Below are 55,699 nucleotides of genomic sequence, written 5' to 3'. Positions count from 1 at the left end.
TCCTTTTTGGGTTCGGTATTTCGCATGGCGCGTGCAATGACATCTCTAGCGCGGACTTCGGCTGCAAGCGCCGCATCCAGCGCCGAGCGGCACAGGCCGGCGTGTTGATAGTTGAGATTTTCGTACACCTCGGCGGCGGCCGGATAAGCGTCGAGCAGGCGACCCAGGTCGGCGCCCGGTTCAACGTCGCTGAATTCGTGCACCAGGTGCTCGACCACCGAGCGGTATTGTTCCGCACCGACGGGAACGGTGCTGTGCTCGAGCCGTTCCAGCAGTTGAGCCAGCACGTGGGTCACTGCCAGATCGGTCTTGGAAGACGGATTGTGGGTCGTGTTCATGGGTTCCATCTGGGGGCAGCATACGCTTTATGCAAGTGCCTCCTCCCGTGCGGGGGTTGCCTCGGAGCTTGCCTTATGCGCGGCTTGCATGCGCAGAAGCAGGCTGTGCAGCATTTCCGTCGAAAGCCCGTGAATGACCAGCCGGTGCCCCGCCCGAAGCGTCGAAAGCGGCACCAGCGGATGCTTGTTGTTCACCAGAATCAGATGCTCGGGGGCGCCCAGCACGGTGGCCGCGTAGATGCCGATGGTTTCGTCGAGCTGAAGGGAATTGGCCGCGCGCCAAAAGTCGTTATCCGTCAGCATCAACTGATAAAGCGGCGTAAAAAGCTCGATGGCACTTTGCAGGTCGAGGAAATTGAGCTTGCCGTGCGGCATATCCGAAAGCCGCAACCCCGGGTCCTTGATCATCGAAAAATCGACATTCGGCGCCTTGCCCAGCACCAGCCCCTGGTCGCGCAACGCCTGGTTCAGGCGGATCACGAAATTGAAGAGGTTCAAGTCGTGCTTCAGGAAGGTCTCGTCCTTGAGCGCATCGATGTCGGCCGGCTCCAGCGGCGAGGTACCCACCGGCGCGGGCGAGTTGCGGCCGATGAAGCTCAGCACCTGCGAGCCCAGATGGAAATGCCGCAGGATCAGCCAGTTCGCCTCCGGCGACACGAAGCGCTTCAGCCCCCAGGCCAGCAGCCGGTGCAGCAGCTTCGAATGCGACCAGTTGCGCGGCACGAACACCTTCACCACCTGAATGAGGATGATCGTCAGCCGCGCCACCGGCCGCAGGAACGGCAGCAGGTACTGGCGCGAGCCCGAGCTCGAATCGGTCAACCATGCCGCCTTCACCTCGTCGGGCAGCGGCGTGCTCTGGTCGAGATATAGCGCGAGCCAGGGGCTGGGGTCGCGCTCGTCGTGTCCCTGCGCGAGAAAATCAGGCGTTCGGCTCATGTGACATTCGCTCCGTGATGTGCTGAAACTGCATCAGGTACAGCGCGGCCGTGTGGCGCGCCGTGTCGATGATCTGTCGGGCTGCGCGGCCCTGCCCTTTGCCGCCTTGGTCGTCTTTGTCCGCTTCCACAGCCATCACCATCTCGACGGCGGCGAGCCATCGGTTCAGGTGGTTCTCGTCGTTGTGGCCGTGGTACTCGAGAAAGCGGAACGCGTCGGGCGGCAGCTTCAGGCCGGCCTTGATCAGCGGCAGCAGCGCCGGCACGATGCGCTGGCCCGTACCTTCGATGATGTAGATCGCGCCCAGCAAGCCGATGGGGTCGCGCGTGGCGGCCAGGCCGTGCAGGTAGGCGTTGAGCGCCTCCCCGCCGGGGTTGCGGCGCAGGTCGCCGATCTCCGCCACCGTGCCGCCGGCCTTTCTGTAGTCGCTGAAGAGAATGTTGAAGTCGTCTTGTTCCTCGCCCGCGTGCACGTCGATCAGCGCGGCGAGGGTCTTGTACGGCCCGGTCAGCGAAGCGGCGCCCTCGCGCATCCAGCGGCTGCCTTCACGCACCTGCGGAACCCACTGCTCCATCCAGTTCAGATAGTCGGGCAGTGCAAAGCGGCGCTCGCGGATCTGGCGGATCAGCGGCGTGCGCCAGACGTTGGAGCGGTAGTCGTGCCAGATGCCGGCCAGCTCGGTCAGCAGTGCGCCCAGGCCTTCGGGTGCGGCGGCCGGATCGTGCGGCGGCGCAATCGCGATCCCGTCATCGGGGGGCGCTGTTTCGGCGGCCACGCGAGGGCCGGACACCCCCTGGGCAGGCGCATCGGCAGCCTCGACCTCCAGCAGCATGTAGGCGGCCATGAAGCGCCCCGACTCCGGCACGTAGCAGAAGATCTGCTCACCGGGCTTCAGCGTCTTGGTGTGCAAGAACTCCGACAGCATGATCAGGATCGACGCCGCACCGGTGTTGCCGCGCCAGGCCAGGTTGCTCCACCACCGCTCGCGCGGAATCGCGAGGTCGGCCTTGGTCATCAGGTCTTCGACCACGGGAATGAATTTTTCCGACGAGTAGTGGCACAGGAAGTGGTCGACCCGCTTCGGATCGACCCATCCATCACGCACCAGCGTCGCGTATTCGTGGATGCCGATGTCGAACAGGTGCGGCAGCAGCCGAATGTCTTGCCGCAGCGACAGGGCACCGGCCGCTTCCGCCTCGGCCCACGAGCCGAAATCGAGATGGCCGCGTGCGCGGTCTTCGGTCAGGCCCAGCTGCATGCACACCGGGTAGTCGCCCGAGAACGCGCGCTGGTGCACCCATTTCAGCCGCAGGCGCAGCCCGGGGTTGCCGGCCAGCCCAGGCGTGCCGTCGGAGAGCAGCAGCGCGCCTGCGCCGTCGGAGAGCATCCAGCGCAGAAAGTGCGAATCGAAGTCGGTTTCATAGCCACGCGCCGCGAAGCGCGAGCGCTTGAAAAGCCGCGACGGCATTTCGCTGGCCACCGCAAGCGCGGTGCGGTGCGCGCCCAGCTCGATGCCTTGCGCGGCCGACTGGATGGCCGACACGCCCGCGGCGCAGATGCCGTGCACCGACAACGTTTCCATCGGCGCCGCAGCGAGCTCGCCCTGGATCATGTTGGCAAAGCCCGGCATCAGCGTATCGCCGCCCGAAGATCCGCTGGCCAGCAGCGAGACGCGCGACAGCTCGGCCCCGCCGCGCTGCAGGCAATCGCGGATCGCGCCCGCCGCCAGCTGCGCATTGGTTTCGCGCGTTACGCCCTCCTCGTCGATGGCGTAGTGGCGCGTGAGGATGCCGTTCTCGGCCAGGATGCGCCGCTTGATGCGCTCCGACATGCGATTGAGCGGCGCGATGTAGGCGTCCATGCGCTCGTTGGGAATGGGCTCGCCGGGCATGTAATAGCCGGCGCTCTCGATGTAGACGCGTTGAAATGGAACAGGCATGGTTCAGTGGGTTGAAGACTCGGGCGGCACGAAAGGCACAGATGACATCAGCGAGCGGCTGCGAAAACGCGGCCACAGCGCTCCCAGCACGAAAACGCGAACCATGTAGGGCACCAGCCCTTGCTCGTTGAGCGCGGGATCGACCTGCGCGCGGTAACGCGTGCGGTGCAATTGCGTGAGCTCGGACCAGTGGACATGCGGGTTCTCGTGATGTGCGGTGTGCAGGCCTATGTTGAACAGCAAAGGGTTCACCAGCCCTTCGAAATTGCGTGCGTAGTTCAGGCGGGTACCCGCGGTATCGCACCGCGCCTCTGCGTCCGCTCCCGCTCCCGCTTCCGCATTCGGCGCGGGCCTGCGTCCGTCGGCGTGCGCGTGCTGCAGATAGTTGGTGGCCAGCAGCCAATGCAGCCCGTGCAGTTGCGGCACGATGACGAACAGCAGCGCCTTGCGCCAGTCGAGCAGCAGCAGAGCGCTCCAGCTGCCGAGCCACAGCGCGTATTGCGCCATGCAATAACGCCAAGGCCCCGGCCGGTGCCGGCGAAGCCGCCCGAGCCAGCCGAAGAACACGGGTATCAGCACCCACACCGCCTGGAACGGATGCAGCAGGTAGCCCCGCAAATGGTTGGTGTCGCCGCCGAAGCGATAGGTGCGCGCCACGTCCCGCGGCCCATGCCGGTGGCGATGGTGATTGGCCACGTGCGCGGGCCAGAAAACGAAGGTCGGGTGTCCCTGCAGCAGCGTGATCCAGAAGTCTGTAAGCCGGTTCATGCGCCGCCCGCGCCACGTGCGCAAATGCACGTGGTTGTGGTGAATCACGCCCACGCCAAGCGTGAGGAACAGCATCGGCGCGTAGAGCAGCACGGCGAAGCCATTCACCCACTGCCATGTCGCCAGCGCCGGCAGTGCCGCCAGATACGCAAGACTCTGCCAATCGCGCCAATGGCGCAGCCGGGCCGGTCGGCGCGGCGCGTCAGGCCGGCGTGCCATGCTGCTGCTGTTGACGTTGCTGCTTCTCGCGAAAAGCCTGGAAATGCGGCTCGGCCGCGTCGGCGGCAATGCGCGTGCCGAACAACCGGTCCATGAACGTGAACTGGAAGCCGTAGTTGCCGCTGTGGCAGGCGTGGTGCAAATGGTGCCGACGGCTCGCGGCAAACCAGTGGCTGTATGAAGCCCTGGGAAAAAAGTCGTAGTTCGAGTGGCCGACGCTGTTGAAGAACAGGCTGAACAGCGGCACTGATGCAAGCGACCAGAAGCTGAAGTCGTGCAACAGCATCGGCAGCAGGATCACGTTGCCGAGCATCGCCGCCTCGATCGGATGAAAGCTGTACGTGGCCCACGGCGTGGTCACGACCGAGCGATGATGCGGCCCGTGAAAGCGCCGCAGCCACCGCGTGTGCAGCAAACGATGGTTGACCCAGAAGTGCACGTCGTTCCAGATCGCCAGCACCAGGATTTCGACCGCGATCTGCCGCCAGCTCGCATCGGCATCGAGCCGCGCCCAGCCCAGCTGAAGCAAACCCCATGGAAACACCATGCCGAGCCCGAAAACGAGCACCGAAACGCCCGATTGCGTCAGTTCGCGGCGCAGTTGCCCTGGCTGCAACGGACGCGGATCGAGCACCCGCCCGATCGCGAGCACTGGCAGCGCCCGACGGGTCAACAGCCAATTGAGCGCGCCGAACCCCAGGTAGATCGAGCCGAAAAACACCAGCCCCCAGCACATCACCTGGAGAGCGGACAAATTTGTAAAGGTTTGCGCCATCCCCCGAGGCTACAGCAGCATTTCGGGAACCAGAGGCGCAATGATCAGGTTATGGAGCCGTTGAAAGAAAGTCGACTCCGGTTCCGAGGTCAGGATGACTTCCTTTTCTCCGTCGCTCGTGAGCCACTGCAGCGTGCCGGTGTCCTTGGCAAGGCGCAGGCGGTACGAGTTCTGCAGCTTGCTGATGTTGATGACGCGCAGCATCTCGCGCGCCAACTGCGGGCTGTCGACCACCAGGCCCATCTCGGTGTTCTGGCTTGCCGAGCGCGGATCGAGGTTCATCGAGCCGATAAAAATGCGCGTCTTGTCGATGGCAGCCGTCTTGGAGTGCAGCCGCCCCAGCGATTTGCCGAACATGCCGAAGCGCTCGCCCGCGGTGGTGCGCTGCGGGCTCAGTTCGTACAGGTCTGCCCCGCCCTTGAGCAACCGCTCGCGGTAGCGGGCGTAGCCGGTGTGCACCAGCGGCTCGTCGTTGGCGGCCAGCGAATTGGTGAGCAGCGTGAGCTTGACGTTGCGCTTTGCCAGGTCTTCGAAGGCCGCCATGCCGCGCTCGCCGGGCACCAGGTACGGAGAGGTCAGGTCGACCTGGATCTTGGCGTCCATCAACAGCGTCCAGACCTGCATCGTCACGCTGGTGGCAATGGCCTCGTCTGCCGTCATGGTGGTCGGCTTGGTGGGCGGGTCGGCAATGGCCCGGGCCTCGCCCCACAAAAGCCCCATGCGGCCGCCATCGAGCTCTTCGGCAATCGGCCCGTAGCCCAGGATGTCGGAGGGCGGCAGCACGATCCTCGGCGGTGCCGCCGCCATGCCGATCCAGGCGTCGAAGTCGGCGCCGGTGGGCGTTCGGCCGCCCTCGCCCCGGACGATGTCGGCCACGGGCCAGACCTGCTTGCTGTTCCAGTAGGCATCGAAGATCGATTCGAGCTGCGGCAGCACCTTGCCCACCACCAGCGCATCCATGTCGATGAAGTTCTGCGCCTCGCTCAGCACGAAATACTCGTCGGCAATGTTGCGTCCGCCCACTACCGCCATCACCCCGTCGGCAATGAAGAGCTTGTTGTGCATGCGGTGGTTGAGCCGCCCGATTTCATGCGGCGATGCCACGAAGCGCGATAGAAATCCGTTGCGCCCGCAACAGAACGGGTTGAACAGCCGTACGTCCACGTTGGGCGTGTGCGAGAGCGCAAGCAGCAGCTGCTGGCTCCTGGCTGTGTAGAGATCGTCCACCAGCAAGCGCACCTTCACCCCGCGCGCCGCCGCTTCGCGCAGCGAGCGCATCAGCAACCGGCCGGTGGCGTCGTTCTCGAGCTGGTAATACTGGACCACCAGCGAACGCTGGGCGCGCTGCGCAAGCTGGATGCGCGCGTCCAGCGAATACACGCCAAGCGGCATCAGCCGGAAGCCCGAATGCTCCCCGGGCGGCGTCGAGGCCGCCACGATTTTTGCCAGCGTGGTGGATGGATCGGCTGCATCCGCAGTCACCGCCGCCCGCTCGCGCGCCGGCGGCAGCGAGCCGCAGGCTCCCAGCGACGCGATCATCACGCCCGCAAGGCAAATTCGAAGAAGTCGAGACCAGGCATTCATGATGATGGATCGGTTTCCCCTTTGGTTTTCTTCGATTTTCTTGGCCACTGCCATGGATACGCCGGCCGGCGCCCGCCGGTTTCATTCCGGCCCTCCTGAAATGCTCTCTCATCCTAGAATTCGTTCAACACCTGTTCGGAGTTACACCATGGCACGACCGATCCTCTCACGCATCGCACTGATGTCGGTCGCCTCCGCAATGGCGCTCCCCGCCAGCGCCGCCCTCGACATCGGCGACCCGGTACCCAAGTTCACCGCCAATGCCGCGCTCGGCGGCAAGACCTTCCGCTATTCGCTGGCCGAAGCCTTGGCCAAGGGGCCGGTGGTGTTGTACTTCTTTCCGGCGGCCGACTCCAGCGACTGTTCCATCGAAGCGCATGCGTTCGCCGAAGCTATCGACCAGTTCACTGCGCTGGGTGCCACCGTCATCGGTGTTTCGGCCGACGACATCGACACGCTCTCGAAGTTCTCGGTCAAGTCGTGCCAAAGCCGCTTTCCCGTGGCCTCGGACGAATCGAAGACGGTCATCAACGGGTTCGACGCCCTGATGCAGACGCGGCCGGACTTTGCCAACCGCCTCTCCTATGTGATTGCGCCGAATGGCACGGTGGCTTACTACTACCAGAACCTGAATCCGGACAAGCACGTGGAGCGCATGCTCAACGCGGTTCGGGCGCTACCCCGGCCGGGTTCGCCCAAGTAGCAGTGTGCGGCGGCGGGTTTGCCGCGCTTCGCGCAAAATCCCGTCCCATGCAACTCAACTTCATCGCCAACGCCGACGTCCCGTCTTCCTCCGGCCGCACCCTGCAAGTGCTCGACCCGTCCGACGGCCAGCCCTTCGACGAAATCCAGCGCAGCAACGCCGCCGACATCGACTCCGCCGTGCGCGCGGCGCGCGATTGCTTCGAGGGCGTCTGGCACAAGGTGAGCGCGGCCGACCGCGGCCGCCTGCTCTACAAGCTCTCTCAGAAGATTGCCGAGCACGTCGACGAACTCGCCCTGCTCGAGCAGCGCGACTGCGGCAAGCCCGTGAAGCAGGCGCGCGCCGACGCGGTGGCGCTGGTGCGCTATTTCGAGTTCTATGCCGGCGCCTGCGACAAGCTGCACGGCGAGACCATTCCCTACCAGGACGGCTACAGCGTGTTCACCTGGCGTGAGCCGCACGGTGTCACGGGCCACATCATTCCTTGGAACTACCCGATGCAGATCTTCGGGCGCAGCGTGGGCGGGGCCCTGGCGGCCGGCAACGTGTGCGTGGTGAAGCCGGCCGAAGACGCCTGCCTTTCCTTGATCCGCGTGGCGCAGCTCGCGGCAGAAGTCGGCTTTCCGGCCGGCGCACTCAACATCGTGACGGGCTATGGCCACGAAGTGGGCGACGCGCTCGCGCGGCATGAAGGCATCGACCACATCAGCTTTACCGGCAGCCCCAAGATCGGCACGCTGATCCAGCAGGTGGCGGCCGAGCGGCATTGCCCGGTCACGCTCGAGCTCGGCGGCAAGAGCCCGCAGATCATCTTTGCCGACGCCGACCTGGACGCGGCCATTCCGGTGATCATCAACGCCATCGTGCAGAACGCCGGCCAGACCTGCTCGGCCGGCTCGCGCGTGCTGATCCAGCGCGGCATTTACGAGCCGCTGCTCGAACGCCTCGGCCACGCCTTCGAGGCCCTGCGCGTCGGCCCCGCGGCCATGGACCTCGACGTCGGTCCACTGATCCGCCAGACGCAGCAGCAACGCGTGTGGGATTTTTTGAGCGACGCCCAGGTGGCCGGCATTCCGATGGTGGCCCACGGCGTCGTGGTCGATGAAGCGCCCGAAACCGGCTTCTACCAGGCCCCCACCCTGCTGCGCGACGTGCCGGTGACCCACCGCCTCGCGCAGGAAGAAGTGTTCGGCCCGGTGCTCGCCGCGATGCAGTTCGCCGACGAGGACGAAGCGGTGGCACTCGCCAACGCCACGCAGTTCGGCCTGGTTGCCGGCGTGTGGACAGCCGACGGCGCGCGCCAGTTCCGCATGGCCAAGCGGGTGCGCAGCGGCCAGGTGTTCATCAACAACTACGGCGCGGGCGGCGGCGTGGAGCTGCCTTTCGGCGGTGTCAAATCCTCAGGCTACGGACGCGAAAAGGGCTTTGAAGCGCTCTACGGCTTCACCACCCTCAAGACCGTCGCCATCAAGCACGGCTGAAAGCTCCGGCCACGGCTGCCAGGGGCTACCCCAGCGCCGTGTCCAGCAGCATCATCAGCACGAAGCCGAGCATCAGCCCGCTGGTCGCGAAGCTTTCGTGCCCCTTGCGGTGCGACTCCGGAATGATCTCGTGGCTGATCACGAACAGCATGGCGCCGGCCGCAAAGCCCAGCCCCCAAGGCAGCAGCAAGACCGAGTGGCCCACCACGGCAGCGCCGAGCACCGCGCCAAGGGGTTCGACCACCCCTGAAACCATTCCGATGAAGACCGCGAACCCGCGCCTGTAGCCCGCGGCCAGCAGCGCCACGGCCACCACCAGGCCTTCGGGCACATCCTGGATGGCAATGCCGGTGGCCAGCGCGTCGGCTCGCAATCCGTTGCCGGCTGCATAGCCCACGCCGATCGCCAGGCCCTCGGGCAGGTTGTGCAGCGCAATGGCAAACACGAAGAGCCAGGTACGCCGCAACCTGTGCGCGGTCTGTCCTTCGGGGCCCTTGATGAAATGCTCGTGCGGCAGCACGCGGTCCAGCAGCATCAAGGCGATGCCGCCCAGCAAAATGGCCGAGCTCATCACGCCGCCCGCGGCCCAGCTGCCGCCTCCGAACATGCCGGCCGTTCGCGCCGCGTCAAGGCCCGGAATGATCAGCGAAAAAGCACAGGCCGCCAGCATCACGCCGGCACCGAAGCCGAACAGCGTGTCCTGCAGCCGGTCAGGGAGCTTCTGCGAGAACAGCACCGGCAGCGTGCCCAGCGCGGTAGCGAGCGCGGCGACTGAACCGCCCAGCAAGGCGCTCCAGACGACCGGGTCTGTACGAACGAACTGGTAAAACCGGAAGGCCAGCGCAAGCGCACCGGCAGAGACGATCACCAGCCCGATCCATTGGCGTGCCGAAAAATCGGTGCGCTGCGTGTAAAGCACGATTTGCAAGCTCCTTGGGTTGAAAGAGCCCTTTGCGTCAATTCGAGTGCTGCGTACTCAGGCATCTGGATGATAGTAATTCTCAACAACTTCGTCCAGCCGGCGCTGGGCGAGCCGCGCAAAAGCGCCGTGCGCAGGCGCTCGGCGCCATGGCCCGATACACTGCCCCGCTGCACTTTTTGAGGAGACACAGCGTGCGCGTCAAGGACAAATCCATCATCGTGACCGGTGCCGGCGGCGGCATCGGCGAAGGCATCGCCAAGCGGCTCGCGGCCGAAGGCGCCCAAGTGCTCGTGAACGACATCAACCCGGCAGCCGGCCAGCAGGTGGTCGAAGCGATCCTGCGCGACGGTGGCAGGGCCTCGTTCTTCGCGGCAGACGTCACGCAGTCGGCCCAGGTCAAGGCCCTGGTCGAAGCCGCGGTGCAGCGCCACGGCAAGCTCGACGCCATGGTCAACAACGCCGGCTGGACGCACCGCAACCGCCCTGCCCTCGAAGTCAGTGAAGACGAGTTCGACAAGTGCTACGCCGTCAACGTGAAGAGCATCTACCTCGCCACCGTGCACGCGGTGCCGGCATTCCGAGCCAACGGCGGCGGCTCGTTCATCAGCATCGCCTCCACGGCCGGCGTGCGTCCGCGGCCGGGCCTTACTTGGTACAACGGCTCCAAGGGCGCTGTCATCACCACGAGCAAGTCGCTGGCCGCCGAGCTCGGCCCCGACAACATCCGCGTCAATTGCATCAACCCGGTGTTCAACCCCGACACCGGCCTGGCCGCCGAATTCGCAGGCGGACCGCTCACCGAAGAGCGCAAGGCCAAGTTCCGCGCCACCATTCCGCTCGGCCGCTTCTCGACCGCGCTCGACGTCGCCAACGCCGCGCTGTACCTCGCGAGCGACGAAGCCGCCTTCATCAGCGGCGTGTGCATCGAAGTGGACGGCGCGCGCTGCGTCTAGCGGCCTTTCCGAGTAGCCCTGTACGGCTCGGCCCATCCCCGATGGAGTAAATTGGCTGCTGCCCCATGAACAGCAAAAGCACAACCGTCATTCCACTCTCCGAAATCGGCCGCGCACGCCCGGCGGTTTCGGTGCCGGAGATTGCCGTGCCCGCCACGGGCCACCTGCTCGACCGCCTCGCCCGGCCGCTGACCGACCTGCGCATCAGCGTGACCGACCGCTGCAACTTCCGCTGCAGCTACTGCATGCCGAAGGACGTATTCGACAAGGACTACCAATACCTGCCGCACAGCGCGCTATTGAGCTTCGAAGAAATGACGCGGCTCGCGCGGCTTTTCGCGGCCCACGGCGTGCACAAGATCCGCCTGACCGGCGGCGAGCCGCTGCTGCGCAAGAACATCGAGGGGCTGATCGAGCAGCTTTCCGAGCTTCGCACGCCGGCCGGTGAACCGCTCGCGCTTACGCTCACCACCAACGGCTCCCTGCTCCAGCGCAAGGCGGCAGCATTGGCCGCCGCCGGCCTCCAGCGCGTGACCGTGAGCCTCGACAGCCTCGACGACGCGGTGTTCCGCCACATGAACGACGTCGACTTTCCGGTGGCCGACGTCCTGGCCGGCATCGAGGCGGCGCTGGCTGCCGGGCTCGGCCCGATCAAGGTGAACATGGTGGTCAAGCGCGGCACCAACGAGCAGGAAATCCTGCCGATGGCGCGCTACTTTCGCGACAACCACGGCGGCAAGGTGGTGCTGCGCTTCATCGAATACATGGACGTGGGCGCCACCAACGGCTGGCGCATGGACGAGGTGCTGCCTTCGGCGGAGGTCATCGCGCGCATCGGCGCCGAGTTTCCGCTCGTGCCGCTCGAGCCCAGTGCGCCCGGCGAAACCGCACAGCGCTGGGCCTATGCCGACGGCGGCGGCGAAGTCGGTGTGATCAGCAGCGTGACCCAGGCTTTCTGCCACGACTGCAGCCGCGCGCGCCTGTCTACCGAGGGCAAGCTCTATCTCTGCCTTTTCGCCAGCGCGGGCCACGACCTGCGGCCCCTGCTGCGCGGCACGGCCACGGATGAAGACATCAGCTCCGCCATCGGCCACATCTGGCAAGGCCGCGCCGACCGCTATTCCGAACTGCGCGCGCTTCGCGGCCCCGAAAGCGCCGAGCACGACACCAACGACAAGGCGCCGAGACGCGTCGAAATGAGCTATATCGGCGGATGACTCCAAGCACACAAGACCCCATTTCCCCCGGCGAGATCACCGGCCTGCTGCTGGCCGGCGGCCGCGGCTCGCGCATGGGCGGCGTCGACAAGGGCCTGCAGAACTTCAACGGCTCGCCGCTCGCAATGCATGCCGTGCTGCGCCTGGGCATGCAGGTCGGCGAGGTGATGATCAATGCCAACCGCAACCTGGCGGCCTATGAGTCGTTCGGCGTTCCGGTCTGGCCCGACAGCCTGGCCGACTACGCGGGTCCGCTCGCGGGTTTTCTGACCGGCCTCGAGCGCTGCGAAACGCCCTATCTCCTCACGGTGCCATGCGACACGCCGCTGTTTCCGCTCGATCTCGCGAGCCGGATGGCCGAAGCGCTCGTTGCCGACAACGCAGAAATCGCCATGGTCAGCGCACCCGAAACCGCCGCCGAACCCGGCTCGGCGCCGGTGCTGCGCCCGCAGCCGGTGTTTTGCCTGCTGCACACGGCACTGCTCGAAAGCCTGGTGAACTTCACCCAGTCTGGCGGCCGCAAGATCGACGCCTGGACCGCGCAGCACCGCACGGTGCTCGTGCCCTTCGACCGGCCCGGCGATGCGCCCGATGCTTTTTTCAACGCCAACACGCTGGCCGAACTGCACGCCCTAGAAAACCGATGAGCCGCATCGCCGACATTGCCGCCGCCCTTGCGGGCTATGACCCCCAGGCCCTGAGCGTCGACGGAGTCCAGGCTTTTCTGGCGCAACTCGTGGCACCCGCCGTGGTGTCGGACCGCGAAGAGGTCGGGGTGCGCGAGGCCCTCGGCCGCGTGCTGGCCGAAGACATCATCTCGCCGGTCAGCGTGCCGCCGCACGACAACTCCGCGATGGACGGCTTTGCCTTCGACGGCGCCATCCTGCGGGACGACGCGCCCACCGATGCATCCATCGAAATGCGCGTGGTCGGAACGGCACTGGCCGGCGCGGCCTGGCGCGGCGCTTTGGGTGCCGGCGATGCGGTTCGCATCATGACGGGCGCGGTCATGCCCGAGGGGCTCGACACCGTCATACCGCAGGAGTTCTGCAAGGTCGATGGCGACCGCGTGAGCTTTCCCGCCAGGGTGCTTCGCCGTGGCGACAACCGGCGCTTCGCGGGCGAAGACCTGATGCAGGGCCAGCCGGCCCTGAAACGTGGCGAGCGCCTATCGCCCGCCGCCCTTGGCATGGTCGCGAGCCTCGGCTTGCCTTCCGTCTCCGCGCTGCGGCGCCTGCGGGTGGCCTACTTTTCGACCGGCGACGAAATCCTGAGCCTCGGCGAGCCGCCGCGCGAAGGCGCCGTGTACGACAGCAACCGCTACACGGTGTTCGGCCTGCTCACGCGGCTGGGTTGCGAGGTGATCGATCTGGGCCTGGTGCGCGACGATCCGGCCACCCTCGCCGCCACGCTGCAACGCGCCGCCAGCGAGGCGGACGCCATCATCACCAGCGGCGGCGTGAGCGTGGGCGCCGCCGACCACACGCGCGCCGTGATGCAGCAGCTTGGCGACATGGCCTTCTGGCGTGTGGCCATGCGTCCGGGCCGTCCGTTGGCGGTCGGGCTTGTTCCGCGTGGCCAGGCTTCTTCATCGCAGCCGGGCTCTGCCGTGCTGTTCGGCCTGCCCGGCAATCCGGTGGCGGTGATGGTCACCTTTCTTGCGTTCGTGCGGCCCGCATTGCTGCGCATGATGGGCTGCCACGACATCGCAGCCGCACCGCCGCCATTGCTGCGTGCGCGCAGCGCGAGCGCGATCCGCAAGAAGCCCGGCCGCACGGAATACCAGCGCGGGTTCGTCAAGGCATTGACCGGCGCGCTGCCCGAGGTTCGCATCGCGGGCAACCAGGGCTCGGGCGTATTGAGTTCGATGGTCGAGGCCAACGGGCTCGTCGTGCTGCACCACGATCAAGGCAACGTGGCCGCGGGCGACGAAGTCGACGTGATGATGTTCGACGGGGTCATTTAGCTCGCCCCTGTCTTCGCTCACTTCAGGGGTTCAGATCCGGCCCAGCGCCTTGTCCACACCCTTGTTGGCGAGCATGTCGGCACGCTCGTTGCCCACGTCGCCCGAGTGGCCCTTGACCCAGCGCCATTCGATGGTGTGGCCACCCTCCGCCACCAGCTTGTCGAGTTTCTGCCAGAGCTCGACGTTCTTTACCGGCTGCTTGGTCGAAGTGCGCCAGCCCTTGGCTTTCCAGCCGCGGATCCACTCGGTGATGCCCATGCGCACGTACTGGCTGTCGAGGTAAAGAATGACTTTGCAGGGCCGCTTGAGGGCGGCAAGGCCCTCGATCACCGCGGTGAGCTCCATGCGGTTGTTGGTGGTGGCGAGTTCGCCACCGAACAGTTCCTTCTCGGTGGCGCCCGACTTGAGCCACGCACCCCAGCCGCCGGGGCCGGGATTGCCTTTGCACGCACCATCGGTGTAGATCACGACTTCGTTCAAAACTTGCTTTTCCTTCTTCTTTCAATCATTCGTTCAATCGGTGAGGTCGGCCTTGTGCACCTTGCCCGCGAGGGGTACCGGCGCGGTTGCACGCGCTGCGGCGCGGCGCCATTCGGCACCCAGAAGGCGCATGCCCCGCACCCGCTTGACCGCCACCAGGAAATACACCGCGCCGAAGATGGGCCACCAGCGCTCGCCGGCGGTGTCCATCCAGCGGCAGCGTTCGAGCCATGCCTCGCTGCGCACCGCAGGCCGGTAGACGCCAAAACGCCCCGACTCCACTTCGAAGCTCAGGAGCCGCAGCCAGTCGCGAATGCGCCAGTAACCGATGAACTCGCCGCCCTCGGGCAGAAAGAGGTCTCCGAAACCGAGCTTGCGGTACAGGTGCGCGCGGCGCTGCCGCATGCCCCAGAGGCTGGCCGGGTTGAGCCCGGAGATCACCACGCGGCCCTCGGGCACCAGCACCCGTTCCACTTCACGCAAGGTTGCGTGAGGGTCGGGGCTCAGTTCCAGCGCGTGCGGCAGCACCACCAGGTCGAGGCTGTTGGCCGCAAACGGCAGCGCCGCAAAGTCGGTGAACAGCGCGGCCCTGCCGGGCTGTTGCAGGGGGTCGCTCAGGGCCAGCCAGCGGTGCGGCATGCGGTTGGTGCGCAGCCCGTCCAGCTCGGCGGCGCCGAGCTGCAACGCGTGGTAGCCGAAGACATCCGCCACCGCCTGGTCGAACTGGGCCTGCTCCCACGCCAGAAGGTAGCGGCCGGGGGGGGTCGCGAACCAATCCTGCAAACCTATAATTTGACCGCTCATGACCCTCGTTCCGCTGCCCGCCTTCGCTGACAACTACATCTGGATGCTGCAGGACGGGTCCAACGCGATCGTGGTGGACCCGGGCGACGCTCAACCGGTATTCGACGCGTTGGCGCGCGACAAGCTGCAGCTCGCCGCGATTCTAGTCACGCACCATCATCCCGATCACACGGGCGGCGTGGCCGCGCTCCATGCCGCAACCGGGGCGCCGGTCTTCGGCCCCGCGCGCGAGCGCATTCCGGAGCCCTTCACCCCGCTGTTGCAGGGCGACAGCGCCGAGGTGCTCGGGCTGCGCTTCCAGGTCATCGACGTGCCGGGCCACACGGCCGGCCACATCGCCTACTTTCTCCCGGAAGGCCAAGGCCAGGCACCGCTGCCACCGCTGCTCTTCTGCGGCGACACGCTGTTCTCGGGCGGCTGCGGCCGCCTGTTCGAAGGCACGCCGGCGCAAATGCTGGCCTCGCTCGATGCGCTGGCGGCACTGCCCGGCGACTCCCGCGTGTGTTGTGCGCACGAATACACACTTGCTAACCTGCGTTTCGCCCAAGCGGTGGAACCGGGCAATGCCGATCTGACTCAGTACACCGCGCATTGCGAAAACCTGCGCGCGCAGGGGCAGCCCACGCTACCCTCGCAACTGGCCACAGAGCGCCGAATCAACCCCTTTCTTCGCAGCCGCGAAGCCACTGTCCTTAGAGCGGTGCGCGAGCACGCCGAGCTTTCCGCCAATGCGGCCGAAGCCGATGTGTTCGCCGCACTGCGCCAATGGAAAAACGACTTCCGATGAAATTTATCGCTGCTGCCTGCCTTGCAGGCTCACTGTTGCTCGCGGGCTGCGCGGGCACCACCAGCCCGTCTTCCTCCACGTCCCCGCAATCCACCGCCACCACTGGCGGTACCGGCGCCAAAGTGGCCGGCAGCGCGGCGCCGGTTTACCCGGGCGGCCCGCTCACCCCCATCACCAGCAGCGAAGCCCATTCGCAAAGCGTTGTCACGCTGGCGCCTCCCGCCGACATGTGGGACCGCATCCGCCGCGGCTTCAAGATGCCGAACCTCGAGAGCGATCTGGTGCGCGACCGCGAGCAGTGGTATGCCACCCGGCCCGACTACATCCAGCGCATGACCGAGCGTTCGAACAAGTACATGTTCCACATCGTCGAGGAGCTCGAGCGGCGCAACATGCCGACCGAACTCGCGCTGCTGCCGTACATCGAGAGCGCGTTCAACCCGCAGGCCATTTCCAGCGCGCGTGCCGCGGGCATGTGGCAGTTCATGCCGGCCACCGGCACCGACTTCGACCTGAAGCAGAACATCTTCCGCGACGACAGGCGCGACGTGGTGGCCTCGACCCGCGCCGCGCTGGACTACCTGCAAAAGCTCTACCGCATGTTCGGCGACTGGCAGCTTGCGCTGGCCGCGTACAACTGGGGCGAAGGCAGCGTGAGCCGCGCCATTGCCAAGAACCAGCGACTCGGCCTGCCCACCACCTACAGCGACCTCTCCATGCCGGCCGAAACGCGGCTCTATGTGCCCAAGCTGCAGGCGGTGAAGAACATCGTGGCCAATCCGCAGGCGTTCAACGCCGAACTGCCGCTGATTGCCAACCACCCGTATTTCCAGACCGTGACGCTGACGCGCGACCTCGACGTCGAACTGGCGGCCAAGCTGGCCGACGTGCGCATCGAGGACTTCCGCGCCCTCAACCCCGCCGCGCACAAGCCGGTGCTGATTGCCGCCGGCACGCAGCAGATCCTGCTGCCCTGGGACAACGCGGCCGTGTTCCAGCGCAACTTCGACGCCTACTCGCAAGGCCAGTACGCCAGCTGGACGGCATGGGTGGTTCCCAACACCATGACGGTGGGCGACGCCGCCCAACGCTCGGGCATGAGCGAGGCCGACCTGCGTGCGCTCAACAGCATTCCGCCGCGCATGCTCATCAAGGCCGGCTCCACGCTCATCGTGCCGCGCGGCGCCCGCGTCAAGGAAGACGTGACAGCACTCGTGGCCGACAGCGGACACCTGAGCTTCCAGCCCGAAATCGTCAATCGCCGCACCACCGTCAAGGCTGGGCGCAACGACAGCGTGGCCAGCATTGCGCGCCGCTACAAGCTCAAGCCCGACAGCGTGGCCGAGTGGAACGACGTCAAGCTCAACCATTCATTCAAACGCGGCTACAGCGTGGTGGTGTACCTGCCGGTCCGGGCTGCACCTCAGGCCCGTGTCGGCTCGGGCGCGGCACCGGCTCGCGGCCATGCCGTCGCAGGCACCAAGCGCGGCGGCGGCGCAGTGAAGGCAGTTGCCGCACGCGGCAGCAACGTGGTGAAGTCGCCGGCCGGCAAGCAGCAGGTCGTGCGCGAGAAGCGCGGCGGCACGCCGTCGAAGAAGAAGCGCTGAACTTGACGCGCCGGGCCGAGAGGCCGGGCGCATCGCAGCGCTAGAGCTTCTCGGTCTCCCCGCTGCGGGGCTGCCATTTCATCAGCCGCTTCTCGATCAGGCCGACAAGCCCGTCGAGCAGCAACGCAAAGGCCGTCAACACCACGATGCCGGCAAAGACGGTGTTCACGTCGAAGGTGCCCTCGGCCTGAAGTATCAGGTAGCCCACGCCGCGCGCCGAGCCCAGGTACTCCCCCACCACCGCGCCCACGAAGGCCAAGCCCACCGACGTGTGCAGGCTCGAGAACACCCAGCTGGTCGCGCTGGGCAAATACACCGTGCGCAGCAGTTGCCGCTGGTTGGCCCCCAGCATCTTCGCGTTGGCCAGCACCACCGGGCTCACCTCCCGCACGCCCTGGTAGACGTTGAAGAACACGATGAAGAACACCAGCGTGACGGCCAGCGCCACCTTGCTCCAGATGCCCAGGCCGAACCACAGCGCGAAGATCGGCGCCAGGATCACGCGCGGCATCGAGTTGGCGGCCTTGATGTAGGGGTCGAGAATCAGGCTCGCCGTTGGCGCCAGCGCCAGCCAGAGCCCGCAGGCCAAGCCCAGCACGGTGCCGATACCGAAGGCCAGCACCGTTTCGAGCAGCGTGGTGCCCAGGTGGCGATAGATGTCTGCGTTGCCCTTCAGCCCCTCGGGGAACAGCAGGTTCGGCGGCACCTCGAAAGGCAGAAACCAGCTCCAGATGCGCCCCGCCACCTGAATCGGTTCACCCAGGAAAAACGCGATCTGCTGGTTGCGCGACGCCACATGCCAGCCCACCAGAATGACCGCCAGCAGCACCAGCTGCCAGAAGCGCGCATTGCGTTCGTTGAGGCTGGGCATCATGCGGCCTTCCTCAGTTGTTGCGCGTAGCCCTTGAGCACTTCGTCGCGCAGCACCTCCCAGATCTGCGTGTGCAGTTCGACGAAACGCGGCTGCGTGCGCACCTCGGCCACGTCGCGCGGACGCGCGAGGTCGATGGCGAACTCGCCGATCGGGTGCGTGGCCGGCCCCGCCGACAGCACCACCACGCGGTCGCTCATGGCAATGGCTTCGTCGAGGTCGTGCGTGATGAAGAGCACGGCCTTTTTCTTCGCACTCCAGAGTTCGAGCACCTCGTTTTCCATCAGCTGACGCGTCTGGATGTCGAGCGCGCTGAAGGGTTCGTCCATGAGGATGATGTCGGGGTCGAGCACCAGCGTTTGCGCCAGTGCCACGCGCTTGCGCATGCCGCCCGAGAGCTGGTGCGGATAGCGGTCGCCGAAGCCGGTGAGGCCCACGCGTGAAAGCCACGCCTCGGCCTGCTCGCGTGCATCGGCGTCGGGCACGCCGCGGTACTGCAGCCCCACCATCACGTTGTCGATGGCGCTGCGCCACGGCATCAGCGCCTCGGTCTGAAACATGTAGCCTGCGCGCGCGTTCACGCCCTTGAGCGTCTGGCCGAAGACCTTGATGGCGCCCGATGACGGTTCGAGCAATCCGGCGCCCACATTCAGCAAGGTGGATTTTCCGCACCCCGTCGGTCCCACCACCGAAACGAACTCACCTGCCCGAACGCGCAGCGTGGTGTCGGCCACCGCGGTGTAGCGCTGGCCCGGGTCGTCCTTCGAGTGAAAGGTGCAGCTGATGGAAAGGAGTTCGAGTGCGTAGTCGGACATGTCTGGCAGGAAGAAAAAACCCGGCCGAAGCCGGGTCGCGGGGACGCTCGAAGGTCAGGCTTTGAACCTGTCCTTCGCGCGCCGGGCAAAATCGTTGGTGTAGGTTTTGGCGAGGTCGATCTTGTCGACCTTCACTGCCGTGTCGAAGCTCGCAATGGCCGTGAGCGCCGTCTTCGGCCCCTCGGCCGGCACGAGGCCGTCGGTGGCAATCGATTCGCGCACCTTGTCGAAAGACGCAAGGTACAGCGCGCGGTCGCCGAGCAGATAGGTCTCGGGCACCGTCTTGATGATGTCGCCCGGCCCCGCCGTCTGCAGCCATTTGAGGCCGTGCACGATGGCATTGGCCAGCGCCTGGCAGGTGTTGGGGTTCTTCTGGATGAAATCCATCGGCGCATAGAGGCAGGCCGCAGGCATCGGGCCGCCGAACACCTGCTGCGTGCCCTTGAGCGTGCGCGTGTCGCTGATGATCTTCACGTCGCCCTTCTGCTCGAGCATGGTCATGACCGGGTCGGTGTTGCTGATGGCGTCGATCTGCCCCGAGCGCAGCGCCGTGAGCGCACCGGCCGCGACACCCACGCCGATGTAGCTCACATCGCTCGCCTTCAGGCCGCCGCGGGAGAGAACCAGATTGGCCACCATGTTGGTCGACGAGCCCGGCGCGGAGACGCCGATTTTCTTGCCCTTCAGGTCGGCGATGCCGGAGTAGCCCGCCATGTTCTTGGTCGACACGCCCACCGCGATTTGCGGTGCGCGCCCCTGCAGCACGAAGGCCTGGAAGAACTGGTTCTTGGCCTGCAGGTTGATGGTGTGTTCGTAGGCGCCGGAGCACACGTCCGCCGAGCCGCCCACCACGGCCTGCAGCGCGCGAGCGCCGCCGGCAAAATCGGATATCTCCACGTCGAGGCCTTCGGCTTTGAAATAGCCGAGCTGTTCGGAGATAGTGAGAGGCAGGTAGTAGAAAGCCGCCTTGCCGCCGACTGCGATGGAAATTTTTGTTTTCTCGAGCTTGGCTTGCGCAAAGACCCGCGGCAGCGCAACTGCTGCGGCAGCGACCGCGGAGGCGGTGATGAGGGTTCTGCGATGGAGCATGGAGCGGTCCTGCGGGCTCTTTGATTCTTGTGAACGGAATCGAGCTTAGGGGTGCGCCCCTGTTACCTGCATCGGGGTCATCCCGTGCGGGTTTTCACGTAAGCATGAAGGCCTCTGTCGAACGGCCTGCCAGAGGCCTCTCGCGGGCCTATCGCGCAATGAAAAGAATCGCGATGTTGACCAGGAATCCGAGCGCCCACACCGCGCTGCGCACGCTGCCGATGCCCTTGATGTAAACCGCGATGTAGATCACGCGCAATACGACATACGCCGCCGCCAGCATGTCGAGCCTTGCCTGCGCCGCGCCGAGTTGATGCGCAATGATCACCGCCCCGATAAAGAACGGCAGCCCTTCGAAGCTGTTGGCCTGTGCGCTGTTGGCGCGTGCGCGCCAGCCGCTCTGCTTCGCGGCCCAATCGCGCGGCTGAACGTTGTCGTGCGGACCGAAGCTGCCGGCCTTGGCAAGCCATGCCGCCAGATACGGCAGTCCGCACGCGATGAACACGCACCAGTAGGCGATGGTGAGCAATGAAAAAGTCATGTCGTCGGGTTGTCCGTGGCTACCGGCGGTCCACCAATGCATGCGCGATGGTGCCGAGGTCCACATATTCGAGTTCGCTGCCCGCCGGTACGCCGCGTGCAAGCCGCGTCACGTTGAGGCCTCGCTGCTTGAGCGCTTCGCCGATCACATGCGCGGTGGCTTCGCCCTCCGCCGTGAAGTTGGTGGCCAGAATCACTTCGCTCACTGTGCCGTCGAGCGCGCGGTCGAAGAGCTTCTGCAGGCCGATGTCCTTGGGCCCGATGCCGTCGAGCGGACTGAGCTTGCCCATCAGCACGAAGTAGTAGCCGCGGAACGCACCCGTGCGCTCGAGCGCCGCCTGGTCGGCCGGCGTCTCGACCACGCAGAGCTTGCTCGCGTCGCGTCGCGTGTCGAGGCACACATGGCACACCGGCGCCTCGGTAAAGGTGTTGCAGCGCTCGCAATGCCGCACGTTGCCGGCCGCCTGCTGCAACGCGCGCGAAAGCAGCTGCGCGCCCTCGCGGTCGTGCTGCAGCAAATGAAACGCCATGCGCGAGGCCGACTTCACGCCGACGCCGGGCAGGCGGCGCAGCGCATCGACCAACGCGTCGAGCGAACTCGCGTCGGCCATCAATGGCTCAGAACGGCAGCTTCATGCCGGGCGGGAGGCCCGGCATGCCAGCCGTGAGCTTGCCCATCTTCTGCTCGCTGGTTTCCTCGGCCTTGCGCACCGCGGCGTTGAAAGCGGCAGCCACCAGGTCTTCGAGCATGTCCTTGTCGTCGGCCAGGAGGCTCGGGTCGATGGTGATGCGCTTGACGTCGTGCTTGCAGGTCATCACGACCTTGACCAGGCCGGCGCCCGATTCGCCTTCGACCTCGATGGTGGCCAGCTCTTCCTGGGCCTTCTTGAGGTTGTCCTGCATTGCCTGCGCCTGCTTCATGAGGCCGGCCAGTTGTCCTTTGTTGAACATCGTTGGTCCTGATTGGTTGGAAATGGGGGGAAGGATAAGAGAGATGGCGGTCGAACCGGAATGCCGCAAGAGCCGGCACGAGTTTTCAGTAGCGTTCTGTCAGGCCGGCTTGAGCGTTCCAGGCACGATCTTCGCATCGAAATCACGCATCAGCATCTGCACCTCGGGGTCGCTGCGAATGGCATCTTCGGCCACGCGCTGGCGTTCGTCGGCAGCCTGCTTGTTGCGCCGTGCGGGGCTGTCGACCACACCGCCGATTTCAATGGCGAGCTTCACGCCGTGGCCCAGCGCGGCCAAGGCGTCGGTGAGCTTCTCGCGGGCGGAAGGCTGGTTGAGCAGTTCCCGCTCCACGCGCAGTATCCACTGGTCGACATCGCGCGCCACCAGCTGCGACTGCAGCGCAAGCTCGCGCGCCAACGCATTGATGCTCTCGGCCGCAATCATCTGCGTGACCGTGGCGTGCCAGAAATCGCCGTCTTCGCTGGGCGGAATGGGCGGCGCAGGGGCGCGTTGCTCGTCGAAGCGCGGCACGTCCCGCTGGCCCGGCGGCGGCTGCACGCGGATTGGAACCGCGAGCACCCTGGGGCTATCGCCAGTTGGAGCCTCTGCCGAGGTAGACGGCCTCGGAGGTCCGCCCTGCCGCATCGGTTCGCTGACCACCGCAAGGCGCTGGCCCGCCGGCGCCGGATTGACCTGCGGCGGCACCGGTGCGGCGGCCGGAACTGGCGTTTCGGCAACCGGTGCAACCCGAGCCGGCGGTGTGGCCGCAGGGGCCAAAACCGCCCGCGGGGCTTCATTCAGAGTTTTTTTTTCCGTGGCGGCCGAAGAAACCGCTGAGGACGTCGTCGCGCCGGAAGGCTTGAAGGCCAGCAGCCGCAACAGCACCATCGTGAGCGCCGCGTACTCGTCGGGCGCCAGGCCCAGCTCGCCGCGCCCATGCAGGCACAGGCTGTAGAGCAATTGCGTTTCGTCGGCCGGCATCAGCGCCGCGAGGCGCGCCGTGTCGGCCGCGTCCGGGTCGGTGGCCGAATCGGCCGATTCCACGCGCGAAGGCACCGCCTGCAGCACGGCCATGGCCTGCAGCACCGCCGTCATTTCTTCCAGCGTGGAAGCGGCAGACATTCCGTCGCGGCGCAGCGCCTCGGAGGTGTCGACCACCGTCTTGCCGTCGCCCTGCGCCAGCGCTTCGACGAGCTTGAAGACATGGCCGCGGTCGACGCTGCCGAGCATCTGGCGCACGCCGGTTTCAAGCAGTTCGCCGTTGCCGAACGCAATGGCTTGGTCAGTGAGCGACAGCGCGTCGCGCATCGAGCCGCGCGCGGCGCGTGCCAAGAGCCGCAGCGCCTGCGGCTCGGCCGGCACCTGTTCGGTCTGCAGCACGCTTGTCAGATGTTCGAGCACCGTTTCGGGCGCCATCGGCCGCAGGTTGAACTGCAGGCAGCGCGACAGCACCGTGACCGGCACTTTCTGCGGATCGGTCGTCGCCAGAACGAACTTGAGGTATTCCGGCGGCTCCTCGAGCGTCTTCAGCATCGCGTTGAACGCGGTGTTGGTGAGCATGTGCACTTCGTCGATCATGAAGACCTTGAAGCGCCCCTGCACCGGCTTGTAAACCGCCTGCTCGAGCAGCGACTGCACCTCGTCCACGCCGCGGTTCGAAGCCGCGTCCAGCTCGGTGTAGTCGACGAAACGGCCCGAATCGATGTCCTTGCAGGCCTGGCACACCCCGCAAGGCGTAGCCGTGATGCCGCCCTGCCCGTCCGGGCCCTGGCAGTTGAGCGACTTGGCCAGAATGCGCGAAACCGTGGTCTTGCCCACGCCCCGCGTCCCGGTAAAAAGGTAGGCGTGATGCAGGCGCTGCGTGGTCAACGCGTTCTCGAGCGCCTGAACCACGTGCCCCTGACCGACCATCTCACCAAAGGTTTTCGGACGGAACTTGCGAGCGAGCACGAGATAAGACATTGCGGGCATTCTAAAAGGCGCCGCGCCCGTTCCCGGAGCTATCCCGGAATCAAAAAAGACCCCCTCTTTTCGTGGGACACCGAGGAACCGGCTTTGCCGGGCCTCTGGTGTCGCCCCCAGCAGGGGGGTGGGCGAAGCGACACGAAGTGCGCGCAGCCTGGGGGGTTACAATAAGTGCTGACGGGCCTCCCTGCATGGTGAAGTGGCCAACCGGGTCAGGTGGGGAACCAAGCAGCCCTAACTGCGTAGTCAGTGCCAGGGGTAAGGCTCGTCAACCTAACATCAAAAAACCGCGAGTTCTCAAGAAAAGAACTTGCGAGTCGAAAGAGGGGCTCTGAGCCCCACTCCCACCCTCACGTGCTTCCCGCGCCCACCAGCATTTCGCATGGCCCGACGAAGCCTTCGCTCCCTTCGAACTGGCGCAGCGCCTCTTCGATGGCCTCCCAGGTGCTCGCGCGCTCGGCCTCGTCGAGCCCGACCATCATCTGGTGCAGCGCTCCGAAAGACTCGCGTTCGAAGCGCACGCATTCGGCCGCACTCGCCAGCCGCACCGGCGACGGCACCTTGCGCACCTCGATGTCGCGCAAGCCGGCTTTGGCAAACGCGGCCTCGAGCGCGCCTTCGGCACCGAGCGAAAAGGGCCCGGGCTGCCCCGGCAGCGGCGCGGGAAGCCGCGCGCGTTCGCGGATGATCTTCACGGGAATCGAAAAGAACGCATTGCGCTCGGGGGTCGAGTAGACGACCGCCGACACCCGCCCGCCCGGACGCAAGGCCCGCCGCATGCCGGCGAGCGCGCGCTGCTGGTCGGGGAAGTAGATCAGGCCCACGCGGCTGATTGCCGCGTCGAAGCTGCCGGCGGGCAGCGTGTCGAGCGCCTCGCCGTCGAGTTCGAGGGTCTCGAGGTTCGACAGTCCCGCGGCCTTGGCATCCGCGGCCGCGCGCTCGAGCAAGGCCGGCGCGATGTCGGTTGCAAGCACGTGGCCGCTGGCGCCCGCGCGCCGCGCAGCACCGATCGACTGCTCTCCTGCACCAGCCGCGACGTCGAGCACCCGGCTGCCGGGCCCGATGCGGGCCAGGTCGAACATCGTTTCCGTTGCATCGCCGAGCCAGCGGCCGAGAAACGGTCCCCAGCGATGCCAGGCCTCGGCGGCAGCCTGCCACTGAGCGCGGGTGGTGGTCTTGAAGGCAGCGGCGTTGAATGCCGGTGGGGCTGTGACGGTGGTCATGATGGGTCTCCATCGAGTGAGGGAGTCTCAAGAATGGCAGCGCGGCCCGAGGTTCGCCAGTCCAGAATTTGTACTGGCCTCGGCTCGCCTCAAGGACTAAATTGGCGCCATGATCGACTACGGCCAGTTCTGTACCGTGGCGCGCGGCGCCGAGGTGCTGTGCGAGCGCTGGACGCCGCTGGTCGTGCGCGAGCTGCTGTGCGGCAGCACGCGCTTCAACGACATCCGGCGCGGCGTGCCGCGCATGTCGGGCTCGCTGCTGGCACAGCGCCTGCGCAAGCTGGAGGAAGTGGGTGTCGTCAAGCGGGTTCAGGGCGACGGCAGCACGGCCGAATATCACCTCACCGCAGCGGGCGAGGAGCTGCGCCCGATCGTGATGGCGCTGGGCCATTGGGGCGCGCGCTGGATCGGCAGCCGGCTCAAGCGCGACCAGCTGGACGCCGGCTTCCTGATGTGGGACGTCCGCCGCTTCGTGCGGATCGACGAGTGCCCGCGCGCGCGCTGCATCGTGATCCACTTCCGCTTCACCGACGCAGCCGAGGGCGAGCGGCGCTGGTGGCTGGTCGTCGACCAGGGCAGCGCCGACCTCTGCCGCGACAACCCCGGCGACGAACCGACGCTGATCGTCGAATCGACCGTGCGAACGCTGACCGAGATCTGGACCGGCGATCTCGATGCCGGGGCTGCGCTGCGCGAGCGGCGCCTGCGCGTCATTGGCACGGAATCCGATACCCGCGACCTCTGGCGCTGGCTCGGGCGCAGCGTTTTCGCCGACACCCGGACTGCAGCGCGGCTCTGAGGCCTTCTCCGCCGCGGCCGCGCGAAACCGTCAGAGGCCCAGCCGCTTGACCGCGCCACGCGCCGCGGCCGCCCCGCTGGCCATCGACGCCGTCAGCAGGTAGCCGCCGGTCGGCGCCTCCCAGTCGAGCATTTCCCCTGCAACGAACACGCCCGGCAGCGCACTCGCCATGAGCCCTTCGTCGAGCGCATCGAAGCGCACGCCGCCCGCGGTGCTGATGGCTTCATCGATAGGGCGCGCCGCAACCAGGCGCAATGGCACGGCCTTGATGGTCGCCGCCAACTGCGCAGGGTCTTGCATAGCCTCTCGGCTCAGCACTTCGTGCAGAACACCAGCCTTGATGCCTTCCAGGCCAAGCCGACTCTTGAGGTGGCTGCTGAGCGAACGGGCGCCGCGCGGATGCGTGACGGCGGCCAGCACTTGCTCGGCGCTGCGGTCGGGCAACAGATCGAGCAGCAAAGTCGCACTGCCGTGCGCGGCGATCTCGTCGCGCAGCAATGCCGAAGCCGCATAGATCAAACTGCCTTCGATGCCCTTCGCGGTCGCAACGAACTCGCCCTTGCGCGCAAAGCGGCGGCCCTGGCTGTCGGTGAACGAAACTGCGACCGACTTGAAGGGCTGGCCCTCAAAGCGGCTGGAGAAATGTTCGCTCCACCCTGCCCCATCGAAGCCGCAATTGGCGGGCAGCAGCGGCGCGACGTCGACGCCGCGCGCTTGGAGCCACGGCGCCCACGCGCCGTCGGAGCCCAGCCGCGCCCAGCTGGCACCACCGAGCGCGAGCACTACCGCATCGGCCTTCACAGTGGCTTCGCCTGTCGGGGTGGCAAACCGCAGCGAAGCCGCAGCGATCGGCACATCTCCTTCGCCAAGCCAGCGATGGCGCATATGAAACTGCACGCCCGCCGCACGCAGCCGCTGCAGCCACGCACGCAGCAGGGGCGCGGCTTTCATGTCGGTCGGAAACACGCGGCCCGATGTGCCCACGAAGGTCTCGATGCCCAGGCCTGCGGCCCATTCTCGCGCCTGCTGCGGGCCGAACTGCGTGAGCGTGGGTTCGAGCTGTGCCCGGCGGTCGCCGAACCGGGTCATGAAGATGTCGAAGGGCTCGGAGTGGGTAAGGTTCAGCCCGCCGCGGCCGGCCAGCAGGAACTTGCGGCCCACCGAGGGCATGGCGTCGTACACGTGCACTTGCACGCCGGACGACGCGCTCAAGACTTCGGCCGCCATGAGGCCGGCGGGTCCGCCGCCGATCACGGCGACGGTATGGGAAAGAGTCATTCGAGATTTACCAGTTCGCCCTGCCCGGTCAGGAACGCGACGCGCACTGAGGCACCGGGATAGGCATGTTGCACAGCCACGCGGTAGCGTTGCATCTGTGCGATGAGTGCCGCGTCGCGCTCGGGGCGCGCGGCAGATTTGTAATCGAGGATCCACCAGGCACCGGTGGCGCGCTCGCGCACCAGCCGGTCGATGCGCAGCGTTTCGCCTTCGTGCACCAAGGTGACTTCGTTGCCGTGCCAGTCGATCATGCCTTCATTCCACGCCCATGCGCCGGCGCCGCCGCGAATGCGCTCGGCGAGCACCGCGGCGCCGCGCGCCTGCTGCGCGTCGAGCATGAACTCGCGAGCAGCGGCACGCACATGCGCGGGCGGCAATGCTTCGCCCGGCACAGCCCATTCGAGCAGCCGGTGCATCGCCTGGCCGAAAGCGGCAGCGCGCGCATCGACTGTGCCCTCGGCGGCCCTCTTGACGGCCATGGTTTCCTTGGCCGCAGGCGCGAGCACAGGCATTTTCTTCATCGAGAAACTGCCGGCTCCGGATTCCACCGGCAACGCGATCAGCGGCTCGTCGGCTTCCGCAGGTTCGCACATCGATTCGAGGCGCGACCACCAGCTGCCTTCGTTGGCACGGGCCGGCTGCACGGACGACAGCACAAGCCGCTCGCGCGCTCGTGTGGTCGCGACGTAAAGGCCGTTGAGCTCTTCGCGATGGCGTGCGCGTTGCTCTTCTTCGAGCAACGTGGCCGCGCAACCCGGCGGCGTTTTCTCGCTCGCCAGGAACACGAAACGCGTGGGCGCACTGTCGCTGCCCTTCCATTCGACCAGCACGCCCATGGTCTGGGCGCGCGGTGGTGGCGCGTCGCAGTCGAGCATCAGCACGGTGTCGGCCTCGAGGCCCTTGGCGCCGTGCACGGTCAGGAGTTGCACCGCATCGGGCACGGCGACGGACGGTGCCCTGACGCCTCCGGCGCGCAATGCGCGCACCAACGCATAGGGCGTGGCATAGCGCGCGCCTTCGATGTCGAGCGATGCTGCGAGCAGCCCGCGCAGGTTGGCCAATGCGTTCTGGCGCATGGCCGAGGGCATGGCGGCGCCGAACCGGGCGAGCACATCGCCCTCGTGAAAAATGGCGTCGAGCGCATCGTGCGGCGGCAATGCAGCAAGCCAGCGCTGCCATTGCTTGAGCCTGGCGCCCGCCTCCACCAATTCCGGCGGCAGGCCTTCGCCTTTTTGAATCAATGCGAACCAGCTCGACGAAGGTTGCTCGCGCTGGCGCAGGGCCAGTTGCACCAGCGCGTCGTCGCCGATGCCGAACAGCGGCGACTTGAGCGCACGCGCCAGAGAGAGGTCGTGCGCGGGCGAGACCAGTGCATCGATCAGCGCCACCACGTCCTGCACTTCAGGCGCGTCATGCAGCTCGTTCTTTTCGGGCTGCTGCACGGGAATGTGACGCTGGCGCAGCGCGTCCTGCATGGCGGCCAGGCGGTTGCGCCGGCGCGCCAGCACCATGATCTGCCGCGGCGGCGTACCGTCGGCAATGCGCTGCGCAACCCAGCGCGCGGCCTGCTCGCATTCCTTTTGCAGCAGTTGCTCTTCGGGCAACACACGCGGGGTGACGAGGCTGTCGCGCCAATGCAGCATGCCGTCGTCGGCAGGGGCCGCCTGCGCAACCGTATCGAGGGCGTCGCGGTCGATGGGCGGCAGCCTGAGAAGTTCGCCTTCGTCGTTGCGTTCGGTGGTGTGCGCGCGGTAGCCGTCGAACTCGCCGGCGTCTTGCGCAGCCAGCATCGCCTGGTTGACGAGGCCGACCACGGCGCGCGCATTGCGGTGGGTGTGATCGCAGTTGAGCAGCTCGCCATCCAGGCCTTCGCGCACGAACTTCTTCGCGGCGATGAACACCTGCGGCTCGGCGCGGCGAAAGCGGTAGATGCTCTGCTTCGGGTCGCCCACGATGAAGACGCGCGGCGCCTTGCCGCCCGCACCGGTGTAGGCGCTGAGCCAGCCGTAGAGCGCCTGCCATTGCAACGGGTTGGTGTCCTGGAACTCGTCGATCAGCAGATGGGCAATGCGTGCATCGAGCCGCTCCTGCACCCAGCCCGACAGCGCCGACTGGCCCAGCAGCAGCTGCGCGGCCTGCTCGACGTCGTTCATGTCGACCCATCCGTGCGCGCGCTTCACTTCGGCAAAGGCGGAGATGAGGATTCGCGTGAGACGCGTCATGCGCTGCTGGTAAAGCCAGGCCGCATGCTGGGCCTGCGCGGCGCACAGGGTCTGGAGCTCGGCCTCGGCTTCTTGCGCGGCGGGGTATTTCTGCAGGTTCTTGGTGAGCCGGTCTTCGGTGGCAACGAAGAAGTTCTTGCGCAGGTGCGCCAGCGCGGCCGCGCGCGATTCCTGCGGCGGTTCGCCGGTTCCGAACATGTCGATGACCGCCTCGGCGGCCTTCTGGGGTGTCTTGTTGGCTTCGCGGCCGAGTGCGGCGGCACGGTCGAGCCAGCGACGCCTGACGAGGTCGCCACTCAAGGCGTCGGTCGGTTCGTCCAGCCCTTCGAGCGAGGGATGCATGGCGCTGAAATGCTGCACCGCAGAGGCAGGGTCCGACAGCGAGAACTCGACCCGGCGCGTGAGCGCTTCGCCCAGCGCCTTGGCGGTCTGCGAACGGCCATAGGTCGCAACGACGGCGTAGTAGTCGGCCAGCGCCTCCTTGTCGGACGTCACGGCTTCGAAGAACGGGCGCCAGGTGCGCACGCGCGCCTCGGCATCGTCTTCGAGCAATTCGTAGTTTGCGGGCAGGCCCAGTTCGCGCAATACCGCCAGCGGCGCGTTGCGCAGCAGGCCCGCAAACCAGGCGTGGAAGGTACGAAACTGCACCGGCCGGCCGCCTTCGAGCAAACGCCTGTAGAGGCCTTGCAGGCGCGGTACCGCGGCAAGCGCGGCAGCAGGCTCCACGCCGCGCATCACGAGTTCGCGCACCAGCTCTTCGGGGCTGCGCTCGGCGAACTGCTCGAGCCATTGGTCGAGCCGCTCGCGCATCTCGCCGGCGGCTTTCTTGGTGAAGGTAATGGCCAGAATCTCGTGCGGCTCGCAGGCGGATTCGCCCTCCTCGAGCAGCGCGCGCAAGATGCGCGACACCAGCATCCAGGTCTTGCCCGCACCGGCGCAGGCTTCGACGGCGACGGAGCGCCGCGGATCGCAGGCGACGGTGTAGAAGGCCTCGCGGGTGACGTGCCGGCCGTTGTGTTCGTAGGCGGCGCCGTTCATCGGGCAGGCCCTCCGGTCACAGCCTCAGCCGATGGCGAAAGTGGCGGTTGTTCGACTTCCCAGAAATCTTTTCTGCAAAGCCCACGCGCCGCGCAGTAGTCGCAAATTGCGCCCTCCCCCAACGGCGGCAGCGCCGCGCCCTGGGCGATGCGGGTGAAATCGTCGAGGATGCCCGCGACCAGCGCATCGCGCGCCTCCACCACCACCGGCTGCTCGACGGTCTGCGTGCCGGACGACTTCTCGCCGACGTTGACGTAGGCCGCGCGCAGCGTGTCGTCGGCCACCAGCGCGGCATAGAAGGCAAGCTGCGTGTCCTCGGTCGGGTCTTTCACGCGCTCCTTGGTCACTGCGGCCGACTCGGTCTTGTAGTCGATCACGAAGGCCTGGCCATCAGGCATGCGGTCGATGCGGTCCAGCCGGCCGACCAGTTGCAGGCCGCCCAGCGGTTGCTCCTTCCAGGGTTCGGATTCGACGAAGACGGCGCCGCCGGCCTCGTGCCCCGCAAGCCATTGAAGGTAGCCGTCGCGCACCGCCGGCCAGGCAGCGGCGAACGGCAGGAACTCGGCATCGGACAACCCGAACTCCCGCGTGGCGCGCTCCGCCGCCGCGGTGATGTACGCGATGCGTTCGGCCAAGTCGTTCGTGGGGGCCTCTTTCAGCGCTTCATGAAAATGGCCCAGCACGGCATGCAGCCAGTTGCCGAAGTCGCGCTTGTCGACCTCGGCATCGAGCTCGTCGGCACTGCGCAGGCCGAGTTGCCGCAGCGCGAAGAAGCGGTAGGGGCAGCGGCGCAGGTCTTCATAAACGCTGGTCGAAATGTTCCGCAGCGGCAGCAGCGCTCCGGAAGGTGTCGGATACAGGGTCGGCTGCACCGCCACCTCGCGCGGCGTGCGCGGGTCCGCCGCCATTTGCAGCGCATGGTCGAGCTGCAGCGCCTGCACCAGCGGACTCGGCCGCACCGGCTCGCCGCTCGCATCGGACTGGCGCCACAGCAATTCGCAGCAAGGGTTGCACAAGGCCGCGGCCCATGCCGAACGTTGCGCGGCCTCGAGCGTTTCGCGCGCGGGCAAGCCCAACTCGGCGCGCTGGGCGGCGCTCCAGTTGCCGGGCGGTTCGGGCGACGCGGGCAAGCGCCGGTCGTCGCAACCGGGAATGACCACGGCGCCGAACGCGCGGCCCAGCAATTGGTGCAGCGGCAGCACCACCACTTGCGGTGCGTCACTGCCCGCGGGGGGCACGAAGCTGGCGTCTTCGAGCACGTCGCGCACCCAGGCGGTGAATTCGGCCAACGTGTGGCGCCCACCGGGAAATTCGTCGTCGTCGCCGTGGGCATCGGCATCGAGCCACAGCGCGCCGATCACCTTGGCGCCGGCCATGTCGGCTGCGAGCGGGGCCCATTGCTCGCCGGCCTCCAGCAGTTCGCGCAAGGCGCGCAGCCAGTCGGCCAGGGACATGGAACGGGCCATGGCCATGCGGCGGCCTTCGATGGCCTCGGTGAACGGCAGCAGCGCGATGTCTTGCGGCTTTTCGCTGCGCGCGGCCTGCCCGCACCAGGCGGACCATTCGCGCACGCCCTCTCGCCGCAGCCGCGCCTCGAGCACCTGCACGGCAAGCGCATCGCCGTCAGCGCCGCTCTTGAGCCATTCGAGCACCTGGTCGCTGCCCGCGTCGTGGGCACAGGCACGCAAGGCGCTCATCACGGTGGCGGCGGCGCGGGTGGTGGAAAGCTTCCAGCCGGTTTCGTCGTGCGCGGTGACACCCTGCGCCTGAAGCTGAGCACCGATGCGCCGTGTGAGCGCGCGGTCGGTGGTGATCAGCGCGACCGGCGCACGGCCCTCGGCCAGGTGCCGCAGCACGCAGGCGGCCGCCAGTTCCGCCTCGTCTTCGGGGTCGGCGGCGACATGAGCGCTGGCGGCCGAGGCCGCAGGGGCCGTGGGCACCAGCGAAAGATGAATGGCGCGATCGCCCCACAGGGTGCAGAGCGTCTGCGTCAACGGATCGGTCTGGAAGCCTTCGAGCACGATGAGCGCATCGACCTGCGTGCGCACGTTCTCGCGCAGCAGCACATCGGTGGCATAGCCCGAGCTGGCGGCCCAGGCCACCGCGACGCGGATCAGCGCGCTTTCGATGCGAAACCATTCCGACTCGCTGCCCGCTTCGGCCACGTGGGCCGCGCGCTGCGCCCATTCGCCGCCGCGCTCTTCCGGCAACGCCGCGGCGGCCAGCGGGGCCAGCTGGTAGGCCAGCTCGACCACGCGCCCGGCCAGGGCAAAGCGCTCGGCGGCAAAGCCGGCCTGCGACAGCAGCGCCTGCGCCGTGACCAGGTCGCGTGCCATGTCGAATGCGATGTCGTAGCCCGTGGGCAGGAAGCCGCCCGAACTGCGTGCCCAGTTGCGCGTGGTCTCGAATCGCGGCACGAAGCCGGGGCTGCCGCAGCGCGCCCACATGCCGCGCGCCACACCCATGAGCTGCGCATACGGCACCAGCACCACGGTGCGCGCCGCATGCAGCTGGCGCTGCGCGATGGCGCCGGCGATGCGCGCAACCACGCCGTCGGCGGGGTCGCACCACAGGGCCTGGACGGGGTGGCCTTCGTTCATGTTCTATCGAGGGGTTGGAGGGCGTGGAGGCGCGACGCGCAAAGGGCTTTTGCTATCGGCGCCATAGCGTTCCCGCATGGCACCCCACCCCTTGGTTTCTGTCACAATGACCAGCACTTTAGCTGCACCGAAACTCTCCGCGCACAAGGACACATCACATGGCCAGCGACCTGATCAAACACATCTCCGATTCTTCCTTCGAAGCCGACGTGCTCAAGTCCAGCCAGCCCGTGCTGGTCGACTACTGGGCCGAATGGTGCGGCCCCTGCAAGATGATCGCACCCATCCTCGACGAAGTGTCGACCGCCTACGAAGGCAAGCTGCAGATCGCCAAGCTCAATGTCGACGAAAACCGCGACATCCCGGCCAAGTTCGGCATTCGCGGCATCCCCACGCTCATGCTGTTCAAGGACGGCCAGCTGGCCGCCACCAAGGTCGGCGCCATGAGCAAGGCGCAACTCACCGCCTTCATCGACCAGCAACTCGCCTGAGACATTTCAACCGGCCAGCGCGCAATGCGTTGGCCGGACGATTTTTCCTGTCATAATCTCCCACAGTTCACCGGCCCTTTCAGGCAACCGGTTCGAGTTCCCCGGTTAGTGCAGCAGTTCTCGCTACACATTCAACCTCCCCCCGTTTTCCGATCGATTACCCCGCGAGGGGTCATTCCATGCACTTAAACGAACTCAAGGCACTCCACGTGTCTGAAGTCCTCAAGCAGGCTGAAGCGCTTGAGATCGAAAACGTCGGCCGCATGCGCAAGCAGGAGCTGATGTTCGCGATCATCAAGAAGCGCGCCAAGGCCGGCGAGCAGGTCTTTGCCGACGGCGTGCTCGAAATCCTGCCCGACGGCTTCGGCTTTCTGCGCAGCCCCGACACCAGCTTCACGGCCAGCACGGACGACATCTACATTTCGCCGAGCCAGGTGCGCCGCTTCAACCTGCACACCGGCGACATGATCGAAGGCGAAGTGCGCACGCCCAAGGACGGCGAGCGCTACTTCGCGCTGACCAAGCTCGACAAGGTCAACGACGGTCCGCCCGAGCAGAACAAGCACAAGGTGATGTTCGAGAACCTGACTCCGCTGTTCCCCAAGGAACAGATGAAGCTGGAACGCGACGGCGTCAAGAGCGACGAGAACATCACGGGCCGCATCATCGACATCATCGCCCCCATCGGCAAAGGCCAGCGCGCCCTGCTGGTGGCGCCGCCCAAGAGCGGCAAGACGGTGATGATGCAGCACATCGCCCACGCCATCAGCGCCAACTACCCCGAAGTGCACATGATGGTGCTGCTGGTGGACGAGCGGCCTGAAGAAGTGACCGAAATGCAGCGCACCGTGAAGGGCGAGGTCATTGCCTCGACCTTCGACGAACCCGCAGCGCGCCACGTGCACGTGGCCGAAATGGTGATCGAGCGCGCCAAGCGCCTGGTCGAACTCAAGAAAGACGTGGTGATCCTGCTCGACTCGATCACCCGCCTCGCCCGCGCCTACAACAACGTCGTGCCCTCGTCGGGCAAGGTGCTGACCGGCGGTGTCGACTCCAACGCGCTGCAGCGCCCCAAGCGCTTCCTGGGCGCGGCGCGCAACGTGGAAGAAGGCGGCTCGCTGACCATCATCGGCACCGCGCTGATCGACACCGGCAGCCGCATGGACGAAGTGATCTTCGAAGAGTTCAAGGGCACCGGCAACTCCGAAATCCACCTGGACCGCCGCCTGTACGAAAAGCGCGTGTTCCCGTCGATCCAACTCAACCGCAGCGGCACCCGCCGCGAAGAGCTGCTGCTGGCTCCCGAGATCCTGCAGAAGACCCGCATCCTGCGCCAGCTCATGTACAACATGGACGAGATCGAGTCGATGGAGCTCATGCTCAAGAACATGAAGGCGACCAAGACCAATGTCGAGTTTTTCGACATGATGCGTCGCGGCGGCTGAGCACCACGCTCTGCTGCAAAAGCGCGTTGGCCCTCACGGGTCAACGCGCTTTTTTCATGGGCGCTCGATGCGAATTGCGCGACCTTCTGCGGCACTTTGGCGGCCGATGTCGAGCAGCTCCATCAGCGCGACGGCCTGCTCGGGCGGCACGGGGTTGGGGCCATTGCCCAGGATCGCGTCGCGCACCGCAGCGTAGTAGTCGACGTAGTTGCCGGCCCGCGTCGGCACGGAGTGGTATTGCGGCACGCCATTGCTGCCTTGCACCGTGAGTTCGCCGTCGAGGGGATCGGCGCCCCACCCTGCGGCCGGCGGGCGCTGACCGGCGCGCAGCGCGTCTTCCTGCGGATCGACACCGTGCTTCACGTAGCTGCCGCGTGTGCCGTGCACGATGTAGCGCGGCGCCGCATGGGCGGCGAGCGTGGTGGCGTGAAGCACCACGCGCAGCGGTGCATGCGGGCCGCTTTCGTAGCGCAGCACGGCATGGAAATAGTCTTCGACCTGCGCGCCGTCGCGCAAGGCCGCGGTGTCGAGCTGAAGCGTGTCGGGCGTGCCGAACAACTGAACCGCCTGGTCGACAAGATGTGCGCCCAAGTCGACCCACAGGCCGGCGCCGGGCACCTTCTGCTCGCGCCAGCGGTCGCGCACCTCGGGGCGAAAGCGGTCGAAATGCGATTCCAGGTACACCGGCCGGCCCAGTTCGCCGCCAGCCAGCACATCCTTGAGGGTGAGGTAATCGGCATCGAAACGCCGGTTCTGGTAAACCGCCAGCACACGATTGTTGCGATGAGCCAACAGTTCGAGCTCCCTGGCCTCGGCCACGTCGATGGTGAAAGGCTTGTCTACCACCACGTGCTTGCCGGCCTCCAGGGCGGCCTTGGCAACCGGGTGATGCAACGCGTTCGGGGTGGCAACCACCACCAGGTCGATGTCCGCGCGGTTCACCAGCGCCTCCACGTCGGGCACCACGGCCACGTTCGGCCAGTCGGCGTGGACTTTATGCGGCTGCGAGCTTGCCACGGCCGCCAATTCGAGCCCCGGAACGGCCGAAAGCACGGGCGCATGGAAAGTCTGGCCGGCAAAGCCGTAGCCGACGAGGCCGGCGCGCAGCGTTCTGGAGGTCATTCGAGGGGCCTTTCGCTCAAAACGGCCAGTATGCGATAATCGCTGGCTCCGCGAAAAGTGCGGCTGGGCGTTTTGCCTGGCGATTCCCCTCAGGAACAGCTTGCCATTGTCGGCACGCTTGTGGCTCTCGCATCGACCCCAAAGGAAAAACCATGGCAAAAGAAGGCATCCACCCGAATTACCGCGAAATTCTGTTCGTCGACATGTCGAACGGTTTCAAATTCGTGACCCGTTCGTGCGCGAACACCAAGGAAATGGGCAAGACCGACGACGGCCGCGAGCTGCCGCTGTTCAAGCTCGACACCACGAGCGAATCGCACCCGTTCTACACCGGCACGCAAAAGTCGGTCGATAACATGGGCGGCCGCGTCGAGAAGTTCCGCAACCGCTTCGGCAAGACGACCGGCGCTGCTTCCAAGTAAAGCACGCGCTTTCGCATCGAGGGCAGCCCGGTTTACCGCGCTGCCCTTTTTCTTTCCTAAACCCGCCGTTCGCTCATCTTTGTGAATCAACCCACTCCTGCGATCGTTGCCCAGAGCGCCGTGCGCCGGCTGCCGCGCATCGCACTGCTGTTGCTATGCGCTGCCTACCTTCTGCCGGGCCTCGTGGGGCGCGGCCCGTGGAAGAGCGCAGACATCACGTCGTTCGGCTACATGGCCGAGCTGGCGCGCACCACCGAAGGCATTGCGCGCTGGTTCGATCCCATGCTCCTGGGCCTGCGGCCCGAAACACCGGCGCTCATTCCGTACTGGATCGGCGCCTGGGCCATCAAGATCGCACCCTCGTGGCTGCACCCCGACCTGGCCGTGCGCGTCGTCTTTGCGCTGATGCTCTGGGGCACGTTCACCGCCACCTGGTACGCCGTTTACTACCTCGCCCGCACCTCGCGAGCCCAGCCGGTGGCCTTTGCCTTCGGCGGCGAAGCCCGGCCGACCGACTATGCCCGGGCCATTGCCGACGGCGGGCTGCTCGCGCTCATCGCCTGCCTCGGCCTGGCCCAGCTCGGCCATGAAACCACGCCTGCGCTGGCGCAGCTGTACTTCGCCTCGCATCTCTTCTACGGCGTGGCCGCGCTGCCGTACCGCCGAGTCGGCCCGGTCATCGCGCTGATCGTCGGCACCGTCGGAATGACGCTGAGCGGCGGCCCCACGGTCGGGCTGGCGCTGGCGATCGGTAGCGCGCTCTTCATGGCATACGAGCGGCGCAGCGCCCGCCTCAATACCAACGCCAGTGCCACAAGCGACGAAAGCCCTGGCTACACCCGAGGCGCGCTCGCAACGATGATTGCAGTCGCACTCGTGGCTGCGACGCTGGCCATCGGACTGGGTTTGCTCGAATGGAAAATCCAGCTGCCGGGCCGCCATCCGAGCAGCACCTCCGTGCTGGGCGATGTGCGCAGCCAGGCCAAGCTGCTGGTGTGGTTCACCTGGCCGGTGTGGCCGCTGGCCATCTGGACACTCTGGCGCTGGCGCCGACAGCTCACCGCGCGCCACGTGGCCCTGCCGTTCTGGTTTGCGCTGGTGCCGTTGGCCGCCACCTGGACAACCGACTATTCCGACCGTTCGCTGCTGCTGGCGCTGCCCGCACTCGCCACGCTGGCAGCCTTCGCGCTGCCGACCTTCCGGCGCAGCGCGGCGGCGCTGATCGACTGGTTCAACGTGCTGTTCTTCAGCGGCTTGGCCGTGCTGGGCTGGATCTACTGGATCGCCATGCAGACCGGCGTGCCGCCCAAGCCGGCGGCCAGCGTGGCGCGGCTGGTGCCCGGCTTCGTGCCCGAGTTCTCGTTCATTCCGTTCGTCCTGGCACTGGCGGCGACCATCGCCTGGTGCTGGGTGGTGCGCTGGCGCACCGGGCGCCACCGGGCCGCGCTCTGGAAAACGCTGGTGCTTCCGGCGGGCGGTACCGCGCTGTGCTGGATGCTGCTGATGACGCTCTGGCTGCCTTCCATCGACTACGCGCGCAGCTATGTTCCGCAGGTGCGCGCGGTGGCCGAACGGGTCGGGCAGCCGAGCTGCGTCGCCGAGCTGGCGCTCAGCCGCGCGCACATTGCAGCCCTGCAGCATCACGGCCGCTTCAACCTGCAGCCGCTGCTGCTCGGCACCGATTGCCCCTGGCTGCTGGTCAGCCCCGAGACGATCGAACGGCTGCACACCATCATCCCGCTGGAGCAGTGGCGCTTCAGCGGCACCCTGCGCCGGCCCAGCAGCGCGACCGACGACCTGCTGCTCTATCAAAAGATCGCACCGTAGCAAGTGATTGGCGAACGAGGTCTGATTGCGCGGCACGCCAGTACGGTGCTGGTCGGCCAACTGGCCGTGATGGCATTCGGCGTGACCGACACCATCGTGGCCGGCCGCTATGCCGAGAGCGCGCTGGCCGCGCTGTCGGTGGGCGCGGCCATCTTCATCAGCGTGTTCGTCTCGCTGATGGGCGTGCTGCAAGCACTGCTGCCGGTGTGGGCCGAACTGCACGGCGCCGACCGCAGAAGCGAAGTGGGCCGCTCGGTGCGGCAGTCGCTTTACCTGAGCGCCATCACCATTGCCATCGGCATGGTCGTGCTGCTGTTCCCCGGCGCCGCATTGCGCTGGACCCAGGTGCCTCCCGAGATGCGCGCGGGCGTGGAGGCGTACCTGGCGGTGCTCGCCTTCGCGCTCCCGCCCGCCCTGCTTTTTCGCTTGTTCAGCACGCTGAACCAGAGTCTCGGCAAACCGCAGGTCGTGACCTGGCTACAACTGGCCTCGCTGCTCGTGAAGCTGCCGTTGTCGATCTGGTTCACCTTCGGCGGCGCCGGCCTGCCGGCCATGGGCCTGGTGGGCTGCGCCTGGGCCACACTGTGCGTGAACTGGGCCATGCTGGCCTGCGCGGTGTGGCTTCTGCGCAGCAGTTCCTTCTACAAGGACTACCGGCTGTGGGAACGCATCGAAGCACCCGACTGGCGGCAGATTCGCCAGTTCGCGAGCCTGGGCATTCCCGGCGGGCTGGCGGTGCTGGTGGAGGTGACCTCGTTCACCTTGATGGCGCTGTTCATCGCGCGGCTCGGCACGGCCGCGGCGGCCGCGCACCAGATTGCCTCCAACCTGCTGGCGGTGGCCTACATGGTGCCGCTCTCGCTGTCCATTGCCACCAGCGCGCGCGTGAGCTTCTGGCTCGGCGCCGGCCATGCGGCGAGGGCCCGGCGCGCCTGCCGCATGGGCTTTGAGCTCACTGCCCTGTGCGCACTGTTCTTCGCAGGCGCCATGGTGGCGCTGCGCTTCAAGCTGGCCAGTGTGTATTCCGACAACCCGGCCGTGGTGGCGGTCGCCGCGGCGTTGTTGCTCGTGGTGGCGGTCTATCACTTTGCCGATGCCCTGCAGACGCTGTGCGTGTTCGTGCTGCGCAGCTACCGCGTCACGCTGGCACCGCTCGTCATCTATTGCACTCTGCTCTGGGGCCTTGGGCTCGGCGGAAGCTATCTGCTGGCCTATCGCGGCCTGGGACCCTGGCCTGCGATGCAATCGCCCCTGGCGTTCTGGCTCATGGGCGCGGGCGCGCTCGCGGTCACGGCCTTGCTGTTCGGCGCGTTGCTACGGTGGACGATGCAGCGTTCACTTCGCTAGCAGCCGCGCTTCGCGCACCCGGTTCGCGGGGAAAACCAGCGCGAAGCGGGAACCCTTCCCCACCGTGCTCTCGATGCGCAACTCGGCCCCGTGCCGCTGCGCGATGTGCTTCACGATCGCCAGGCCCAGCCCCGTGCCGCCGGTCTCCCGGGAGCGGCTGCGGTCGATGCGATAGAAGCGCTCGGTCAGGCGGGGAATGTGTTCGGCGGCAATGCCCGGGCCGGTGTCGCGCACCGCGTATTCACCGCGACCGTCGGGCAGCCGGCGCCAGCTCACCGCCACCTCGCCACCGCCGGGCGTGTAGCGGATGGCGTTGCTCAGCAGGTTCGACATGGCGCTTTGCAGCTCGGTCGGCGCACCCGAGATTTCGGACTCGGCCTCGATGGTGAAGGAAAGGCGATGGCCTTGCGTTACCAGCCGTCCCGACAGTCCGCGTCCCTCGTCTTCGCACTGCGCAAGCAGCGCTCGAATGCGGATCCACTGGTTGCCCGATGGCGCCGCGCTGCCTTCCAGGCGCGAGAGCGTCAGCAGGTCGTTCACCAGCGTTTCCATGCGGTGCGACTGCTGGCTCATCAGCGAGAGATACCGCGCACGTTCTTCCGCATCGAGCGGCAGGTTCTGCAGCGTTTCGACAAAGCCCGCCAGCACGGTCAGCGGCGTGCGGATTTCGTGCGACACGTTGGCCACGAAGTCGCGGCGCATGGCCTCGGCCTGCTCTACGGCGGTGATGTCGCGCGTCAGCAGCATGCGGCGATTGCCGGCATACGGGTGCACCTGCACCGAGATGCGCCTCGGATGGCTGCGCTGCTGCGCCTGGCCGGGGCCGGAGGCGTCGATGACGACGTCGCGGCTGTAGTTCCATGAAGCCAGGTAGGCGACGAAAGCCGGATCGCGCACCAGGTTCGCAAGGTGCTGCAAAAGATCGCGCTCCGTATTGATGCCGAACTGGCTGGCCGCCGTCTGGTTGCACCATTCGATGCGGCCCTGCTCGTCGAGCAGGATCACGCCATTGGGCGACGCCTGGATGGCGGCCAGAAACTCCTGAAGACGCTCTTCGGCCTGCCGGGTCTGCTGCTCGCGATCGCGCAGCAGCTTGCGAATGCGTTCCGAGAGTTCGCCCCATACGCCGGCTCCGCGTGTCGGCAGGCCCGTCGCGTTGTTGCGCAGCACCTGCAGCAGGCGCTCGGCCCGCCATGCGTCGAGCGCGAGCCAGAGCACCGCGCCCAACCAGGCGCCCAGCCATCCGAACTTCCAGCCCAAAATGACTGCAGCGCCCACTCCCACGACGAGGGACGCTATAAGAAAAGTAGCAATACGGAAAGGCATGGCGGGCGATTATCCGCGCCCGCGGCCGATGCACACGGCGCTGTTCAAACCGTGACTTGGGCGGTCAGGCGATAGCCGGCGCCACGCACCGTTTCGACCATGGGCGCCGCGGCGCCCAGCGATTCACGCAGGCGCTTGACGTGCACGTCGACCGTGCGTTCCTCGATGTAGACATGGTCGCCCCAGACCTTGTCGAGCAATTGCGCACGGCTGTGCACGCGCTCGGCGTGCTGCATCAGATAGGCCAGCAGCTTGAACTCGGTCGGTCCCACCTTGAGCGCATTGCCCTGCCAGGTCACGCGGTGCGTGGCGGTGTCGAGCGCGAGCTCGCCGATTTCCACGCGCTCGGTCACCACCTCGGGTGCGCGGCGGCGCAGCACGGCGCGGATGCGCGCGAGCATTTCCTGGGTGGAGAACGGCTTGGTGATGTAGTCGTCGGCGCCTGCGTCGAGGCCGGCCACCTTGTCGGGCTCGTCGCCGCGCGCGGTCAGCATCAGGATCGGAATTGCCTTGGTGCGCGGATCCTTGCGCCACTGGCGCGCGAGCTGCAGGCCGCTCTGGCCGGGCAGCATCCAGTCGAGCAGGATCAGGTCCGGCAGGAAGGCGTCGATTTCGCGCTGCGCTGCCGCACCGTCTTCCGACCAGATCGGCTCGAAGCCGTTGTGGCGCAGGTTGACGGCGATCAGCTCGGCGATCGACGACTCGTCTTCGACGATCAGGACTCGGGGTTTCTTCATGCTTTCTTGGGAGTCTGGCGCTCGTTGTTACTTCAGCGCCGATTCGATCTCTTGCATCGAAGTGTGCCGCACATCGGCGCCCTTGACGATGTAGATGATGAACTCGGCGATGTTCTTGGCGTGGTCTCCGATGCGTTCGATGGCCTTGGCCAGGAACAGCAGGTCGAGGCTGGCCGAAATCGTGCGCGGGTCTTCCATCATGTAGGTGACCAGCTTGCGCACGAAGCCGTCGAACTCCTTGTCGATCAGGTCGTCGTCCTTCAGGATCGACAGCGCGGCGGCCGTGTCCAGGCGCGCGAACGCGTCGAGCGCGGTGCGCAGCAGGCCCGAGGCCAGGTCGGCTGCAATGCGCAGCTCGTTCGAAGGCAGCGCGCGGGCCGAACCGCTCTCGATGATCGACTTGACCATGCGCGCGATCTTGTTGGCCTCGTCGCCCACGCGCTCGAGGTTGGCGGTGGTCTTCGAGATGGCGATCAAGAGGCGCAGGTCGCGCGCGGTCGGCTGGCGCCGCGCAATGATCGACGACAGCTCGCGGTCGATCTCGATTTCCATCGCGTTGACGCGGTGCTCGGTTTCCATCACGCGGTCGGCCGCTTCGGGGTCGAACTGCAGCAGCGCGTACACCGCCTGGTGGATCTGCGCCTCGACCATGCCGCCGAGCTCCATCACGCGCGACGAAACGCCGTTGAGTTCGCTGTCGAACTGGCTGGAGAGATGTTTTTCAGTCATGTGTGCCTCCTTGGCATCAGCCGAAACGGCCGGTAATGTAGTCCTCGGTCTCCTTGCGCTGCGGCTTGAAGAACATCTGTTCCGTCGCGCCGAACTCGATCAGGTCGCCCAGGTACATGTACGCGGTGTAGTCGCTGCAACGTGCGGCCTGCTGCATGTTGTGCGTCACGATGACCACGGTGTACTCGTTTTTCAGCTCGGCAATCAACTCTTCGATCTTCGCGGTCGAGATCGGGTCGAGTGCGGAACACGGTTCGTCGAGCAGCAGCACCTCGGGCTTGATGGCAATGCCGCGTGCAATGCACAGGCGCTGCTGCTGGCCGCCGGAAAGGCCCGAGCCGCTTTGCTGCAGCTTGTCGCGCACTTCGGTCCAGAGAGCGGCCTTCTTGAGCGCCCACTCCACGCGGTCGTCCATTTCGCTGGCGCTCAGGTTCTCGAACAGCTTCACGCCGAAGGCGATGTTGTCGTAGATCGACATCGGGAACGGCGTGGGCTTCTGGAACACCATGCCGATCTTTGCGCGAATCAGCGCCACGTCCTGCTTGGACGTGAGCAGGTTCTCGCCGTCCAGAGCAATGGTGCCCTCGGCGCGCTGCTCCGGGTAGAGCTCGAACATGCGGTTGAAGGTGCGCAGCAGGGTCGACTTGCCGCAGCCCGATGGGCCGATGAAGGCCGTGACCTTGTTCTCCGGGATCTCGAGGTTGATGCCCTTGAGCGCGTGGAACTTGCCGTAGTAGAAGTTCAGGTCCTTGACCGAGATCTTCGAGCGCGACGGTTGTGCGACAGTATTTGGCATGGTTGCTACTTCTTCTTGAATCAGAGTTTGTTGCGCGTGAGGACTCGCGCCAGGATGTTGAGGGCAAGCACGGCCACGGTGATCAGGAACACGCCGGCCCATGCCAGCTGTTGCCAGTTTTCGTACGGGCTCATCGCGAACTTGAAGATGGTCACCGGCAGGCTGGCCATCGGCTGGCTGATGTCGGCGGTCCAGAACTGGTTGTTCAGCGCGGTAAAGAGCAGCGGCGCGGTTTCGCCGGCAATACGCGCCACGGCCAGCAGCACACCCGTGACCACACCGGCGCGCGCCGCGCGCAGCGTGATGCTCAGGATGACCTTCCACTTCGGCGTGCCAAGTGCATAGGCCGCTTCGCGCAGGCCCGGCGGCACCAGCTGCAGCATGTTCTCGGTGGTGCGAATCACCACCGGAATCACGATCAGCGCCAGGGAGAGCGCACCTGCAAGACCCGAGAAGGTCTTGAAGTAGGCCACCACCACGGCATACACGAACAGGCCGATCACGATCGACGGAGCCGACAACAGAATGTCGTTGACGAAGCGCGTCACCGCCGAGAGCCAGCCCTTGGGGTTGTACTCGGCCAGGTAGATGCCGGCCATGATGCCGATCGGCGTGCCCACGAAGGTGGCCAGCGCCACCATCACGAACGAGCCGAAGATCGCGTTGGCGATGCCGCCCGCCTCGTTCGGCGGCGGTGTCATTTCGGTGAACGTGGCAAGCGCCAGGCCGCCAAGGCCCAGGCGCAGCGTTTCCCACAGGATCCAGACGAGCCAGAACACGCCGAACACCATTGCCGCGAGCGACAGCGTGAGCGCGATCTTGTTGACGCGGTTGCGCGCGGCAAACTTGGCCTGGCGCGTTTCGGCGAGCGCCTTGGCGTTCAGCAGGTTTTGAGCGGTGCTCGTACTCATGACTTGGTCCCTTCGCTCTTCTTCATCTGCGCCAGCAGCACCTTCGAAAGCGTCAGCACCACGAAGGTGATGAAGAACAGCACCAGGCCGAGGTACATCAGCGCGGCCTGGTGCAGGCCCGCGCCGGCTTCGGCAAATTCGTTGGCGAGTGCCGAGGTAATGCTGTTGGCAGCCTCGAACACGGAAAGCGAGTTGAGCTGGTTCATGTTGCCGATCACGAAGGTGACGGCCATCGTTTCACCCAGCGCCCGGCCGAGGCCGAGCATGATGCCGCCGATCACGCCGGCCTTGGTGTAGGGCAGCACAACCTTCGAAACCACTTCCCAGGTCGTGGAGCCGAGGCCGTAGGCCGACTCCTTGAGCAGCGGCGGCGTTACTTCGAACACGTCGCGCATCACCGAGGCGATGAACGGAATGATCATGATCGCGAGAATGATGCCGGCCGAAAGAATGCCGATGCCCACCGGAGGGCCCGACACCAGAGCACCGAGGTACGGCACGCCGGCGAACAGCTTCTGCAGCGGCTGCTGCACCCAGGTGGAAAGAATCGGGCCGAACACCAGCAGGCCCCACATGCCGTAGACGATGGAAGGCACCGCGGCAAGCAGCTCGATGGCCGTGCCCAGCGGGCGCTTGAGCCAGTTGGGCGAAAGCTCGGTCAGGAACAGCGCAATGCCGAAGCTCACCGGCACCGCGATCACCAGCGCGATGATCGAGGTGGCCAGCGTGCCGTAGATCATGACCAGGCCGCCGTACTCGTTCTGCACCGGGTCCCACACGCTGCTGGTGAGAAAGCCGAGGCCGTACTTCGAAATGGCGGGCCATGCGCCGGCGATCAGCGACAGCAGAATGCCGATGAGCATCGCGAGCGTGAGCAGCGCGGCGCCCTTGGCGGCCCAGCCGAACAGGCGGTCGGCCATGGGGCCCGAGCGCGGTGCCTTGGCGGGCGGTGGAGCAGTGGCGCGGCCGCGCTCGGCCGCGAGGTCGAGCGTGGATGCGGAAGCAGGATAAGTGGATGACAAGGGTCGCTCCGGCAATGACGAATGCGGCGCATCCTGGAGCGGTGTGCTGCTCATGGATGCGCCGTTCTGGGCTGGATGGGTGGGGTGTTTACTTGAACGCGACCGGCTTGCCCGATGCGTCCTTCACCTCGCCCCATGACTTGGCAATCGTGGCCTTCACCGCGTCGGGCATCGGCACGTAGTCGAGGTCGTCGGCGGTCTTGTCGCCACCCTTGTAGGCCCAGTCGAAGAACTTGAGTACGGTGGTCGCGTTGGCGGGCTTGTCCTGCACCTTGTGCATCAGGATGAAGGTCGCGCCGGTGATGGGCCATGCGCCCTTGTCGGCCTGGTTGGTCAGCACCTGGTAGAAGCTCTTGTTCCAGTCGGCGGCGGCCGCGGCGGCCTTGAAGGCGCTGTCGTCGGGCGAGACGAAGTTGCCGGCCGCGTTCTGCAGCTGGGCATAGGTCATCTTGTTCTGCTTGACGTAGGCGTACTCGACATAGCCGATCGAATTGGGCAGGCGGTTCACGAAAGCGGCGACGCCTTCATTGCCCTTGCCGCCCGCGCCAGTGGGCCAATTCACGGCCGTGCCTTCGCCGACCTTGGTCTTCCACTCGGCGTTGACCTTGCTCAGGTAGTTGGTGAACAGGAAGCTGGTGCCCGAACCGTCGGCGCGGCGAACCGGTGCAATGGCGGCGTCCGGCAGGGCCAGCGAGCCGTTCAGCGCCTTGATGGCGGGGTCGTTCCACTTGGTGATCTTGCCCAGGTAGATGTCGCCCAGCACCTGGCCGTTGAGCTTCAGCTCGCCGGGCTTGATGCCGGGAATGTTCACCACGGGAATCACGCCGCCGATGACGGTGGGGAACTGCATCAGGCCCTTGGCCTGGAGTTCTTCGTCCTTCAGGGGAGCGTCGGAAGCACCGAAATCGACCGTCTTGGCTTCGATCTGCTTCAGGCCGGCACCCGAGCCGACCGACTGGTAGTTGATCTTGACGCCGGTGGACTTGTTGAAATCGGAGGCCCACTTGGCGTACAGCGGTGCCGGGAAGCTGGCGCCGGCGCCGGTCACGTCTTGTGCAAAAGCGGGCACATGGGCAAAAACCGCGACCACGAGGCCGGCAGCTGCAAATTTGAAAGTCGTTTTCATCAAGGCTTCCTTTAGAAGTAAGAAGTAGTCCCTTTCGGGCTTGGAACGGACTCTAGAAAGCTTGTGTGACATCGGTGTGACACCCCGCCACAGAGGGAAAATGCCTCGACTGCCCCTGCGGCTTGTATGACGCTGTCACACAACCGTCATTCGCCGCGCCTAGCCTTCCGAGCCTCGCCGCTGGCGATTCGGGAGGCGGCGCACCTCTCTACGGGCCGTCACGGCGCTACGATCAGAGCCACCGCCCCCCTCTTCACTACAACTACATGCAAAACGGCACCCGCCTCGCCGCAGTCGATCTCGGCTCGAACAGCTTCAGGCTCGAAATCGGACAGGTCGACCACGGTCAGATTCACCGCACCGAATACCTCAAGGAGACGGTGCGCCAGGGCAACGGCCTGGACAGCGCCCGCAACCTCACGCCCGAGGCCATGCAGCGCGGCTGGGACGCGCTCGCCCGCTTCGGCGAACGGCTGGCCGGCTTCAAGCGCTCGCAGGTGCGCGCCGTGGCCACCCAGACCCTGCGCGAAGCCCGCAACCGCGAAGAGTTCCTGCTGCGCGCGCGCACCATCCTGGGGTTCGGCATCGACGTGATTCCGGGCCGGGAAGAAGCCCGCCTTATCTACCAGGGCGTGGCGCACACGCTGCCGCACACCGATGCTTCCGACCGCGAGCGCCGCCTGGTGGTGGACATCGGCGGGCGCTCGACCGAAATGATCATCGGCCGTGCGCTCGAGGCCGAACTGATGGAGTCCTACCGCGTCGGCAGCGTCGCCTGGTCGATGAAGCACTTCGCGGAGGGCCTCTTCACCCCGGCCGCATTCCGCGCCGCCGAGGTGGCCGCCAAAGCCGTGCTGGACGATGCGCTCTCGAGCTACACCCGCGACCAGTGGGATGTGGCGTATGGCGCCTCCGGCACCATCGGTGCGGTGGGTGACGTGCTGGCCGCCGCCGGCGGCGAGCCGGGGCTGATTACCCGCGACGGGCTCGACTGGCTGGTCGAGCGCCTGCTCAAGGCCGGCAGCGCCGACAAGCTGCGCATCGACGGCATGCGCGAAGACCGCAAGGCCGTCATCGGCGGCGGTGTGAGCGTGCTGCGAGCGGTGTTCGACCTGCTCGGCATCGAAGAAATGAAAGTGGCCCAGGGCGCACTTCGCCACGGCGTGCTCTACGAGTTGCTGGAACGAGACGAAGGCGTGGCCGATTTACGCACCGCCACCGTGGCGCGGCTGGCCACCCGCTTCTCGGTCGACGCGGCCCAGGCCAGGCGCGTGGGCGAAACAGCCGCGGCGCTGTTCGTGCAGCTCACGCCCGCGGCACGTGGCGGCAGCCCGGGCAGCCGCGCCGGACGGGCGCTGCGCAAGCTTGGCTGGGCGGCACAGCTGCATGAGATCGGCACGCTGGTTTCGCACAGCGACTATCACAAGCACGGCGCCTACATTCTCGACAACACCGATGCGCCCGGCTTTGCCGTGAACGAACTGCACGCGCTCGGCCAGCTGGTTCTGGGGCAGCGCGGCAAGCTGCGCAAGCTCGAGGCTGCGCTGGACGACGAGACCTTCGTGATGCAGCTGCTCTCGCTGCGTCTCGCGGTCATCTTGTGCCACGCGCGCCGCGATCCCGATCCGCAGGCGCTGCATCTCGCAGCGCTGGGTGCCAGGGCCTTCACGATTGTCTGCGCGCCCGACTGGGCCGATGCCTATCCCCAATCCGCGCACCTGCTGCGCGAGGAAGTGCTGGCCTGGCAGAAGACCAGCAACTGGCGCGTGGAACTCAGCGGCTGCTGAGTCGCTTCACTTTGCTTCGAGGCCGGCCGTGCGGGTCGTTTCCGAACTGGCGAGGCGAGGCGACGGCTCGTCCTCCTGGCCGAACATGCCGGCATAGGCAGGCTGAAGGATCTTGGAAAGCCCCTGGCGCAGGCCGTCCTGGGCCTTGGCGTTGTCCTGAAGCAGGCCGTCGTATGCCAGGAAGGCCGGCTCCTCCAGGTCGGAAGTGTGGGTCGTCTGGTGAAGAACGGCCTGCTGCTCGTTCTTGAGCGACTGCTCGATCGCGACGAAGGGCTTGAAGCTCGATGTCATGTCGGGCGCTGAATAGATCGTGGTGACCCGAACCACCAATGTGCTGTAGCCGGGCGTGGGCTGGAACCCGACTGCCTGCAACTGCGCGAGCTCGCCGTCCACACGGGGAGCCGGCGTCAGCTTCACTTCGCGGCCTCCGGTACGCAGCCGCGCCGCCAGCTGCTCGGCGAATTGCCGGTTGAGCGACGCCGCCCCGCTGTTCTTTACGGCGGCCGTGAACTCGAGGGTGCGCCGCTCCATGCGGCTGGCCTTCGTCACCCGTGTACCGACCTCGACACCAAGCGCCACCAGCGTTCCGACCGGCCCGAAAACCCCAGCCCATCCAATGATCGCGGAGCCGCCACCGTCCATGACCGTAAGCTGATCCTGTTCGTTGTAGACGAGTTCGATCTTCGAGATCGACCGGGTGGCATCGTGGCGAACCTGCGGCGCAGGCTCGGGCGTGCTCGTGGCGCATCCGGCCAGCAGGGCTGCAGCAGCCAACAGGGAAACGAGCGCTTTCATTCGGCATCCGCGGTGAAAGACGGCTGCAACAGCCTTCGCACCTGGCGCCCCGAAAATCCGCGGCACACAAGGCATCTGCTGCGCAATCGCCTTGTGGTTGTAAGTTATGGATGCAATTTGTGACTAAATGCATCTGGCGCGGTCATTGTGCCTACATATCGCTGCCGCGCGGGCCGGATTTGGCCAATTTGTTTACAGTTTTGGGCAAATTTTCTGCCCTGGTCGCCGTCAGAGAAGCTCGGGCGACTGAACGGTAACCACCACGGTCTGCACGTCGCCATCGCGCTCGCGCGTTCGAATCCACCACAGCGCACCCTTGCGCACCGGGCAGCTGTCCTGCTTCAGCCCGAGAAGAAGCGAAATGGCCTGCCCTACCGAGGGCTGGTGGCCGATCATCAGCACCACCGACTTGCCGTTGGGCCAGCCCGCCGCGCCCAGCATGGCCTCGGCCGTGGTGTCGGGCGCGAGTTCGGAACGCAGCTTGTACTTGCGGCCGAGCGCGAGCGCGGTCTGCTCGCAGCGCCGCGCGGGGCTGCAGATGATGCGGGTGCCGTCGGGCAGTTGCCGGTCGAGCCAGCTGGCCATGCGCTTGGCCTGCTTCTCGCCGCGCGCGGTGAGGGAGCGCTGCAGGTCGTCGCAGCCCTCTGTCCAGTCCTCGGCTTCGGCATGGCGCCAGAAGATCAAGTCCATGCTCATCGTCTTTCGATGGTCAGTTGCTGGATGCATCGGAGTGATGCCCTCGCGATGCATATCGGTTCATGAGCGCGGTCTGCGCGCCATGCGCCTCGATCGCGCGCGACGCACCCGCCTCGGCGGAATTGGTGTCGTGGTCTACGCGGGTGTAGATGCCGTCGCCTCCGAGGTCCCAGGCATCGCGGCCGTCGTGCAGGTAGGCCACCAGGCACTCGTCGATCAGGCGCTGGCGCAGGCTCGGGTCGGTCACCGGCCAGGCCAATTCGATGCGCCGCATCATGTTGCGGTTCATCCAGTCGGCGCTCGAGAGGTAGAGCGACTCTTCCTCTCCGTTGCGAAAGTAGAAGACCCGCGAGTGCTCGAGGAAGCGCCCGATCACCGAGCGCACGCGGATGTTGTCGGTCAGCCCAGGCACTTGCGCCGGCAAGGTGCACGCCCCGCGCACAATGAGGTCGATCTTCACGCCCTTCTGCCCCGCGCGCATCAGCGCGGCGACCAGTTCCTCGTCGGTCAGCGCATTCATCTTGGCGACGATGCGCGTGGGCTCGCCGGTTGCGGCCGCCAGACCCAATGCATCGATCTGCGCAATGAGGTTCTTGTGCAGGTCGAACGGCGCCAGCCACATGCGGTTGAGCTTGGGCAGGCGGCTCTGGCTTGCAAGGTGAACGAACACCGCTTCCATGTCGGCCGTGAGCAGCGGATCGGCCGTCAGGTGGCTGATGTCCGTGTAGAGCTTGGCGGTGCGCGGGTTGTAGTTGCCGGTAGAAAGATGCCCGTAGCGGCGCATCTGCTTGCCCTCGCGGCGCGTGACCAGCAGCATCTTGGCGTGCGTCTTCAGGCCCACCACGCCGTACACCACTTGCGCGCCGATCGATTCGAGCATTTCCGCCCAGTTGATGTTGGCCTCTTCGTCGAAGCGGGCCTTGAGCTCCACCACCACCGTCACTTCCTTGCCGCGGCGCACGGCTTCGCGCAGCAGGTCCATCAGCTCCGAATCGGCGCCGGTGCGGTAGATGGTCTGCTTGATGGCCAGCACCTGCGGGTCTAGCACGGCTTCGCGCAGGAACGCGAGCACGCCGTCGAAGCTCTCGAAGGGCTGGTGGATCATCACGTCGCCACGCTGCAGCCGCTCGAAGAACGGTTGCGCCGGAGACAGCGTGACGGGATACGACGCCGCATACGGCGGAAAACGCAGTTGCGGTTCGTCCAGCAGGTCGATCAGCTGGGTCAGCCGCGCCAGGTTGACCGGCCCGTGCACGCGGTAGAGCGCCTGCGGCGGCAGGTTGAACTGCGCCAGCAGAAAGCTCGCGAGCGACTCGGCACAACTGGCCGAAACCTCGAGCCGCACGGCCTGGCCGTAATGCCGGTGCTGCAGCCCCTGGCGCAAGGCGGTGCGCAGGTTCTTGACGTCTTCCTCGTCGACCGCAAGATCGGAATGCCGCGTAACGCGGAACTGCGAGAAGTCGCCCACCTCGCGGCCCGGGAACATGCCTGACAAATGGGCGCGCACCACGCTCGACAGCGCCACGAACAGCGTCTTGCCGTCCGACACCTTGGCCGGCATGCGAATGACGCGCGGCAGCACGCGCGGCACCTTGACGATCTGGATCGGGTTTTCGCGCCCGAATGCGTCCTTGCCGCCGAGCCGCACGATGAAGTTGAGCGACTTGTTAGCCACCTGCGGAAACGGATGCGCCGGGTCCAGCCCCACCGGAATCAGCAAGGGGCGCACTTCGCGCTCGAAATACTCGCTGACCCATTTGCGCTGGGCCGCATTGCGTTCGCCGTGCGAAATGATGTGGATGCCGTGCTTTGCAAACGTGGGCATCAACTCGTCGTTGTAGAGCGCGTACTGGCGCCCCACGAGTTTGTGAGCCGCCTCGGCCAGGCGCTCGAACGACTCGGTCGTGTAGGTGCCCTTCTGGTCGCTGGCGCTGCTGGCAATCAGGTGCGGCGCGGCGCGGACTTCAAAGAACTCGTCGAGGTTCGACGAAACGATGCACAGGTAGCGAAGACGTTCAATCAACGGCACCTCAGGCCTGTGGGCCCAATCGAGCACGCGCTCGTTGAAAGACAGGATGCTGTGATCGCGGTCGAGCAGCGTAAGCGCCGATGCCGCGACCGCAAGTGTCCGGTCAGCGGTAGCAGATTGCATGGGCACTGATTCTGGGGCAAGGGGCACGGGAGCACACGTAGGCGGAAATATGACAGTTTCGTCCTTGTTTATGACGGTTCCGTGACGCTCCTGTGACGCCGCTTCGCCAGCACCCGGATCTTCCGAACCGGGCGAAGAGACGGACGGCCTGGCAGCGGGCCGGGCGACCGCTGGTTTCATGCGCCGAGAAAGTGCTTGCGGTAGCGCGCCGGCAAGTCGTCGATGCGCATCAGCATCGGCAGGTCCGCAGTGTTGAAGTCCGGGTCCCATGCCGGGGCACCCAACACCTTGGCGCCCAGGCGCAGGTAACCCTTGATGAGCGCCGGCGGCTCGACGTCGAGCGCGCTGTCGAGCCGCTCGACCGGCAGCGGCAAGCGCGGCTGCACCTGGTACTGGATCGGCGCCATGTGGCTGGCCGAGAGCTGCCGCCAGATGCTGGCCGCCGCGTCGCCGTTGGTCACGCCGTTGTGTGACATGGGAATGCTCGCGCAGCCGATCATCGTGTCGAGCTTGTTGCGGTGCATGAAGCCGGCCAGCGCGCCCCACAGCGCAAGAATCACCCCGCCCTGCCGATGATCGGGATGCACGCAGCTGCGGCCCAGCTCGACCATGCGCTCGCGCAGGTCGCGCAGCCGGGTCAGGTCGAACTCGGTGTCGCTGTAGGTGCTGCCCACGCGCCGGGCCTGGGCCGGCGTGAGCACGCGGTAGGTGCCGATCACCTGCTGCGTGAGCTCGTCGCGCACCAGCAGGTGTTCGCAGAAGTCGTCGAACAGGTCGATGTCGTGCCCCGCCAGCGGCGTGCTCACGCGTGCACCCATTTCGCCGACGAACACTTCGTAGCGCAGGCGCTGCGCGGCGCGCACGTCATCGAGGTGGCGTGCCCAGCTCACGGTGATGCCCTGCTTGGCATCGATGACCGGCGGCACGAGAACCGCAGCGGGCGCATCGGGCACCGACGTGCGCACGCTTGGAACGGCAGGAGCAGGCCACAAGGCGGCACGCAGTCCGATCTGCGACAGCGGAAACGTCGGGTTGGGCAGTTCTTTCATGGGGAACCCTTTCTGCCGATGGAGTCTCTGCACCTGCGGTGAAACCGGCATGTCAGTGGCATTGCATTTGCATGACTGTGTTACGGCGTGTTTGAGCCTCGTTTCCGGACTGCCCCGTTCGGGCCGCGAGGTTGTCTAATGCGGTGGGTCCGCGACATGGAGTTTCTTCAAATGGCCACAGACGCAAGCAGCAATTTCGACAACCGTCTCCACCAGACCTTTCCCGTTCTCAGCGACGCCGAGATCGCGCGCATTGCGCGCTTCGGAACGGTGCAGCGCTTTGCGCGCGGGGAGAGACTGTTCACCGCCGGGGAAACCGGCCCCGGCATGTTCGTTCTGCTCAAGGGCGTGGTGGCCATCACGCAGCGCGACGGCCTCGGGCATGTGGTGCCCATCGTGCGCCAGGGGCCGGGCGAATTCCTTGCCGAGGTAGGCCAGCTGAGCGGCCGCCCTGCCCTCGTCGACGGACACGCCGACGAAGAAGTAGAAGCGCTGGTCGTGCCGCCGCCGCAATTGCGCGCGCTGCTCGTGGCCGAAGCCGACCTTGGCGAGCGCATTACCCGCGCGCTGATCCTGCGGCGCGTGGCGCTGATCGAATCGGGCGCGAGCGGGCCGGTGCTCATCGGCAAGCCCGAGTCGCCCGACATGGCGCGGCTCGAAAACTTTCTGCGCCGCAACGGCCACCCCTATCACCTGGTCGATGCGGCGGAAGATCCGGATGCCGCGGCGCTGCTGGAACAGTACGGCACCTGCAAGCTGCTGGCCGTGTGCCCCGACGGCTCGGTGCTGGTCAACCCAGCCGAAGATGCGCTGGCGCGCTGCCTTGGCATGGTGGACACCGCCGAACGCGACGAACTGTTCGACGTGGCCGTGGTCGGTGCCGGCCCCGCCGGGCTGGCCACCGCTGTGTATGCGGCCTCCGAAGGCCTGCGCGTGATCGTGCTCGACTGCCGCGCCTTCGGCGGACAGGCCGGTGCCAGTGCGCGCATCGAGAACTACCTGGGCTTTCCCACCGGCATCTCGGGGCAGGCGCTCGCGGGCCGGGCCTTCGTCCAGGCCCAGAAGTTCGGCGTCGAGATGCTCATTCCGGTGAAGGTCACGTCGCTGGACTGCACGCGCGACAACGCAATGGGCAGCCTGCGCATCGCCCTTGCAGATGGCCGCACCATCAACGCACGCACGGTGGTCATTGCCAGCGGCGCGCGCTACCGGCGGCCCGACGTACCGCGGCTGTCCGAATTCGAAGGCCGCGGCATCTGGTATTGGGCATCGGCCATCGAAGCGAAGCTTTGCTCGCAGCAAGAGGTCGCGCTCGTCGGCGGCGGCAACTCGGCAGGCCAGGCCGCGGTGTTTTTGTCGCGCCATGCGGCCAAGGTCAATGTGCTGGTGCGCGGCCCTTCGCTCGCGGCCAGCATGTCACGCTACCTGATCGACCGCATCGAGGCGACGCCCAACATCGAACTGCATCCGCACACCCAACTGGTGAAGCTGAACGGCGGCTCCGACGAAGGCCTGACCGGCGCGACATGGCGCTGCCAGACCACGGGCGACGAGCACGACTGTGCGGCTCGCAACATCTTCCTGTTCGTCGGTGCCGAACCCGAGGCCAGTTGGCTCGAAGGCTGCGGCGTTTCGGTCGACAAGCACGGCTTCGTGCTGACGGGCAATGCGGCGAGCAGCGGCTTTCCGGCACGGCCCGCCACGGCTCTCGAGTCCAGCGTGCAAGGCGTCTTTGCCGTGGGCGATGTGCGCTCGGGCTCGGTCAAGCGCGTGGGCGGCGCCATCGGCGAAGGCGCGGCCGTGGTCGCGCTGATTCACCAGCACCTGTCGTCCAACTCGGCCGTCGCCTGAGCGGCTTTGCGAAGCGGTGCGGTGCACCGCAATTCCCGGCCCTGCACGCATTTGAATGGCCGCGTATATGCTGCCTGCCTCGAATCACAACCCGCACATCGGAGCCCGAGACATGCCTGCATCGCCCATCGAGGTCTATTCCTGGCCCACACCCAACGGCCACAAGATTCACATCATGCTGGAGGAGTGCGGCCTGCCGTACAACGCCCGCCCGATCAACATCGGCAAGGGCGACCAGTTCGCACCCGACTTCCTGCAGATCAGCCCGAACAACAAGATTCCCGCCATGACCGACCCCGACGGGCCGGACGGCAAGCCCATTTCGCTCTTCGAGTCGGGCGCCATCCTCGTCTACCTGGCGGGCAAGACCGGCAAGCTGCTGCCCAAGACAGACCGCGAACGCTACGACGTGCTGCAGTGGCTCATGTTCCAGATGGGCGGCGTCGGCCCCATGCTCGGGCAGGCGCATCACTTCCGCATGTATGCGCCTGAAAAGATCAGCTACGCCATCGAGCGCTACAGCAACGAAGCCAAGCGGCTCTACGGCGTGATCGACAAGCAGCTGTCTAAGAACAGGTTCATCGCAGGCAAGACTTATTCGATTGCCGACATCGCCATCTTCCCGTGGCTGCGCAGCTGGGACAAACAAGGCATCACCCTCACCGACTACCCGCACCTGAAAGCCTGGTTCGACGCCATCGCCGCCAGGCCCGCCGTGCAGCGCGGCGTGAAAGTGCTGGCCGATTTGCGCCAGCCGATCACCGGCGACAAAGAGCGCGAGATTCTTTTCGGCAAGACGCAATACGAGAAGCGCTGAGAGCACCGATATTCGGGCTAGAATAGAAGGCTTGTCGGGGTGTAGCGCAGCCTGGTAGCGCATCTGGTTTGGGACCAGAGGGTCGAAGGTTCGAATCCTTTCGCCCCGACCAAAGAAAACGTAATGCGGACAGTCACTTAGGTGATTGTCCGCATTTTTCGTTTCTGGGGTCGATTTCTAACTGTTGGCGATCTTCTAACGGGAGCCGCACTACCGGCGTGCGTTCACCAACGCACGCGCACACCGAGGCCGCGCCAAGAACTGCTTCATGGCGCGGCGCTCTCTCACCACTTCATGCGCAACCCCAATGAGCCTTGCACCGTGCGCTTCACCTTCGCGTCGCCACCGGAGGCCCAGAGCTTGCCCACTTCGCCGTAG

Annotated in this window: 49 protein-coding genes, 1 tRNA gene and 1 other RNA gene (1 of these 51 cut by a window edge); 19 read left to right on the top strand and 32 right to left on the bottom strand. The window is 66.2% G+C overall.

What is annotated here, in order from left to right; all coding sequences use genetic code 11:
- The 6 genes in view from ABIC94_RS07950 to ABIC94_RS07925 are tightly spaced (at most 18 nt apart) and all read right to left on the bottom strand, a layout consistent with a single transcriptional unit that may run on beyond the window.
- Positions 1-347, bottom strand: partial view of a hypothetical protein gene (locus ABIC94_RS07950; protein WP_354372486.1) — the 5' portion only. 22 nt of this gene lie to the left of the window's left edge; the window shows 347 of its 369 coding nt (coding positions 1-347); its start codon is at positions 345-347; its stop codon lies beyond the left edge, outside the window.
- Positions 348-365: 18 nt separating this feature from the next.
- Complete coding sequence (locus ABIC94_RS07945) at positions 366-1,277, bottom strand: DUF6999 family protein (RefSeq protein ID WP_354372485.1); 912 nt, start codon at positions 1,275-1,277, stop codon at positions 366-368.
- On the bottom strand, positions 1,261-3,216 hold the full coding sequence (locus ABIC94_RS07940; RefSeq protein ID WP_354372484.1) for a 3-oxoacyl-[acyl-carrier-protein] synthase III C-terminal domain-containing protein: 1,956 nt from the start codon (positions 3,214-3,216) through the stop codon (positions 1,261-1,263). Before ABIC94_RS07940 ends, ABIC94_RS07945 begins: the two co-directional genes overlap by 17 nt.
- 3 nt (positions 3,217-3,219) lie before the next feature.
- Complete coding sequence (locus ABIC94_RS07935; RefSeq protein WP_354372483.1) at positions 3,220-4,203, bottom strand: fatty acid desaturase; 984 nt, start codon at positions 4,201-4,203, stop codon at positions 3,220-3,222.
- A complete protein-coding gene (locus tag ABIC94_RS07930) occupies positions 4,187-4,978 on the bottom strand; it encodes a sterol desaturase family protein (protein ID WP_354372482.1) in 792 nt (263 codons plus the stop codon). The genes ABIC94_RS07935 and ABIC94_RS07930 overlap by 17 nt, the downstream gene beginning before the upstream one ends.
- A gap of 9 nt (positions 4,979-4,987) precedes the next feature.
- Positions 4,988-6,562 (bottom strand): phospholipase D family protein, encoded by a 1,575-nt coding sequence (locus ABIC94_RS07925; protein ID WP_354372481.1) that lies wholly within the window; start codon positions 6,560-6,562, stop codon positions 4,988-4,990.
- 148 nt (positions 6,563-6,710) lie between these two features.
- Here ABIC94_RS07925 and ABIC94_RS07920 point away from each other — a divergent pair, with 148 nt between their 5' ends.
- Both ABIC94_RS07920 and ABIC94_RS07915 read left to right on the top strand, forming a co-directional pair.
- Complete coding sequence (locus ABIC94_RS07920) at positions 6,711-7,265, top strand: peroxiredoxin (protein ID WP_354372480.1); 555 nt, start codon at positions 6,711-6,713, stop codon at positions 7,263-7,265.
- A 47-nt stretch (positions 7,266-7,312) separates the two neighbouring features.
- Entirely contained in the window at positions 7,313-8,746 is a 1,434-nt protein-coding gene (locus ABIC94_RS07915) for an aldehyde dehydrogenase family protein (RefSeq protein ID WP_354372479.1), read from the top strand.
- A gap of 25 nt (positions 8,747-8,771) precedes the next feature.
- Here ABIC94_RS07915 and ABIC94_RS07910 read toward each other — a convergent pair whose 3' ends face one another.
- Positions 8,772-9,674 carry a ZIP family metal transporter gene (locus tag ABIC94_RS07910; protein ID WP_354372478.1) on the bottom strand — a complete coding sequence of 301 codons (903 nt, stop codon included), beginning with the start codon at positions 9,672-9,674 and terminating at the stop codon, positions 8,772-8,774.
- A gap of 185 nt (positions 9,675-9,859) precedes the next feature.
- Between ABIC94_RS07910 and ABIC94_RS07905 the strand changes: the two genes are divergently transcribed.
- From ABIC94_RS07905 to moeA, 4 genes are all read left to right on the top strand, one after another.
- Positions 9,860-10,621, top strand: a complete 762-nt coding sequence (locus tag ABIC94_RS07905) for an SDR family oxidoreductase (protein ID WP_354372477.1) — start codon at positions 9,860-9,862, stop codon at positions 10,619-10,621.
- A gap of 65 nt (positions 10,622-10,686) precedes the next feature.
- Positions 10,687-11,838, top strand: a complete 1,152-nt coding sequence (gene moaA / locus ABIC94_RS07900) for a GTP 3',8-cyclase MoaA (RefSeq protein ID WP_354372476.1) — start codon at positions 10,687-10,689, stop codon at positions 11,836-11,838.
- Positions 11,835-12,485: a molybdenum cofactor guanylyltransferase MobA gene (mobA, locus tag ABIC94_RS07895; RefSeq protein WP_354372475.1), complete on the top strand. Its 651-nt coding sequence runs from the start codon at positions 11,835-11,837 to the stop codon at positions 12,483-12,485. Before moaA ends, mobA begins: the two co-directional genes overlap by 4 nt.
- Positions 12,482-13,804 (top strand): molybdopterin molybdotransferase MoeA, encoded by a 1,323-nt coding sequence (moeA, locus tag ABIC94_RS07890; RefSeq protein ID WP_354372474.1) that lies wholly within the window; start codon positions 12,482-12,484, stop codon positions 13,802-13,804. The genes mobA and moeA overlap by 4 nt, the downstream gene beginning before the upstream one ends.
- Positions 13,805-13,834: 30 nt before the next feature.
- Here the strand turns inward: moeA and rnhA are convergent, their stop codons facing one another.
- Positions 13,835-14,284, bottom strand: coding sequence for a ribonuclease HI (gene rnhA, locus ABIC94_RS07885; RefSeq protein WP_354372473.1), 450 nt, complete (start codon positions 14,282-14,284; stop codon positions 13,835-13,837).
- Between the two features lie 33 nt (positions 14,285-14,317).
- Positions 14,318-15,088, bottom strand: coding sequence for a class I SAM-dependent methyltransferase (locus ABIC94_RS07880; protein ID WP_354372472.1), 771 nt, complete (start codon positions 15,086-15,088; stop codon positions 14,318-14,320).
- On the opposite strand from ABIC94_RS07880, the gene gloB reads away from it, so the two are divergent.
- Together gloB and ABIC94_RS07870 are read left to right on the top strand one after the other, a co-directional pair.
- Positions 15,087-15,875, top strand: a complete 789-nt coding sequence (gloB, locus tag ABIC94_RS07875; RefSeq protein ID WP_354372471.1) for a hydroxyacylglutathione hydrolase — start codon at positions 15,087-15,089, stop codon at positions 15,873-15,875. The genes ABIC94_RS07880 and gloB overlap by 2 nt on opposite strands.
- Positions 15,872-17,482: a transglycosylase SLT domain-containing protein gene (locus ABIC94_RS07870; RefSeq protein WP_354372470.1), complete on the top strand. Its 1,611-nt coding sequence runs from the start codon at positions 15,872-15,874 to the stop codon at positions 17,480-17,482. Before gloB ends, ABIC94_RS07870 begins: the two co-directional genes overlap by 4 nt.
- 40 nt (positions 17,483-17,522) lie before the next feature.
- Here the strand turns inward: ABIC94_RS07870 and ABIC94_RS07865 are convergent, their stop codons facing one another.
- The 7 genes from ABIC94_RS07865 to dnaX form a co-directional block, all read right to left on the bottom strand.
- Positions 17,523-18,356: an ABC transporter permease gene (locus tag ABIC94_RS07865; protein WP_093019062.1), complete on the bottom strand. Its 834-nt coding sequence runs from the start codon at positions 18,354-18,356 to the stop codon at positions 17,523-17,525.
- Positions 18,353-19,168, bottom strand: a complete 816-nt coding sequence (locus ABIC94_RS07860; protein ID WP_354372469.1) for an ABC transporter ATP-binding protein — start codon at positions 19,166-19,168, stop codon at positions 18,353-18,355. Before ABIC94_RS07860 ends, ABIC94_RS07865 begins: the two co-directional genes overlap by 4 nt.
- 54 nt (positions 19,169-19,222) lie before the next feature.
- Complete coding sequence (locus ABIC94_RS07855) at positions 19,223-20,257, bottom strand: ABC transporter substrate-binding protein (protein ID WP_354372468.1); 1,035 nt, start codon at positions 20,255-20,257, stop codon at positions 19,223-19,225.
- Positions 20,258-20,405: 148 nt separating this feature from the next.
- Complete coding sequence (locus ABIC94_RS07850) at positions 20,406-20,798, bottom strand: MAPEG family protein (protein ID WP_354372467.1); 393 nt, start codon at positions 20,796-20,798, stop codon at positions 20,406-20,408.
- Between the two features lie 19 nt (positions 20,799-20,817).
- Positions 20,818-21,408: a recombination mediator RecR gene (gene recR, locus ABIC94_RS07845; RefSeq protein ID WP_354372466.1), complete on the bottom strand. Its 591-nt coding sequence runs from the start codon at positions 21,406-21,408 to the stop codon at positions 20,818-20,820.
- A 7-nt stretch (positions 21,409-21,415) separates the two neighbouring features.
- The gene (locus ABIC94_RS07840; protein ID WP_012747441.1) at positions 21,416-21,748 is read right to left on the bottom strand and encodes a YbaB/EbfC family nucleoid-associated protein; all 333 of its coding nucleotides are present in this window, start codon (positions 21,746-21,748) and stop codon (positions 21,416-21,418) included.
- A gap of 99 nt (positions 21,749-21,847) precedes the next feature.
- Positions 21,848-23,710: a DNA polymerase III subunit gamma/tau gene (gene dnaX / locus ABIC94_RS07835; protein WP_354372465.1), complete on the bottom strand. Its 1,863-nt coding sequence runs from the start codon at positions 23,708-23,710 to the stop codon at positions 21,848-21,850.
- Positions 23,711-23,889: 179 nt separating this feature from the next.
- Between dnaX and ffs the strand changes: the two genes are divergently transcribed.
- Positions 23,890-23,986, top strand: an RNA gene (gene ffs / locus ABIC94_RS07830) — signal recognition particle sRNA small type.
- A 77-nt stretch (positions 23,987-24,063) separates the two neighbouring features.
- Here ffs and ABIC94_RS07825 read toward each other — a convergent pair.
- Positions 24,064-24,936: a class I SAM-dependent methyltransferase gene (locus ABIC94_RS07825; protein ID WP_354372464.1), complete on the bottom strand. Its 873-nt coding sequence runs from the start codon at positions 24,934-24,936 to the stop codon at positions 24,064-24,066.
- A 109-nt stretch (positions 24,937-25,045) separates the two neighbouring features.
- On the opposite strand from ABIC94_RS07825, the gene ABIC94_RS07820 reads away from it, so the two are divergent.
- On the top strand, positions 25,046-25,735 hold the full coding sequence (locus tag ABIC94_RS07820; RefSeq protein WP_354372463.1) for a helix-turn-helix domain-containing protein: 690 nt from the start codon (positions 25,046-25,048) through the stop codon (positions 25,733-25,735).
- A 30-nt stretch (positions 25,736-25,765) separates the two neighbouring features.
- Here the strand turns inward: ABIC94_RS07820 and ABIC94_RS07815 are convergent, their stop codons facing one another.
- The 3 genes from ABIC94_RS07815 to ABIC94_RS07805 are packed head-to-tail and all read right to left on the bottom strand — an operon-like array spanning position 25,766 to position 32,873.
- Complete coding sequence (locus ABIC94_RS07815; RefSeq protein ID WP_354372462.1) at positions 25,766-27,013, bottom strand: TIGR03862 family flavoprotein; 1,248 nt, start codon at positions 27,011-27,013, stop codon at positions 25,766-25,768.
- On the bottom strand, positions 27,010-30,273 hold the full coding sequence (locus ABIC94_RS07810; RefSeq protein WP_354372461.1) for a UvrD-helicase domain-containing protein: 3,264 nt from the start codon (positions 30,271-30,273) through the stop codon (positions 27,010-27,012). The genes ABIC94_RS07815 and ABIC94_RS07810 overlap by 4 nt, the downstream gene beginning before the upstream one ends.
- Complete coding sequence (locus ABIC94_RS07805; RefSeq protein WP_354372460.1) at positions 30,270-32,873, bottom strand: PD-(D/E)XK nuclease family protein; 2,604 nt, start codon at positions 32,871-32,873, stop codon at positions 30,270-30,272. Before ABIC94_RS07805 ends, ABIC94_RS07810 begins: the two co-directional genes overlap by 4 nt.
- 158 nt (positions 32,874-33,031) lie before the next feature.
- Between ABIC94_RS07805 and trxA the strand changes: the two genes are divergently transcribed.
- A complete protein-coding gene (trxA, locus tag ABIC94_RS07800; RefSeq protein WP_012747433.1) occupies positions 33,032-33,364 on the top strand; it encodes a thioredoxin TrxA in 333 nt (110 codons plus the stop codon).
- A 179-nt stretch (positions 33,365-33,543) separates the two neighbouring features.
- Complete coding sequence (gene rho, locus ABIC94_RS07795; protein ID WP_021007063.1) at positions 33,544-34,809, top strand: transcription termination factor Rho; 1,266 nt, start codon at positions 33,544-33,546, stop codon at positions 34,807-34,809.
- A gap of 54 nt (positions 34,810-34,863) precedes the next feature.
- Here rho and ABIC94_RS07790 read toward each other — a convergent pair whose 3' ends face one another.
- Entirely contained in the window at positions 34,864-35,931 is a 1,068-nt protein-coding gene (locus ABIC94_RS07790) for an oxidoreductase (RefSeq protein ID WP_354372459.1), read from the bottom strand.
- Positions 35,932-36,083: 152 nt separating this feature from the next.
- Here ABIC94_RS07790 and ABIC94_RS07785 point away from each other — a divergent pair, with 152 nt between their 5' ends.
- From ABIC94_RS07785 to ABIC94_RS07775, 3 genes are all read left to right on the top strand, one after another.
- Positions 36,084-36,353 carry a type B 50S ribosomal protein L31 gene (locus ABIC94_RS07785; RefSeq protein WP_007836661.1) on the top strand — a complete coding sequence of 90 codons (270 nt, stop codon included), beginning with the start codon at positions 36,084-36,086 and terminating at the stop codon, positions 36,351-36,353.
- Between the two features lie 81 nt (positions 36,354-36,434).
- Complete coding sequence (locus tag ABIC94_RS07780; protein ID WP_354372458.1) at positions 36,435-38,180, top strand: hypothetical protein; 1,746 nt, start codon at positions 36,435-36,437, stop codon at positions 38,178-38,180.
- Between the two features lie 3 nt (positions 38,181-38,183).
- A complete protein-coding gene (locus tag ABIC94_RS07775; RefSeq protein ID WP_354372457.1) occupies positions 38,184-39,527 on the top strand; it encodes an MATE family efflux transporter in 1,344 nt (447 codons plus the stop codon).
- Here the strand turns inward: ABIC94_RS07775 and phoR are convergent.
- The 7 genes from phoR to pstS are packed head-to-tail and all read right to left on the bottom strand — an operon-like array spanning position 39,516 to position 46,174.
- Complete coding sequence (gene phoR / locus ABIC94_RS07770) at positions 39,516-40,853, bottom strand: phosphate regulon sensor histidine kinase PhoR (RefSeq protein WP_354372456.1); 1,338 nt, start codon at positions 40,851-40,853, stop codon at positions 39,516-39,518. The two genes, ABIC94_RS07775 and phoR, sit on opposite strands and share 12 nt — an antisense overlap.
- A gap of 44 nt (positions 40,854-40,897) precedes the next feature.
- Positions 40,898-41,590 carry a phosphate regulon transcriptional regulator PhoB gene (gene phoB, locus ABIC94_RS07765; RefSeq protein ID WP_354372455.1) on the bottom strand — a complete coding sequence of 231 codons (693 nt, stop codon included), beginning with the start codon at positions 41,588-41,590 and terminating at the stop codon, positions 40,898-40,900.
- Positions 41,591-41,617: 27 nt separating this feature from the next.
- Entirely contained in the window at positions 41,618-42,319 is a 702-nt protein-coding gene (gene phoU / locus ABIC94_RS07760; RefSeq protein ID WP_055800204.1) for a phosphate signaling complex protein PhoU, read from the bottom strand.
- A 16-nt stretch (positions 42,320-42,335) separates the two neighbouring features.
- A complete protein-coding gene (gene pstB / locus ABIC94_RS07755) occupies positions 42,336-43,115 on the bottom strand; it encodes a phosphate ABC transporter ATP-binding protein PstB (RefSeq protein ID WP_013540926.1) in 780 nt (259 codons plus the stop codon).
- 20 nt (positions 43,116-43,135) lie between these two features.
- On the bottom strand, positions 43,136-44,026 hold the full coding sequence (gene pstA / locus ABIC94_RS07750; RefSeq protein ID WP_354372454.1) for a phosphate ABC transporter permease PstA: 891 nt from the start codon (positions 44,024-44,026) through the stop codon (positions 43,136-43,138).
- Positions 44,023-45,102, bottom strand: a complete 1,080-nt coding sequence (gene pstC, locus ABIC94_RS07745) for a phosphate ABC transporter permease subunit PstC (RefSeq protein WP_354372453.1) — start codon at positions 45,100-45,102, stop codon at positions 44,023-44,025. Before pstC ends, pstA begins: the two co-directional genes overlap by 4 nt.
- Positions 45,103-45,136: 34 nt before the next feature.
- Entirely contained in the window at positions 45,137-46,174 is a 1,038-nt protein-coding gene (gene pstS / locus ABIC94_RS07740) for a phosphate ABC transporter substrate-binding protein PstS (protein WP_354372452.1), read from the bottom strand.
- A 266-nt stretch (positions 46,175-46,440) separates the two neighbouring features.
- On the opposite strand from pstS, the gene ABIC94_RS07735 reads away from it, so the two are divergent.
- Positions 46,441-47,961 (top strand): Ppx/GppA phosphatase family protein, encoded by a 1,521-nt coding sequence (locus ABIC94_RS07735; protein ID WP_354372451.1) that lies wholly within the window; start codon positions 46,441-46,443, stop codon positions 47,959-47,961.
- A gap of 6 nt (positions 47,962-47,967) precedes the next feature.
- Here the strand turns inward: ABIC94_RS07735 and ABIC94_RS07730 are convergent, their stop codons facing one another.
- The 4 genes from ABIC94_RS07730 to ABIC94_RS07715 form a co-directional block, all read right to left on the bottom strand.
- Positions 47,968-48,756 carry a hypothetical protein gene (locus ABIC94_RS07730; protein ID WP_354372450.1) on the bottom strand — a complete coding sequence of 263 codons (789 nt, stop codon included), beginning with the start codon at positions 48,754-48,756 and terminating at the stop codon, positions 47,968-47,970.
- Positions 48,757-48,984: 228 nt separating this feature from the next.
- Positions 48,985-49,446: a SixA phosphatase family protein gene (locus ABIC94_RS07725; RefSeq protein ID WP_185868070.1), complete on the bottom strand. Its 462-nt coding sequence runs from the start codon at positions 49,444-49,446 to the stop codon at positions 48,985-48,987.
- Positions 49,447-49,465: 19 nt separating this feature from the next.
- Positions 49,466-51,604: a polyphosphate kinase 1 gene (gene ppk1, locus ABIC94_RS07720; RefSeq protein ID WP_354372449.1), complete on the bottom strand. Its 2,139-nt coding sequence runs from the start codon at positions 51,602-51,604 to the stop codon at positions 49,466-49,468.
- 176 nt (positions 51,605-51,780) lie between these two features.
- Positions 51,781-52,653, bottom strand: coding sequence for a GNAT family N-acetyltransferase (locus ABIC94_RS07715; protein ID WP_354372448.1), 873 nt, complete (start codon positions 52,651-52,653; stop codon positions 51,781-51,783).
- Between the two features lie 171 nt (positions 52,654-52,824).
- Here ABIC94_RS07715 and ABIC94_RS07710 point away from each other — a divergent pair, with 171 nt between their 5' ends.
- From ABIC94_RS07710 to ABIC94_RS07700, 3 genes are all read left to right on the top strand, one after another.
- Positions 52,825-54,504: an FAD-dependent oxidoreductase gene (locus tag ABIC94_RS07710; RefSeq protein ID WP_354372447.1), complete on the top strand. Its 1,680-nt coding sequence runs from the start codon at positions 52,825-52,827 to the stop codon at positions 54,502-54,504.
- A gap of 112 nt (positions 54,505-54,616) precedes the next feature.
- On the top strand, positions 54,617-55,321 hold the full coding sequence (locus ABIC94_RS07705) for a glutathione binding-like protein (protein ID WP_354372446.1): 705 nt from the start codon (positions 54,617-54,619) through the stop codon (positions 55,319-55,321).
- Positions 55,322-55,356: 35 nt separating this feature from the next.
- Positions 55,357-55,433, top strand: a tRNA-Pro gene (locus ABIC94_RS07700).
- The last annotated feature ends 266 nt before the right edge of the window (positions 55,434-55,699 follow it).

This window comes from Variovorax paradoxus (genome assembly GCF_040544635.1).
GTDB lineage: Bacteria > Pseudomonadota > Gammaproteobacteria > Burkholderiales > Burkholderiaceae_C > Variovorax > Variovorax paradoxus_R.
Note: the sequence above shows the minus strand (reverse complement) of the source record. Positions and strands in the feature narration are given on the sequence as shown.

Bases quoted from the DNA above. Each gene is read 5' to 3' on its own strand.
- phoR (WP_354372456.1), bottom strand. From the start codon at position 40,853: ATGCCTTTCCGTATTGCTACTTTTCTTATAGCGTCCCTCGTCGTGGGA.
- pstB (WP_013540926.1), bottom strand. From the start codon at position 43,115: ATGCCAAATACTGTCGCACAACCGTCGCGCTCGAAGATCTCGGTCAAG.
- phoB (WP_354372455.1), bottom strand. From the start codon at position 41,590: ATGAAGAAACCCCGAGTCCTGATCGTCGAAGACGAGTCGTCGATCGCC.
- gloB (WP_354372471.1), top strand. From the start codon at position 15,087: ATGACCCTCGTTCCGCTGCCCGCCTTCGCTGACAACTACATCTGGATG.
- ABIC94_RS07825 (WP_354372464.1), bottom strand. From the start codon at position 24,936: ATGACCACCGTCACAGCCCCACCGGCATTCAACGCCGCTGCCTTCAAG.
- ABIC94_RS07925 (WP_354372481.1), bottom strand. From the start codon at position 6,562: ATGAATGCCTGGTCTCGACTTCTTCGAATTTGCCTTGCGGGCGTGATG.
- ABIC94_RS07840 (WP_012747441.1), bottom strand. From the start codon at position 21,748: ATGTTCAACAAAGGACAACTGGCCGGCCTCATGAAGCAGGCGCAGGCA.
- moaA (WP_354372476.1), top strand. From the start codon at position 10,687: ATGAACAGCAAAAGCACAACCGTCATTCCACTCTCCGAAATCGGCCGC.
- rho (WP_021007063.1), top strand. From the start codon at position 33,544: ATGCACTTAAACGAACTCAAGGCACTCCACGTGTCTGAAGTCCTCAAG.
- pstA (WP_354372454.1), bottom strand. From the start codon at position 44,026: ATGAGTACGAGCACCGCTCAAAACCTGCTGAACGCCAAGGCGCTCGCC.
- ABIC94_RS07715 (WP_354372448.1), bottom strand. From the start codon at position 52,653: ATGAAAGAACTGCCCAACCCGACGTTTCCGCTGTCGCAGATCGGACTG.
- ABIC94_RS07805 (WP_354372460.1), bottom strand. From the start codon at position 32,873: ATGAACGAAGGCCACCCCGTCCAGGCCCTGTGGTGCGACCCCGCCGAC.
- ppk1 (WP_354372449.1), bottom strand. From the start codon at position 51,604: ATGCAATCTGCTACCGCTGACCGGACACTTGCGGTCGCGGCATCGGCG.
- ABIC94_RS07705 (WP_354372446.1), top strand. From the start codon at position 54,617: ATGCCTGCATCGCCCATCGAGGTCTATTCCTGGCCCACACCCAACGGC.
- ABIC94_RS07735 (WP_354372451.1), top strand. From the start codon at position 46,441: ATGCAAAACGGCACCCGCCTCGCCGCAGTCGATCTCGGCTCGAACAGC.
- ABIC94_RS07920 (WP_354372480.1), top strand. From the start codon at position 6,711: ATGGCACGACCGATCCTCTCACGCATCGCACTGATGTCGGTCGCCTCC.
- ABIC94_RS07935 (WP_354372483.1), bottom strand. From the start codon at position 4,203: ATGGCACGCCGGCCTGACGCGCCGCGCCGACCGGCCCGGCTGCGCCAT.
- ABIC94_RS07860 (WP_354372469.1), bottom strand. From the start codon at position 19,168: ATGTCCGACTACGCACTCGAACTCCTTTCCATCAGCTGCACCTTTCAC.
- ABIC94_RS07710 (WP_354372447.1), top strand. From the start codon at position 52,825: ATGGCCACAGACGCAAGCAGCAATTTCGACAACCGTCTCCACCAGACC.
- pstS (WP_354372452.1), bottom strand. From the start codon at position 46,174: ATGAAAACGACTTTCAAATTTGCAGCTGCCGGCCTCGTGGTCGCGGTT.
- ABIC94_RS07810 (WP_354372461.1), bottom strand. From the start codon at position 30,273: ATGAACGGCGCCGCCTACGAACACAACGGCCGGCACGTCACCCGCGAG.
- ABIC94_RS07945 (WP_354372485.1), bottom strand. From the start codon at position 1,277: ATGAGCCGAACGCCTGATTTTCTCGCGCAGGGACACGACGAGCGCGAC.
- ABIC94_RS07870 (WP_354372470.1), top strand. From the start codon at position 15,872: ATGAAATTTATCGCTGCTGCCTGCCTTGCAGGCTCACTGTTGCTCGCG.
- ABIC94_RS07850 (WP_354372467.1), bottom strand. From the start codon at position 20,798: ATGACTTTTTCATTGCTCACCATCGCCTACTGGTGCGTGTTCATCGCG.
- ABIC94_RS07785 (WP_007836661.1), top strand. From the start codon at position 36,084: ATGGCAAAAGAAGGCATCCACCCGAATTACCGCGAAATTCTGTTCGTC.
- recR (WP_354372466.1), bottom strand. From the start codon at position 21,408: ATGGCCGACGCGAGTTCGCTCGACGCGTTGGTCGATGCGCTGCGCCGC.
- ABIC94_RS07820 (WP_354372463.1), top strand. From the start codon at position 25,046: ATGATCGACTACGGCCAGTTCTGTACCGTGGCGCGCGGCGCCGAGGTG.
- moeA (WP_354372474.1), top strand. From the start codon at position 12,482: ATGAGCCGCATCGCCGACATTGCCGCCGCCCTTGCGGGCTATGACCCC.
- ABIC94_RS07855 (WP_354372468.1), bottom strand. From the start codon at position 20,257: ATGCTCCATCGCAGAACCCTCATCACCGCCTCCGCGGTCGCTGCCGCA.
- ABIC94_RS07865 (WP_093019062.1), bottom strand. From the start codon at position 18,356: ATGATGCCCAGCCTCAACGAACGCAATGCGCGCTTCTGGCAGCTGGTG.
- mobA (WP_354372475.1), top strand. From the start codon at position 11,835: ATGACTCCAAGCACACAAGACCCCATTTCCCCCGGCGAGATCACCGGC.
- ABIC94_RS07915 (WP_354372479.1), top strand. From the start codon at position 7,313: ATGCAACTCAACTTCATCGCCAACGCCGACGTCCCGTCTTCCTCCGGC.
- ABIC94_RS07815 (WP_354372462.1), bottom strand. From the start codon at position 27,013: ATGACTCTTTCCCATACCGTCGCCGTGATCGGCGGCGGACCCGCCGGC.
- ABIC94_RS07930 (WP_354372482.1), bottom strand. From the start codon at position 4,978: ATGGCGCAAACCTTTACAAATTTGTCCGCTCTCCAGGTGATGTGCTGG.
- ABIC94_RS07730 (WP_354372450.1), bottom strand. From the start codon at position 48,756: ATGAAAGCGCTCGTTTCCCTGTTGGCTGCTGCAGCCCTGCTGGCCGGA.
- ABIC94_RS07940 (WP_354372484.1), bottom strand. From the start codon at position 3,216: ATGCCTGTTCCATTTCAACGCGTCTACATCGAGAGCGCCGGCTATTAC.
- pstC (WP_354372453.1), bottom strand. From the start codon at position 45,102: ATGAGCAGCACACCGCTCCAGGATGCGCCGCATTCGTCATTGCCGGAG.
- phoU (WP_055800204.1), bottom strand. From the start codon at position 42,319: ATGACTGAAAAACATCTCTCCAGCCAGTTCGACAGCGAACTCAACGGC.
- ABIC94_RS07880 (WP_354372472.1), bottom strand. From the start codon at position 15,088: ATGAGCGGTCAAATTATAGGTTTGCAGGATTGGTTCGCGACCCCCCCC.
- ABIC94_RS07725 (WP_185868070.1), bottom strand. From the start codon at position 49,446: ATGGACTTGATCTTCTGGCGCCATGCCGAAGCCGAGGACTGGACAGAG.
- dnaX (WP_354372465.1), bottom strand. From the start codon at position 23,710: ATGTCTTATCTCGTGCTCGCTCGCAAGTTCCGTCCGAAAACCTTTGGT.
- trxA (WP_012747433.1), top strand. From the start codon at position 33,032: ATGGCCAGCGACCTGATCAAACACATCTCCGATTCTTCCTTCGAAGCC.
- ABIC94_RS07790 (WP_354372459.1), bottom strand. From the start codon at position 35,931: ATGACCTCCAGAACGCTGCGCGCCGGCCTCGTCGGCTACGGCTTTGCC.